This window comes from Rhodococcus sp. P4_B6, from assembly GCF_056402215.1.
Map to the genome: position 1 here is coordinate 1 of NZ_JBFUHV010000008.1, position 56,131 is coordinate 56,131.

The 56,131-nt window shown below is 66.2% G+C and carries 58 protein-coding genes, 1 pseudogene and 1 riboswitch (1 of these 60 cut by a window edge); of the genes and pseudogenes, 34 read left to right on the forward strand and 25 right to left on the reverse strand.

The genetic code is table 11. The annotated features are described in order from the left end of the window. The first annotated feature begins 310 nt into the window (after positions 1 to 310). The 10 genes from AC1DWT_RS05425 to AC1DWT_RS05470 all read left to right on the forward strand — a co-directional run bounded on the left by AC1DWT_RS05425 (position 311) and on the right by AC1DWT_RS05470 (position 10,764). Positions 311 to 1,237: a Rossmann-like and DUF2520 domain-containing protein gene (locus AC1DWT_RS05425; RefSeq protein ID WP_072947358.1), complete on the forward strand. Its 927-nt coding sequence runs from the start codon at positions 311 to 313 to the stop codon at positions 1,235 to 1,237. 5 nt (positions 1,238 to 1,242) lie between these two features. Next, positions 1,243 to 2,178, forward strand: a complete 936-nt coding sequence (panC, locus tag AC1DWT_RS05430; protein ID WP_072947400.1) for a pantoate--beta-alanine ligase — start codon at positions 1,243 to 1,245, stop codon at positions 2,176 to 2,178. An 18-nt stretch (positions 2,179 to 2,196) separates the two neighbouring features. Continuing rightward, entirely contained in the window at positions 2,197 to 2,643 is a 447-nt protein-coding gene (gene panD / locus AC1DWT_RS05435) for an aspartate 1-decarboxylase (RefSeq protein ID WP_073363686.1), read from the forward strand. 3 nt (positions 2,644 to 2,646) lie between these two features. After that, the gene (locus AC1DWT_RS05440; RefSeq protein ID WP_072947360.1) at positions 2,647 to 3,462 is read left to right on the forward strand and encodes a type III pantothenate kinase; all 816 of its coding nucleotides are present in this window, start codon (positions 2,647 to 2,649) and stop codon (positions 3,460 to 3,462) included. Positions 3,463 to 3,584: 122 nt separating this feature from the next. Further along, positions 3,585 to 4,118, forward strand: coding sequence for a cysteine dioxygenase (locus AC1DWT_RS05445; RefSeq protein WP_072947361.1), 534 nt, complete (start codon positions 3,585 to 3,587; stop codon positions 4,116 to 4,118). Continuing rightward, positions 4,115 to 4,537 carry a rhodanese-like domain-containing protein gene (locus AC1DWT_RS05450; RefSeq protein WP_012691510.1) on the forward strand — a complete coding sequence of 141 codons (423 nt, stop codon included), beginning with the start codon at positions 4,115 to 4,117 and terminating at the stop codon, positions 4,535 to 4,537. Before AC1DWT_RS05445 ends, AC1DWT_RS05450 begins: the two co-directional genes overlap by 4 nt. A gap of 167 nt (positions 4,538 to 4,704) precedes the next feature. Beyond that, positions 4,705 to 6,216 carry a lysine--tRNA ligase gene (gene lysS / locus AC1DWT_RS05455; protein WP_072947362.1) on the forward strand — a complete coding sequence of 504 codons (1,512 nt, stop codon included), beginning with the start codon at positions 4,705 to 4,707 and terminating at the stop codon, positions 6,214 to 6,216. Positions 6,217 to 6,354: 138 nt separating this feature from the next. Next, positions 6,355 to 6,705, forward strand: coding sequence for a histone-like nucleoid-structuring protein Lsr2 (locus AC1DWT_RS05460; protein ID WP_072947363.1), 351 nt, complete (start codon positions 6,355 to 6,357; stop codon positions 6,703 to 6,705). 99 nt (positions 6,706 to 6,804) lie between these two features. Continuing rightward, positions 6,805 to 7,740, forward strand: a complete 936-nt coding sequence (locus AC1DWT_RS05465; protein WP_387489978.1) for an esterase/lipase family protein — start codon at positions 6,805 to 6,807, stop codon at positions 7,738 to 7,740. A 486-nt stretch (positions 7,741 to 8,226) separates the two neighbouring features. After that, positions 8,227 to 10,764, forward strand: coding sequence for an ATP-dependent Clp protease ATP-binding subunit (locus AC1DWT_RS05470; RefSeq protein WP_477919983.1), 2,538 nt, complete (start codon positions 8,227 to 8,229; stop codon positions 10,762 to 10,764). Positions 10,765 to 10,832: 68 nt separating this feature from the next. Here AC1DWT_RS05470 and AC1DWT_RS05475 read toward each other — a convergent pair whose 3' ends face one another. After that, a complete protein-coding gene (locus tag AC1DWT_RS05475) occupies positions 10,833 to 11,414 on the reverse strand; it encodes a TIGR03086 family metal-binding protein (RefSeq protein ID WP_095862998.1) in 582 nt (193 codons plus the stop codon). Positions 11,415 to 11,475: 61 nt separating this feature from the next. Between AC1DWT_RS05475 and AC1DWT_RS05480 the strand changes: the two genes are divergently transcribed. Both AC1DWT_RS05480 and AC1DWT_RS05485 read left to right on the forward strand, forming a co-directional pair. Further along, positions 11,476 to 12,426 (forward strand): helix-turn-helix transcriptional regulator, encoded by a 951-nt coding sequence (locus tag AC1DWT_RS05480; RefSeq protein ID WP_072947367.1) that lies wholly within the window; start codon positions 11,476 to 11,478, stop codon positions 12,424 to 12,426. 39 nt (positions 12,427 to 12,465) lie between these two features. Next, positions 12,466 to 12,903, forward strand: coding sequence for an OsmC family protein (locus AC1DWT_RS05485; protein ID WP_005244949.1), 438 nt, complete (start codon positions 12,466 to 12,468; stop codon positions 12,901 to 12,903). A 7-nt stretch (positions 12,904 to 12,910) separates the two neighbouring features. Here the strand turns inward: AC1DWT_RS05485 and AC1DWT_RS05490 are convergent, their stop codons facing one another. The 5 genes from AC1DWT_RS05490 to AC1DWT_RS05510 are packed head-to-tail and all read right to left on the reverse strand — an operon-like array spanning position 12,911 to position 14,885. Beyond that, positions 12,911 to 13,246: an SH3-like domain-containing protein gene (locus AC1DWT_RS05490; protein WP_072947368.1), complete on the reverse strand. Its 336-nt coding sequence runs from the start codon at positions 13,244 to 13,246 to the stop codon at positions 12,911 to 12,913. Continuing rightward, positions 13,243 to 13,932 (reverse strand): thiocyanate hydrolase subunit gamma, encoded by a 690-nt coding sequence (scnC, locus tag AC1DWT_RS05495; protein ID WP_072947369.1) that lies wholly within the window; start codon positions 13,930 to 13,932, stop codon positions 13,243 to 13,245. Before scnC ends, AC1DWT_RS05490 begins: the two co-directional genes overlap by 4 nt. Then, on the reverse strand, positions 13,929 to 14,228 hold the full coding sequence (locus AC1DWT_RS05500) for an SH3-like domain-containing protein (RefSeq protein ID WP_072947370.1): 300 nt from the start codon (positions 14,226 to 14,228) through the stop codon (positions 13,929 to 13,931). Before AC1DWT_RS05500 ends, scnC begins: the two co-directional genes overlap by 4 nt. Beyond that, the gene (locus AC1DWT_RS05505; RefSeq protein ID WP_072947371.1) at positions 14,225 to 14,668 is read right to left on the reverse strand and encodes an SH3-like domain-containing protein; all 444 of its coding nucleotides are present in this window, start codon (positions 14,666 to 14,668) and stop codon (positions 14,225 to 14,227) included. Before AC1DWT_RS05505 ends, AC1DWT_RS05500 begins: the two co-directional genes overlap by 4 nt. A gap of 22 nt (positions 14,669 to 14,690) precedes the next feature. Beyond that, complete coding sequence (locus tag AC1DWT_RS05510) at positions 14,691 to 14,885, reverse strand: CbtB domain-containing protein (protein ID WP_072947372.1); 195 nt, start codon at positions 14,883 to 14,885, stop codon at positions 14,691 to 14,693. Positions 14,886 to 15,121: 236 nt separating this feature from the next. On the opposite strand from AC1DWT_RS05510, the gene AC1DWT_RS05515 reads away from it, so the two are divergent. After that, positions 15,122 to 15,787: a DsbA family oxidoreductase gene (locus tag AC1DWT_RS05515; RefSeq protein WP_072947373.1), complete on the forward strand. Its 666-nt coding sequence runs from the start codon at positions 15,122 to 15,124 to the stop codon at positions 15,785 to 15,787. On the opposite strand, the gene AC1DWT_RS05520 is transcribed toward AC1DWT_RS05515, so the two are convergent. Then, positions 15,784 to 16,239: a hypothetical protein gene (locus AC1DWT_RS05520; RefSeq protein WP_072947374.1), complete on the reverse strand. Its 456-nt coding sequence runs from the start codon at positions 16,237 to 16,239 to the stop codon at positions 15,784 to 15,786. The genes AC1DWT_RS05515 and AC1DWT_RS05520 overlap by 4 nt on opposite strands. A gap of 143 nt (positions 16,240 to 16,382) precedes the next feature. On the opposite strand from AC1DWT_RS05520, the gene AC1DWT_RS05525 reads away from it, so the two are divergent. Beyond that, entirely contained in the window at positions 16,383 to 17,327 is a 945-nt protein-coding gene (locus AC1DWT_RS05525; protein WP_072947375.1) for a DUF5996 family protein, read from the forward strand. A 40-nt stretch (positions 17,328 to 17,367) separates the two neighbouring features. Here the strand turns inward: AC1DWT_RS05525 and AC1DWT_RS05530 are convergent, their stop codons facing one another. The 3 genes from AC1DWT_RS05530 to AC1DWT_RS05540 all read right to left on the reverse strand — a co-directional run bounded on the left by AC1DWT_RS05530 (position 17,368) and on the right by AC1DWT_RS05540 (position 18,874). After that, positions 17,368 to 18,168 carry a CbtA family protein gene (locus tag AC1DWT_RS05530; protein ID WP_477919988.1) on the reverse strand — a complete coding sequence of 267 codons (801 nt, stop codon included), beginning with the start codon at positions 18,166 to 18,168 and terminating at the stop codon, positions 17,368 to 17,370. After that, positions 18,159 to 18,353 carry a CbtB domain-containing protein gene (locus tag AC1DWT_RS05535; protein ID WP_005244930.1) on the reverse strand — a complete coding sequence of 65 codons (195 nt, stop codon included), beginning with the start codon at positions 18,351 to 18,353 and terminating at the stop codon, positions 18,159 to 18,161. Before AC1DWT_RS05535 ends, AC1DWT_RS05530 begins: the two co-directional genes overlap by 10 nt. 23 nt (positions 18,354 to 18,376) lie before the next feature. Further along, positions 18,377 to 18,509, reverse strand: a riboswitch (cobalamin riboswitch). Between the two features lie 50 nt (positions 18,510 to 18,559). Continuing rightward, entirely contained in the window at positions 18,560 to 18,874 is a 315-nt protein-coding gene (locus tag AC1DWT_RS05540; RefSeq protein WP_378683326.1) for an antibiotic biosynthesis monooxygenase family protein, read from the reverse strand. Between the two features lie 32 nt (positions 18,875 to 18,906). Here AC1DWT_RS05540 and AC1DWT_RS05545 point away from each other — a divergent pair, with 32 nt between their 5' ends. The 5 genes from AC1DWT_RS05545 (at position 18,907) to AC1DWT_RS05565 (ending at position 23,812) form a co-directional block, all read left to right on the forward strand. After that, complete coding sequence (locus AC1DWT_RS05545) at positions 18,907 to 19,662, forward strand: alpha/beta fold hydrolase (protein WP_072947377.1); 756 nt, start codon at positions 18,907 to 18,909, stop codon at positions 19,660 to 19,662. A gap of 62 nt (positions 19,663 to 19,724) precedes the next feature. After that, on the forward strand, positions 19,725 to 20,183 hold the full coding sequence (locus AC1DWT_RS05550) for a helix-turn-helix domain-containing protein (protein WP_072947378.1): 459 nt from the start codon (positions 19,725 to 19,727) through the stop codon (positions 20,181 to 20,183). Positions 20,184 to 20,202: 19 nt separating this feature from the next. After that, positions 20,203 to 21,393 carry a PIN domain-containing protein gene (locus AC1DWT_RS05555; RefSeq protein WP_095863006.1) on the forward strand — a complete coding sequence of 397 codons (1,191 nt, stop codon included), beginning with the start codon at positions 20,203 to 20,205 and terminating at the stop codon, positions 21,391 to 21,393. Between the two features lie 147 nt (positions 21,394 to 21,540). Continuing rightward, positions 21,541 to 22,560, forward strand: a complete 1,020-nt coding sequence (locus AC1DWT_RS05560) for a methyltransferase (protein ID WP_072947380.1) — start codon at positions 21,541 to 21,543, stop codon at positions 22,558 to 22,560. A 58-nt stretch (positions 22,561 to 22,618) separates the two neighbouring features. After that, entirely contained in the window at positions 22,619 to 23,812 is a 1,194-nt protein-coding gene (locus AC1DWT_RS05565; protein WP_387489968.1) for an ATP-grasp domain-containing protein, read from the forward strand. A 25-nt stretch (positions 23,813 to 23,837) separates the two neighbouring features. Here the strand turns inward: AC1DWT_RS05565 and AC1DWT_RS05570 are convergent, their stop codons facing one another. The 5 genes from AC1DWT_RS05570 to AC1DWT_RS05590 all read right to left on the reverse strand — a co-directional run bounded on the left by AC1DWT_RS05570 (position 23,838) and on the right by AC1DWT_RS05590 (position 31,459). Next, the gene (locus AC1DWT_RS05570) at positions 23,838 to 25,097 is read right to left on the reverse strand and encodes an ATP-grasp domain-containing protein (protein WP_477919992.1); all 1,260 of its coding nucleotides are present in this window, start codon (positions 25,095 to 25,097) and stop codon (positions 23,838 to 23,840) included. A gap of 125 nt (positions 25,098 to 25,222) precedes the next feature. Continuing rightward, entirely contained in the window at positions 25,223 to 26,077 is an 855-nt protein-coding gene (locus tag AC1DWT_RS05575; protein WP_095863008.1) for an aminotransferase class IV, read from the reverse strand. After that, entirely contained in the window at positions 26,078 to 27,004 is a 927-nt protein-coding gene (locus tag AC1DWT_RS05580; protein WP_072947384.1) for a hypothetical protein, read from the reverse strand. Continuing rightward, positions 26,970 to 30,413 (reverse strand): ATP-binding cassette domain-containing protein, encoded by a 3,444-nt coding sequence (locus AC1DWT_RS05585; protein WP_072947385.1) that lies wholly within the window; start codon positions 30,411 to 30,413, stop codon positions 26,970 to 26,972. Before AC1DWT_RS05585 ends, AC1DWT_RS05580 begins: the two co-directional genes overlap by 35 nt. Next, the gene (locus AC1DWT_RS05590; RefSeq protein ID WP_095863010.1) at positions 30,407 to 31,459 is read right to left on the reverse strand and encodes a cupin domain-containing protein; all 1,053 of its coding nucleotides are present in this window, start codon (positions 31,457 to 31,459) and stop codon (positions 30,407 to 30,409) included. Before AC1DWT_RS05590 ends, AC1DWT_RS05585 begins: the two co-directional genes overlap by 7 nt. 217 nt (positions 31,460 to 31,676) lie before the next feature. Between AC1DWT_RS05590 and AC1DWT_RS05595 the strand changes: the two genes are divergently transcribed. The 3 genes and pseudogenes from AC1DWT_RS05595 (at position 31,677) to AC1DWT_RS05605 (ending at position 33,931) form a co-directional block, all read left to right on the forward strand. Continuing rightward, positions 31,677 to 32,933, forward strand: a complete 1,257-nt coding sequence (locus AC1DWT_RS05595) for a tryptophan 2,3-dioxygenase (protein ID WP_072947387.1) — start codon at positions 31,677 to 31,679, stop codon at positions 32,931 to 32,933. A 38-nt stretch (positions 32,934 to 32,971) separates the two neighbouring features. Further along, positions 32,972 to 33,130: pseudogene (locus AC1DWT_RS05600) on the forward strand (methyltransferase family protein); the annotation flags it as partial. A gap of 99 nt (positions 33,131 to 33,229) precedes the next feature. Beyond that, entirely contained in the window at positions 33,230 to 33,931 is a 702-nt protein-coding gene (locus AC1DWT_RS05605) for a methyltransferase (RefSeq protein WP_477920031.1), read from the forward strand. On the opposite strand, the gene AC1DWT_RS05610 is transcribed toward AC1DWT_RS05605, so the two are convergent. Next, positions 33,909 to 34,811: an HhH-GPD family protein gene (locus AC1DWT_RS05610; protein WP_072947389.1), complete on the reverse strand. Its 903-nt coding sequence runs from the start codon at positions 34,809 to 34,811 to the stop codon at positions 33,909 to 33,911. The genes AC1DWT_RS05605 and AC1DWT_RS05610 overlap by 23 nt on opposite strands. A gap of 100 nt (positions 34,812 to 34,911) precedes the next feature. Between AC1DWT_RS05610 and AC1DWT_RS05615 the strand changes: the two genes are divergently transcribed. Together AC1DWT_RS05615 and AC1DWT_RS05620 are read left to right on the forward strand one after the other, a co-directional pair. Then, positions 34,912 to 35,538 (forward strand): carbonic anhydrase, encoded by a 627-nt coding sequence (locus AC1DWT_RS05615; protein ID WP_074933799.1) that lies wholly within the window; start codon positions 34,912 to 34,914, stop codon positions 35,536 to 35,538. 59 nt (positions 35,539 to 35,597) lie between these two features. Then, positions 35,598 to 36,362, forward strand: coding sequence for a hypothetical protein (locus AC1DWT_RS05620; protein WP_072947402.1), 765 nt, complete (start codon positions 35,598 to 35,600; stop codon positions 36,360 to 36,362). Here AC1DWT_RS05620 and AC1DWT_RS05625 read toward each other — a convergent pair. Genes AC1DWT_RS05625 through AC1DWT_RS05635 form a run of 3 tightly spaced genes read right to left on the reverse strand, consistent with a single transcriptional unit; the run spans position 36,355 to position 40,222 of the window. Next, complete coding sequence (locus tag AC1DWT_RS05625) at positions 36,355 to 37,317, reverse strand: asparaginase (RefSeq protein ID WP_387489959.1); 963 nt, start codon at positions 37,315 to 37,317, stop codon at positions 36,355 to 36,357. The two genes, AC1DWT_RS05620 and AC1DWT_RS05625, sit on opposite strands and share 8 nt — an antisense overlap. Before the next feature lie 14 nt (positions 37,318 to 37,331). Beyond that, positions 37,332 to 38,777 (reverse strand): amino acid permease, encoded by a 1,446-nt coding sequence (locus AC1DWT_RS05630; RefSeq protein ID WP_072947404.1) that lies wholly within the window; start codon positions 38,775 to 38,777, stop codon positions 37,332 to 37,334. After that, the gene (locus AC1DWT_RS05635; RefSeq protein ID WP_072947405.1) at positions 38,774 to 40,222 is read right to left on the reverse strand and encodes an aspartate ammonia-lyase; all 1,449 of its coding nucleotides are present in this window, start codon (positions 40,220 to 40,222) and stop codon (positions 38,774 to 38,776) included. Before AC1DWT_RS05635 ends, AC1DWT_RS05630 begins: the two co-directional genes overlap by 4 nt. Positions 40,223 to 40,440: 218 nt before the next feature. On the opposite strand from AC1DWT_RS05635, the gene AC1DWT_RS05640 reads away from it, so the two are divergent. After that, positions 40,441 to 41,160: a FadR/GntR family transcriptional regulator gene (locus tag AC1DWT_RS05640; RefSeq protein ID WP_387489956.1), complete on the forward strand. Its 720-nt coding sequence runs from the start codon at positions 40,441 to 40,443 to the stop codon at positions 41,158 to 41,160. 17 nt (positions 41,161 to 41,177) lie between these two features. Here AC1DWT_RS05640 and disA read toward each other — a convergent pair whose 3' ends face one another. Further along, positions 41,178 to 42,263, reverse strand: coding sequence for a DNA integrity scanning diadenylate cyclase DisA (disA, locus tag AC1DWT_RS05645; protein ID WP_012691546.1), 1,086 nt, complete (start codon positions 42,261 to 42,263; stop codon positions 41,178 to 41,180). Between the two features lie 85 nt (positions 42,264 to 42,348). Between disA and AC1DWT_RS05650 the strand changes: the two genes are divergently transcribed. Then, positions 42,349 to 42,912 (forward strand): PaaI family thioesterase, encoded by a 564-nt coding sequence (locus tag AC1DWT_RS05650; RefSeq protein WP_387489952.1) that lies wholly within the window; start codon positions 42,349 to 42,351, stop codon positions 42,910 to 42,912. Positions 42,913 to 42,918: 6 nt separating this feature from the next. Here AC1DWT_RS05650 and radA read toward each other — a convergent pair whose 3' ends face one another. Both radA and AC1DWT_RS05660 read right to left on the reverse strand, forming a co-directional pair. After that, on the reverse strand, positions 42,919 to 44,301 hold the full coding sequence (gene radA, locus AC1DWT_RS05655) for a DNA repair protein RadA (protein ID WP_387489950.1): 1,383 nt from the start codon (positions 44,299 to 44,301) through the stop codon (positions 42,919 to 42,921). A 46-nt stretch (positions 44,302 to 44,347) separates the two neighbouring features. Then, on the reverse strand, positions 44,348 to 44,980 hold the full coding sequence (locus AC1DWT_RS05660) for a copper chaperone PCu(A)C domain-containing protein (protein WP_095863017.1): 633 nt from the start codon (positions 44,978 to 44,980) through the stop codon (positions 44,348 to 44,350). A gap of 263 nt (positions 44,981 to 45,243) precedes the next feature. Here AC1DWT_RS05660 and carD point away from each other — a divergent pair, with 263 nt between their 5' ends. The 5 genes from carD to rlmB are packed head-to-tail and all read left to right on the forward strand — an operon-like array spanning position 45,244 to position 49,284. Further along, the gene (carD, locus tag AC1DWT_RS05665; RefSeq protein WP_005262216.1) at positions 45,244 to 45,732 is read left to right on the forward strand and encodes an RNA polymerase-binding transcription factor CarD; all 489 of its coding nucleotides are present in this window, start codon (positions 45,244 to 45,246) and stop codon (positions 45,730 to 45,732) included. 18 nt (positions 45,733 to 45,750) lie between these two features. After that, complete coding sequence (gene ispD / locus AC1DWT_RS05670) at positions 45,751 to 46,431, forward strand: 2-C-methyl-D-erythritol 4-phosphate cytidylyltransferase (protein WP_072947410.1); 681 nt, start codon at positions 45,751 to 45,753, stop codon at positions 46,429 to 46,431. Beyond that, the gene (gene ispF, locus AC1DWT_RS05675) at positions 46,431 to 46,907 is read left to right on the forward strand and encodes a 2-C-methyl-D-erythritol 2,4-cyclodiphosphate synthase (RefSeq protein ID WP_005244898.1); all 477 of its coding nucleotides are present in this window, start codon (positions 46,431 to 46,433) and stop codon (positions 46,905 to 46,907) included. Before ispD ends, ispF begins: the two co-directional genes overlap by 1 nt. An 11-nt stretch (positions 46,908 to 46,918) precedes the next feature. Further along, positions 46,919 to 48,313, forward strand: coding sequence for a cysteine--tRNA ligase (gene cysS, locus AC1DWT_RS05680; protein ID WP_072947411.1), 1,395 nt, complete (start codon positions 46,919 to 46,921; stop codon positions 48,311 to 48,313). A gap of 2 nt (positions 48,314 to 48,315) precedes the next feature. Then, the gene (rlmB, locus tag AC1DWT_RS05685) at positions 48,316 to 49,284 is read left to right on the forward strand and encodes a 23S rRNA (guanosine(2251)-2'-O)-methyltransferase RlmB (protein WP_072947412.1); all 969 of its coding nucleotides are present in this window, start codon (positions 48,316 to 48,318) and stop codon (positions 49,282 to 49,284) included. A gap of 13 nt (positions 49,285 to 49,297) precedes the next feature. Here rlmB and AC1DWT_RS05690 read toward each other — a convergent pair whose 3' ends face one another. Next, the gene (locus AC1DWT_RS05690) at positions 49,298 to 50,179 is read right to left on the reverse strand and encodes a 5-oxoprolinase subunit C family protein (protein WP_477919994.1); all 882 of its coding nucleotides are present in this window, start codon (positions 50,177 to 50,179) and stop codon (positions 49,298 to 49,300) included. A 47-nt stretch (positions 50,180 to 50,226) separates the two neighbouring features. Here AC1DWT_RS05690 and AC1DWT_RS05695 point away from each other — a divergent pair, with 47 nt between their 5' ends. Beyond that, positions 50,227 to 50,916: a ZIP family metal transporter gene (locus AC1DWT_RS05695; RefSeq protein ID WP_276139084.1), complete on the forward strand. Its 690-nt coding sequence runs from the start codon at positions 50,227 to 50,229 to the stop codon at positions 50,914 to 50,916. A 4-nt stretch (positions 50,917 to 50,920) separates the two neighbouring features. Here the strand turns inward: AC1DWT_RS05695 and ald are convergent, their stop codons facing one another. Then, on the reverse strand, positions 50,921 to 52,027 hold the full coding sequence (ald, locus tag AC1DWT_RS05700; protein WP_477919995.1) for an alanine dehydrogenase: 1,107 nt from the start codon (positions 52,025 to 52,027) through the stop codon (positions 50,921 to 50,923). 212 nt (positions 52,028 to 52,239) lie between these two features. Next, positions 52,240 to 53,847, reverse strand: coding sequence for a PucR family transcriptional regulator (locus tag AC1DWT_RS05705; RefSeq protein WP_477919996.1), 1,608 nt, complete (start codon positions 53,845 to 53,847; stop codon positions 52,240 to 52,242). Between the two features lie 141 nt (positions 53,848 to 53,988). Between AC1DWT_RS05705 and AC1DWT_RS05710 the strand changes: the two genes are divergently transcribed. Together AC1DWT_RS05710 and AC1DWT_RS05715 are read left to right on the forward strand one after the other, a co-directional pair. Beyond that, entirely contained in the window at positions 53,989 to 55,506 is a 1,518-nt protein-coding gene (locus AC1DWT_RS05710) for a CoA-acylating methylmalonate-semialdehyde dehydrogenase (protein ID WP_074933797.1), read from the forward strand. Between the two features lie 20 nt (positions 55,507 to 55,526). Continuing rightward, positions 55,527 to 56,131: the beginning of an aspartate aminotransferase family protein gene (locus AC1DWT_RS05715; RefSeq protein WP_072939519.1), read on the forward strand. The gene runs 784 nt beyond the window's last position; 605 of the gene's 1,389 nt are visible here — the first part of the coding sequence; the start codon lies at positions 55,527 to 55,529; its stop codon lies off the right edge, out of view.

Here is a 56,131-nt window from a genome sequence, read left to right on the forward strand (position 1 = left end):
GCCGGAGCCCGAGGGGCGGCGGGGCCGCAGGCGGGCGGCGGAGGACGACGACTCTTCGGGCGCGCACTCGAACGGGCTGTCCGTCGCCGAGATCATGGCCAACATGCAGTCCGCGTCGGGGGCGTCCCAGAGCGCCGGAGGCAGGCGTCGCCGGGCCGAATAGGCTCCGACTCGCCCGAGGATCAACCCGCACGGTGTGAGGCATATATCACTCTGCCTGCGCATGGCGGGCCGAGTTCGAGCCGGGCTATCCTCACCGTGGAACGTCTGGTACCCGCCGAGCGGGACTGGAACGAACGAGAGGACGAAGGTGACCTCTTTCGGGATCACTAATGGCCCTGCGCCTGCGAGATTGACGGTAGGAATCGTCTCCGCCGGCCGGGTCGGAACAGCAATCGGTGCCGCGTTGGAGCGGGCGGGTCACGTCGTCGTCGCCTGCTCGGCCGTCTCCGACGCGTCACGGCATCGGGCACGTACCCGGCTTCCCGAGACCGAGATTCTGCCGGTCTCGGAGGTCGCGGCCCGCTCCGAACTGCTCATTCTCGCTGTCCCCGACGCCGAACTGCCGTCGCTGATCGCGGGGCTGGCCTCGACCGGTGCCGTGCCGGGTCGCGCGATCGTCGCCCACACGTCCGGCGCGAACGGCATCGGGATCCTCGGCCCCCTCACGGAGCAGGGTGTCGTTCCGCTCGCGATTCACCCCGCGATGACGTTCACCGGCCACGACGAGGACACGGTCCGTCTCGCATCCGCCTGTTTCGGTATCACCGCCGCCGACGACATCGGCTACGCGATCGCGCAGTCGCTGGTTCTCGAGATCGGCGGCGAGCCGGTGCGGGTCCGCGAGGACATGCGGCCGCTGTACCACGCCGCTCTCGCTCACGGCAGCAACCACCTGGTCACGCTCGTCGTCGACGCCGTCGCCGCGCTGCGAGTCGCGCTCGAAGGCCAGGAACTGCTCGGCCAGGAGTTGATCGGCGACGATCCGAACGGCCTGGCCGAACGAGTTCTGCAGCCGCTGCTGTCCGCGGCGCTCGACAACGCGCTGCGCCGCGGACCCGCGGCGCTCACCGGGCCCGTCGCCCGGGGCGACTCCGAGGCGGTGGCCACGCATCTGCGCGTCCTCGAGGAAGTCGATCCGCGGATTGCGGCCGGCTACCGGGCCCTCTCGCTGAGGTCGGCGCAGCGCGCCGGCGCCCCACCTGAACTGCTGGACATCCTGGAAGACCGGAGGTGAGCCCCGTGAGCGATCTGCAGGGCGGATACAAGCGCGGCGAACTGACCGTGCACCACGACCCGAGCGTGCTGACGCGGGTCTCGAAGGCGCTGCGCGGCGTCGGCCGCCAGGTCGCGCTCGTGCCCACGATGGGAGCCCTCCACACGGGTCACCTGGAACTGGTGCGGCAGGCCAAGCTCACCGGCGCGGTGGTGATCGTCTCGATCTTCGTCAACCCGTTGCAGTTCGGTGCCGGCGAAGACCTCGACGCCTACCCGCGCACCCTCGACGCCGATCTCGAACTGCTGCGTGAGGCCGGAGTCGAGCTGGCGTTCGTGCCGACCGCGGCCACCATGTACCCGGCCGGTCCGCGGACGACGATCCACCCCGGACCGCTGGGCGCAGAGCTGGAGGGCGCGTCCAGGCCCACGCACTTCGCGGGCATGCTCACCGTCGTCGCCAAGCTGCTGCAGATCGCCGCACCGCACGTCGCGTACTTCGGCGAGAAGGACTACCAGCAGCTGACGCTGATCCGGCAGATGGTGACCGACCTGAACTTCGACGTCCGCATCTTCGGCGTGCCCACGGTGCGTGAACACGACGGACTCGCGCTGTCCTCGCGGAACCGCTACCTCGACGAGGATCAGCGGAACGCGGCGACGACGTTGTCCGCGGCCCTGATCGCCGGTGCCCACGCCGCGGCCGGGGGCGCCGAGGCGATCCTCGCCACCGCGCGCGAGGTGCTGGCGTCCACCCCCGAGGTGGAGGTCGACTACCTCGAGGTGCGGGGCGTCGACCTCGGTCCGGCCCCCGCGCGAGGCGATGGCCGGCTGCTCGTCGCCGCCAGGCTCGGAAACACCCGCTTGATCGACAACGTCGGTGTCGCCGTCGGCACCGGTTTCCTCGAACGTGACACCGAGGCGTCGGACGCGTCGGCGACAGACGAACTTCTTTCCCGCTAGAAGAGTAAGGACCGGAACATGTTTCGCACCATGATGAAGTCGAAGATCCATCGCGCCACCGTCACACACGCCGACCTGCACTACGTGGGCTCGGTGACGGTCGACCAGGATCTGATGGATGCCGCCGACCTCCTCGAGGGTGAGCAGGTGTGCATCGTCGACATCGACAACGGCGCGCGGCTCGAAACCTATGTCATCGCCGGCGAGCGGGGAAGCGGTGTCATCGGGATCAACGGTGCGGCAGCGCATCTGGTCAAGCCCGGCGACCTCGTCATCCTCATCGCCTACGGCGTCATGAACGAGCAGGAGGTGCGCGACTACGAGCCGCGCGTCGTGTTCGTCGACGCCGCGAACAAGCCGGTCGAACTCGGTGCCGACCCGGCGCACGCGCCGGAGGGCTCCGGCCTGATCACCCCGCGCATGCTGTCGACGCTCGACGCCGAGCGCGAATCCAGTTTGGTGTAACCCGTGCTCCTCACCGTCGACGTCCGGAACACGAACATCGTTCTCGGACTGTTCACCGGTACCGGTGAACACTCGAAGTTGGTGCAGGACTGGCGGATGCGCACTGATGCGAGGATGACGGCCGACGAACTGGCGCTCATCTTCCGCGGGCTCCTCGGCGCGCACACCGATCAGATCACGGGGGTGTCCGCGCTGTCGACGGTGCCGTCGGTGCTGCGGGAGATCCGCGTGATGCTGACGCGGTACTGGGGGCACGTCCCGCACGTGCTGGTGGAACCCGGGGTGCGAACCGGTGTTCCGCTGCTCGTCGACAACCCCAAAGAGGTCGGCGCCGACCGGATCGTGAACAGTCTTGCGGCGCATCACCTCTACGACGCGCCGTGCATCGTGGTCGACTTCGGGACGTCCACGTGCGTCGACGTCGTGTCCGCGAAGGGTGAGTTCCTCGGCGGCGCCATCGCGCCCGGCCTCGAGATCTCCTCGGACGCACTCGCGTCGCAGTCGGCGGCGCTGCGCAAGGTCGAACTGGTGAGGCCGCGCTCCGTCGTCGGCAAGAACACCGTCGAATGCATGCAGTCGGGTGCGGTGTTCGGTTTCGCCGGCCTCGTCGACGGACTGGTCCGCCGGGTGCGCAGGGAACTGCCCGCCTTCTCCGGTTCCGACGTGGTGGTGATCGCGACCGGCGACCGTGCGCCGCTGATCATGCCCGAGACGGAGACCGTCGACGAGCACGAACCGGATCTCACGCTCGAAGGGCTGCGCCTGGTCTACGAGCGGAATCAGGCCCGCAAGGGAGCGCGTCGCAGTCCGCTCGACTGATGGGTTCCCTCTTCGCGGAAGTTATGTCAGAATGGTCCCCGTGAATCTCTGCACGAGTGCTCAGGAGTGTTGTCGAGGCTGAACGCTGCCTTGACCAATTCACACTTCTGGGAGTCTCTCTCGTGCTCGCAACGTATTCTTCTGCATCTGTACCCACCCGTCTTCGCCCGGCTGACCTGCTGCGCATCACCGATCAGGGTGCTTCCGAGGTCCTCGACGGCCGCCACGACGTCCTGCTCCCGCAGAGCTGGCCCACCGACGAGCGCTGGTCGACCCGGCTCTACTCGGACGACGACGTCGATGTCTGGCTGATCAGCTGGGTTCCCGACCGGAATACCGAATTGCACGACCACGCAGGATCTTTCGGTGCGCTCACCGTTCTCAGCGGCGCGCTGTCCGAGTTCCGTTGGGCGGGTGATCAACTGCGTCACCGCATCCTCGACGCCGGCGATCAGGCCTCGTTTCCGCTCGGCTGGGTCCACGACGTGGTGCGGGCGCCGGACGCACCCGGGGCACAGGCGGTGACGCCGACGCTGAGTGTGCACGCCTACTCGCCGCCATTGTCGGCCATGTCCTATTACGAGGTCACGGACCACGGCACGCTGCGCCGTACCCGGACCGAGCTCACCGATCTCCCCGAGGGCGGTTCGAAGTGAACATCGACCAGATGCTCGAAGAGGCTCGCACCAAGATCGACCGGATGTACGCGTTCGAGCTGCCCGAGGCCGTGGCGCGCGGCGCGATCGTCGTGGACATCCGCCCGCAGGCGCAGCGCGCGATCGAGGGGACGCTGCCCGGCGCGCTCGCCATCGAACGCAACGTCCTCGAGTGGCGCTGCGATCCCACCAGCTCGGCGCACCTGGCGCTGGCGGTGGATCACGACGTCGAGTGGATCATCGTCTGCTCCGAGGGCTACACGTCGAGCCTCGCCGCGGCGGCCCTGCAGGAGCTGGGTCTCCACAAGGCGACCGACCTCGTCGGCGGGTACAAGGCGATCAAGGCGGCGGGGCTGCTGGGGTCGCTCATCGCGACGCAGCACTGCGTGCGGGAGTTGGCCACCGTCTCGGCGCACTGACGGCGAGCCGTCGGTCGGTGCTGACGGCGAGCCGTCGGTCGGTGCTGACGGCGAGCCGTCGGTCGGTGCTGACGGCGAGCCGTCGGTCGGTGCTGACGGCGAGCCGTCGGGATGAACGCTGACCTCTGAATAGGGGCACGACCGGCTGTCGATTAGGCTGGTGACCCGTGAGTGAAGTAGCAGCCCAGCCAGTCGACGACACCCCCGAGCAGCTTCGGATCCGCCAGGAGAAGCGTGAGCGCATTCTCGCGGAGGGACGCCAGGCGTACCCGGTGTCGGTGGCGCGCACCCACTCGCTGGCGGAGATCCGCGCCAAGTATCCGGACCTCGAGCCCGACACGACCACGGGCGACCAGGTCGGTGTCGCCGGCCGGGTGATCTTCGTGCGCAACACGGGCAAGTTGTGCTTCGCGACGCTGCAGGAAGGCGACGGCACTCAGCTGCAGGCGATGATCAGTCTCGCCGCTGTCGGCGAGGACGCTCTCGTGTCGTGGAAGGCCGATGTCGACCTCGGTGACTTCGTGTTCGTGCACGGTGAGGTGATCAGCTCCCGTCGCGGTGAGCTGAGCGTGATGGCCGATTCGTGGCAGATCGCGTCCAAGTCGCTCCGGCCTCTGCCCGTTGCGCACAAGGAGATGAACGAGGAGTCCCGGGTCCGGCAGCGTTACGCCGATCTGATCGTGCGCCCCGAGGCGCGGGACAATGCGCGTAAGCGTGTGGCAGTGGTCCGTGAGCTCCGGAACGCGCTCGAGCGTCGCGGGTTCCTCGAGGTCGAGACGCCGATGTTGCAGACGGTGGCAGGTGGCGCGGCGGCCCGTCCCTTCATCACGCATTCCAATGCCCTCGACATCGACCTGTATCTCCGGATCGCCCCCGAACTGTTCCTGAAGCGGTGCGTCGTGGGCGGTATCGAGAAGGTTTTCGAGATCAACCGGAATTTCCGCAACGAGGGCGTCGACTCGACGCACTCGCCGGAATTCGCGATGCTCGAGACGTACGAGGCTTACGGCACATATGACGATTCGGCCGTCATGATCCGCGAACTCGTTCAGGAGGTGGCGCAGGCCGCTTTCGGTTCGCAGGTCGTCACTCTTGCCGATGGCACCGAATACGACCTGAGCGGTGAATGGAAGACCCTCGAGATGTATCCGTCGCTGTCGCAGGCGATCGGTGTCGAGGTCACTCCGGATACCACGGTCGAGGAATTGCTGGCTCTCGCCGAGAAGGTGGGCCTCGAAGTCCCGAAGGACAAGGGTTACGGGCACGGGAAGCTGGTCGAGGAACTGTGGGAGCACCAGTGCGGCGACCAGTTGTTCGAGCCGACTTTCGTCCGTGATTTCCCGGTCGAGACGTCACCGCTGACTCGTGACCACCGCAGCAAGGCCGGGGTGACCGAGAAGTGGGACCTCTACATCCGTGGGTTCGAGTTGGCCACGGGCTATTCGGAATTGGTCGATCCGGTGATCCAGCGTGAGCGGTTCGTCGATCAGGCGCGTCTCGCGTCGGCCGGCGACGACGAGGCGATGGCCCTCGACGAAGAATTCCTCGCCGCAATGGAGCAGGGAATGCCGCCGACCACCGGTACCGGAATGGGAATCGACCGTCTGCTCATGGCATTGACGGGATTGGGAATCCGCGAAACAATCCTCTTTCCCATTGTTCGGCCTTCTTCTCGCTGATTCGCTGGGGGTGAATTCGCGCGGATAAATTCGATCCATTCCTCGTATTCCGAATCGGAAGAACAGGGGTATGGTTACCTCGGGTCGTAGCTCACGTTGACGATGAGACGTCGCTTCATTCGAGAGGAATTTCATCCCATGGCTAAGAAGGTCACTGTCACCCTGATCGACGATGTCGATCAAGAGGCGTCTGCCGACGAGACGGTCGAGTTCGGACTCGATGGTGTTCAGTACGAGATCGACCTTTCCTCGGAGAATGCGGCGAAATTGCGCGAGCAGCTCGACGTGTGGGTTTCCCACGCGCGCAAGGTGAGCTCGCGCAAGCGCGGCAAAGCGGTGGCGGCCCCGGCCGTCACCAAGTCCCGAGTTTCGGTCGACCGGGAACAGAGCGCCGCTATCCGGGAATGGGCGCGCAAGAACAACAAAAAGGTTTCTGCGCGCGGCCGTATCTCCGCCGAAATTATCGAGGCCTACAACAAGGCRAACTGAAAGTTAGCTGGGAACAGAATTCGCTGATTCGCTCCGCAAGGCGACCTGGACTGTTACCGTCCCGCTCTGATCCGACATTCGGGGAGTCTGGGGGTAGCTGTGCGCCGCTGCGTGTCCGTTTCAGGGATTCTGTTCCTGGCTTTCGTTATGTGGGCCGGGGTGGCATCCGCAGCGCCTGCCTATCCGGTGCCGGATTCGTTCCTCGCCGGAGTGCCCCTCGAATTGGGAAATCCGGACGGTTCGGCCCCGGGCTCGAACGACTGGTCCTGCCGGCCGAGTGACGCGCATCCCGAACCGGTGGTCCTCGTCCACGGGACGGGAGGCGCGCGCCAGACCAACTGGGCGGTGTATGCACCCCTGCTTGCCAACGAGGGCTACTGCGTGTACTCCCTCACCTACGGCAACTTCCCCGACCTGCCCTGGCCGCTCGACGCGATCGGCGGAATGACGCCCATCGACACCGGCACCGCTCAGATCGCCGCGTTCGTCGATCAGGTGCTGGCGAGTACGGGCGCCGCGAAAGTCGACCTGGTGGGACATTCCCAGGGCACGGTGCAGGCGAACAATTACGTGAAGTTCTTCGGGGGTGCGGACAAGGTCGCGAAGATCGTGTCGCTCGCCCCGCCGTGGCAGGGCACGTACGGAAACGATCAGATCAGTGCAGGCCGGTTCCTGCGTTCGCTCGGCGTCGACGACGCGGTGGCGGCAGGTTTCCCCATCTGCCAGGCGTGTCCCGAGATGCTTCAGGGGTCGAAGTTCATCGACCGCATGCGCGCGGGCGGGGTCTACGTCCCCGGGATCGAGTACACGAACATCGTCACCCGCTACGACGAACTGGTCGTCCCGTACACGAGCGGCCTCGAGCCGGGGCCGGACACCACCAACATCGTCGTCCAGGACGGGTGCCAGCAGGACTATTCCGACCACGTCGCCGTCGCCGGCTCCGCCCGCGCCGCCGGTTTCGTCCTGAACGCGCTGGACCGCGACAATCCGCGCGTGGTGCCGTGCAGTTTCGTCGCCCCTGTCGCGGGGTAGCCCCCCGCGAGATCCATCTGCCGCCAGTTACCGGGGGGAGGCCTGGGCAACCCGCTGGGTAACGCCGCCGACCCCGGCGGAAACGAATGGGTGGCGAACTCACAGCTCGTCGACATACCCTGTCCGGATACGCAGGTCTCGCCCCCTCGGGGAGCGGGCCGCCGGCCTCTATCGACCGGGTGCCCTTCACAGGCACCACCGGACCTGTTCGCTCCAGGCGTACAGCGAAGGGGAAACGATTGCCGGAGCTGGGGCGTTAAATACGAATAAGCAGGCGTGCTCGCCCACCTAAAGGGGTGGAGGGGCAGCAGGTCGATCGGCAGCCAACTAGAGTAATAGCTGGGGTCGTGGAACCTTCGTCGGTTCGGGGCGTCTGCCCTCGGAGCAGGCGCTGGCGATCTGCTTGTAGTGCCGGAGCGAAACGCGGCGAACAGGGACGAGACACCCGGTCTCGTGACTGCACGTCGGAAAGTGTGAGGGAGAGCGATGTTCGAGAGGTTCACCGATCGCGCACGGCGCGTTGTTGTCCTGGCTCAAGAAGAAGCCAGGATGCTCAACCACAACTACATCGGTACGGAGCACATCCTGCTCGGCCTCATTCACGAGGGCGAAGGTGTCGCTGCCAAGTCGCTGGAGTCGTTGGGCATCTCCCTCGAAGGAGTGCGCAGCCAGGTCGAGGAGATCATCGGCCAGGGCCAGCAGGCCCCGTCCGGCCACATCCCCTTCACCCCGCGTGCCAAAAAAGTCCTGGAGCTCAGCCTGCGCGAGGCACTGCAGCTCGGACACAACTACATCGGTACGGAGCACATCCTGCTCGGCCTCATCCGCGAGGGTGAAGGCGTCGCAGCGCAGGTTCTGGTGAAGCTCGGCGCCGATCTCAACCGGGTCCGTCAGCAGGTCATCCAGCTGCTTTCCGGTTACCAGGGCAAGGAGCCGGCCGAATCCGGCGGCACTCGTGGCGAGGCGGGCACCCCGTCCACGTCGCTGGTGCTCGACCAGTTCGGTCGCAACCTCACCCAGGCGGCCCTCGAAGGCAAGCTCGACCCCGTCATCGGCCGCTCGAAGGAAATCGAGCGCGTCATGCAGGTGCTGTCGCGCCGTACCAAGAACAACCCCGTGCTGATCGGTGAGCCCGGTGTCGGTAAGACCGCCGTCGTCGAAGGTCTCGCTCAGGCCATCGTCAACGGCGAGGTCCCCGAGACGCTCAAGGACAAGCAGCTGTACACGCTCGACCTCGGGTCGCTCGTGGCAGGCAGCCGCTACCGCGGTGACTTCGAAGAGCGCCTGAAGAAGGTCCTCAAGGAGATCAACACCCGCGGCGACATCATTCTGTTCATCGACGAGCTGCACACCCTGGTGGGTGCCGGCGCGGCCGAGGGCGCCATCGACGCGGCCTCGATCCTCAAGCCGAAGCTGGCCCGCGGTGAGCTGCAGACCATCGGTGCGACCACCCTCGACGAGTACCGCAAGTACATCGAGAAGGACGCCGCACTCGAGCGCCGCTTCCAGCCGGTGCAGGTCGGCGAGCCGACGGTGGAGCACACCATCGAGATCCTCAAGGGTCTGCGCGACCGTTACGAGGCGCATCACCGCGTGTCCATCACGGACGGTGCACTCGTCGCCGCGGCCACCCTGGCCGATCGCTACATCAACGACCGCTTCCTGCCGGACAAGGCCATCGACCTCATCGACGAGGCCGGAGCACGGATGCGCATCCGCCGGATGACCGCACCGCCGGACCTCCGCGAGTTCGACGACAAGATCGCCGACGCCCGCCGCGAGAAGGAGTCCGCGATCGACGCGCAGGACTTCGAGAAGGCCGCGAACCTGCGCGACAAGGAGAAGACCCTCGTCGCTCAGCGTGCAGAGCGGGAGAAGCAGTGGCGTTCCGGTGACCTGGACGTCATCGCCGAGGTCGACGACGAGCAGATCGCCGAGGTCCTGGGTAACTGGACCGGCATCCCCGTGTTCAAGCTCACCGAGGAGGAGACCACCCGTCTGCTCCGCATGGAGGAGGAGCTGCACAAGCGGATCATCGGTCAGGAAGACGCGGTCAAGGCCGTCGCCAAGGCCATCCGTCGTACCCGTGCCGGCCTGAAGGACCCGAAGCGTCCGTCCGGTTCGTTCATCTTCGCCGGCCCGTCCGGTGTCGGTAAGACCGAGCTGGCCAAGTCGCTCGCCAACTTCCTGTTCGGTGAGGACGACGCTCTCATCCAGATCGACATGGGTGAGTTCCACGACCGCTTCACCGCGTCGCGGCTGTTCGGTGCCCCTCCCGGCTACGTCGGCTACGAAGAGGGCGGACAGCTCACCGAGAAGGTGCGCCGCAAGCCGTTCAGCGTGGTGCTGTTCGACGAGATCGAGAAGGCACACCAGGAGATCTACAACACCCTCCTGCAGGTGCTCGAAGACGGCCGTCTCACCGACGGTCAGGGCCGGACCGTGGACTTCAAGAACACGGTGCTCATCTTCACCTCGAACCTCGGCACGTCGGACATCTCCAAGGCAGTGGGTCTCGGCTTCACGTCCGGTAAGGGCGACGAGTCGAACTACGAGCGGATGAAGCTCAAGGTCCACGACGAGCTGAAGAASYACTTCCGGCCCGAGTTCCTCAACCGYATCGACGACATCGTCGTGTTCCACCAGCTCACCACCGAGCAGATCGTTCAGATGGTGGACCTGATGGTTGCGCGCGTCGAGGTGGCCTTGAAGAACAAGGACATGACGATGGAGGTCACCGACAAGGCGAAGTCGCTGCTGGCCAAGCGTGGCTTCGATCCGGTCCTGGGTGCGCGGCCGCTGCGTCGCACCATCCAGCGCGAGATCGAGGACCAGCTGTCGGAGAAGATCCTCTTCGGCGAGGTCGGCCCCGGTCAGATCGTGTACGTCGACGTCGAGAACTGGGACGGCGAAGGCGCGGGCGAGGACGCGAAGTTCACGTTCCGCGGCGAGACGAAGCCGGTCACGGTGCCCGACGAGGTTCCGGTCGACCTGGCCAAGTCGGGCGCAGCCGACTCGGAGTAGTCGGGCAGTAGTCGAACGAGACGGGCCGCCGGTGGTTTCCACCGGCGGCCCGTTCGTGTGTGCGGGGTTCAGATGCTCTTGCGTCCCGACCAGTTGACGAGGCGCTCGGTGGGACCGGCGGTGGGGTGCGGCTCGACCACGTCCGCGAACGGCACGTGCCCGCCGCGTGGTTCCGCCGGGATCGCGCGCTGTGCGACGGCGAGCATGGCCTCCGCGAGTTCGGGGCGGGTTTCGGAGGGCTGGCCGGTGGCGACCGCCAGATCCCAGCCGTGCACGAGCGTCTCGTTGATGTAGCCCCAGATCGCGGCGCGGCCGGGGACGGTGCCCCACGGGGCGGTCACCGTTGCGTCGAGGCGGCTGTCGTCGGTCCAGACGGGCCACATGCGGTCGGCGGCCGACCGGTAGGCGTCCGCGTAGCCCTCGTCGGGGATGTCGGTGACGACGAGCGGAACGGTGGCCGGGTCGCCGCCCTCACCGATCACGCGGGCACGCTCCACGGTGGCGACGAGGTGGCCGAGCATGGTGCGGACGTCGAAGTCGGCGCACGGGGTGGATGCCGTCAACTGGTCCTCGCGGACGTTCTCGATGAGACCGGTGGTCCAGGTGAGGGCTTCGCGGTACAGGGGCCGGGGATCTGTCGTGTTTGTCATGAGGCAACTATCGCCGCAATACATGACATCCTCTGTCGTGTATTTCTGACAGACTTTCCGCATGCGCGCCGACCGTCTGCTCTCGCTCGTCCTCCTGCTCCGCAACCGTGGGCGAATGTCGGCTGCGGCGCTGGCCCGCGAACTCGAGGTGTCGCCGCGCACCGTGCTGCGAGACATCGATGCGCTGTCGACGGCGGGGATCCCGGTGTACGCCGAACGCGGCCGGGACGGCGGTTTCGAGTTGCTCCCGGGATTCACCACCGACCTCACGGGCCTGACCGTCGACGAGGCCAAGGCCCTGCTGGCGGCGGGCTCCGCGGTGACCTCGGAGTCGCTGGGCATGGCGCCGGCGTTCGCGTCGGCGATGCGCAAGGTGGTCGCGGCGATGCCGGACGCGCACCGGGCCGCGGCGACGAAGGTGGCGGAGCGGGTGTTCGTCACCCAGGGTTCGTGGCTGACCGATCCGGAACCGGTCGACGACCACCTCGGGCTGATCCAGCAAGCGGTGTTCGTGGGCAGGCGCCTGAGCATCCTCTACCCGTCGCGGGGCAACGAACCGGTGTGGCGGGTCATCGACCCGCAGGGTCTCATCCACGCGGGGGGACGGTGGTACCTGGTGGCGACGGACGCCGGCCGCGACCGGACGTACCGGCTCGAGCGGATCGCGGACGTCCGCGAACTCGACGAACCGGCACAGCGACCGGCCGACATCGACCTCGCCGCGATCTGGGAGCATCGCCGTTCGGCGTTCCGGGCACGCGGCACACCGATCGTCGTCGACGTTCTCGTCCGCCGGGAGTGCCGCGACGTTCTGGCGGAGCGTGCCTACGCCGTCCGATCCGAGCAGCCCGCCGACGGCGACCGGGTGCGCCTGGAAGTGGTGTTCGGCGACGACTCCCACGCGAGCGGCGTGCTGTGGTCGCTCGGCGAGGACGCAGAAGTGCTGGCGCCGGACGATCTGCGGGCCGCCCTGCGTTCCCGGGCGCTGCGGATGTGCGCCAGGTACGAGTAGGTTCGACACGTAAACCGAAGAACCACGAGAGGATGTGGCATGCCGACACGTACCGCACGGACCGCTTGGAACGGATCACTCGAACAGGGAAGCGGCCAGGTGGAACTCACCAGTTCCGGTGTCGCGACCTTCGACGTCTCGTTCCCGAAGCGCGCGGCGGAGGAGGCGGGTGGAACCACCAGCCCGGAGGAGCTGATCGCGGCGGCGCATTCGTCCTGCTACGCGATGCAGCTGTCCGCACTCATCGCGGAGGCAGGCGGAACCCCGCAGAGCCTCGAGGTGAAGGCCGATGTCTCACTCGGGCCGGACAACCCGGGTTTCAAGCTCACCGGCATCAAGTTGACGGTCCGCGGTGAGGTGGACGGGCTCGACGCAGACGGCTTCGCCAAGGCCGCTCAGGCCGCGAAGGAGTCGTGCCCGGTGAGCAAGGCACTCACCGGCGTCGAGATCACGTTGGACGCGGCACTCGAATCCTGAGTGCCGGCTACCGACGGTTGACCCGTGCGCGCACTTCCTCCATCTTCGCCTGGAGTTCGTCCGGGCTGATGACGCCCTTGTCCATCAGCGCGTGCGCGGTGGCGACGACGGACCGGGAGCGGACGGGGAAGTCGCGGTAGATGGTTTCGCCCAGCTGGTCCTCGGTGTGGCGCCTGTCGAGATTGTCCCAGGCGCCACGCCAGGACAGGCATTCCGCGGTGGCCTGCATGCTCGATTCCCACGGGTCGGGCTTGCGGTCGAGGTCCGGGAGCGTCACGTCGTCGCGAGTTGTCGCCGGTGTCAACGTGTTCAGGATGACGTCGTAGCCCCTGTCTGCCATCATCGCGCGGCTCCTCCGTTGTCCGAGGGTGGTGTGGTCGCCGTCCAGTCGACCTGCGGGACGGCGACGCCGATCATGGTGTCGCGGGTGACGATCGACGCCAGCTGTTCCTCACTCCACCCCTCGGTGCCTTCGGGGCGCATCGGCATCACCATAAATCGCGATTTCTGATTCGAATCATGCACGCGCACTTCGACGTCCGACGGGAAGTGCAGGCCGAACTCCGCGATCACCTCGCGGGGCCAGCGCACCAGCCGGCGGCGGTAGTTGGGTGTGCGGTACCAGTCCGGGGACATGCCGAGGACGGGCCGCGGATAGCACGAACACAACGTGCAGACGATGACGTTGTGCACTTTCGGGGTGTTCTCCAGTACGTAGAAGTACGTGTAGTCGCTCGGTGTGCCCGACCCGGTGGGGTCGCGCCAGTCGATCCCCACTTCCTTGCAGGTCTCGGTGCCGTCGGCCAGTAGGCGCTTCTTGAATTCCGGATCCACCCACGCCTTCGCGACCAACTTCGAACCACCCGACGGCCCTACCGATTCGGCCCATTCCGAGAAGCGCCGGTGATCCTCGCGGGAGAACAGTCCGTGTTCGATGGACAGTTCCCGGATGGCGGTTTCCAGGATCTCGAATTCGCTGACCTCCTCCGAGGCCTGGATCGGGGCGTGATCGTCGTGCGAATGCGTCATGTGTCGGCCTCTCCTGCCGGCTCGAGCCAGCGCTCGGAGCACTCGGTTTCCAAGGTGTCGATCTCGTATCCGGTGTAGCGGGGCCAGAGGTCGGTCTGCTGGAAGCGGACGACGTAGAACGGCTCGGTCCGGCCGTCGTCGACGCGTCCCCACGCCTCGTCCTCGGGGATCACCCACGCCGGGCGGTGTTCGACGACGACGCCGGTGTGCCCGCGGATGAATGCCTGCGTGCGGGTGTGGAACATCGACGTCGCATCCTTGACGGTGACGCGGTCGCCGATCTCGAACTTCGTCATGACCGGCCTCCCGCCGTAGGTCCGCCGGCGGTCCGGGCCCGCACTTCGTCGATCTTGGCGGAGAGTTCGTCCGGCGTGATCAGGCCCTTGTTGATGAGTGTCTTGGCAGCCACCGTGATCCACCGCGCGTAGTACGGCAATCCGAAGTAGAGCGTGGCACCCAGGTCGTTCTCGGCGCGACGGCGTTCCTCCGAGTTCCACACGCCCCGCCAGCCGAGGCATTCGCACGTGACGTACGTGCTCATCTCCCAGTCCTCTTCGACCTTCTCCTCGTACGCGACGGGAAGGGCGGGCTGGCCGCCGACGTCGTGCAGCACGTGCCGCAGCGCGTCGAACGCGGAATTGGGGAGGTAGTACGGCGAATCCATCTCTTCGTGATGGAGGGGGCCGTACCCCGCCACTCTGTTCGCCTGTGCTTCGAATTCTGCTGGAGAGTTCATCGCGCGCTCCGTAGGGGTGGAACTAGTGACAGGGGACTCCCAGGAGATGGCGTCCGTCGTGCATCAATTCGTGCAGGTACATGCCACTTCGGGAGATCGCACCCTGGTCGAAGCCGACCAGGTAGAGGGTGAGAAGTGAGAGCAGGACGACTCCGACGGCGATCAGCACGATTCCGACTGATTCGACGGACTTGCTCGGTGAAGAGACGTAAACCATGGCTACTCCTGGAGGAGTTCGGGTTCCGCAACCATCGGCCGTCGATTGTCCGGGCATCGCGACGAGCGCCCCTCGTTCAGCGGCACGATCGATACGACGTTACTCTCGCCGTGTCGACACCCTCACCGTACCGTTCGGTCGAATTCGGCGGGCGTAAATACACCACGGCGAGCCAAGACATCCTCTGAGCGGAACGAGCCGGAACAGAATCCGGCACCGATCTGTTCCACTGAACTGTGACGACACAGCAGAAGCACGACGGCGACATCGAGATCGAGATCTGGTCCGACGTGGCCTGCCCCTGGTGCTACATCGGCAAGCGCCGTTTCCTGTCGGCCCTCGACGAGTTCGAGGGGCGCGACCGGGTCAACGTGACGTGGCGGTCGTACCAGCTGTCTCCGGACACGCCGGTCGGGGAGCGGCGCACCGAACTCGACGCCCTGGTGGAGAGCAAGGGGCTGTCGGCGGAGCAGGTCCGTCAGATGTTCGGGCACGTCGCGCAGACGGCGGCCGACGAGGGTCTGCGACTGGACTTCGACACGGTCGTCGCCGCCAACACCTTCGACGCGCACCGGCTGATCCACCTCGCGGGCGACAGGCGAGATGCCGTGGTGGAGGGACTGTTCCGCGCCCACTTCGGTGAGGGCGCCGTGATCGACGACCGCGAGGTGCTCGTCGACATCGCGGCGCGGGCCGGGCTCGACGCCGACACGGTGCGCGCCGAACTCGATTCCGATGCCGGTGCGGACGCGGTCCGGGCCGATCTCGACACCGCTCGTGCGTTGCAGGTGTCGGCGGTGCCGTTCTTCGTCGCCAACCGCCGGGTCGCGGTATCCGGTGCGCAGCCGAAGGACGTGTTCCTGCAGCTCCTGACGCAGGCGAGCGCGGCGCCGGTCACCTAGCAGCGGGCGAAGTACCGGTTGGCGTCAGCCCGGAACATGAGTGCCAGTGCGGCGATCACCGCCGCGAGGTGCGTGAGCCGGGCGAGCGCGATCACCGCGACGTCGAGCGTCAGACCGGAGACGGCGGACATCGGGTCATCGCACGCCGTCATCCAGGCGATCGGCTCCGCCACGAGCGACGTGACGCCGAAGATGCCGAGGCTGATCGCGAGGACGCCCCGCGCCCACGCCCTGCCGCTGCGGAACCGGGTCATGACGAACAGCACCGCGGCGTAGACGAGAACACGGACCGCGAGTTGTCCGGCGAGCCCGGCGACGTCGGCGTCCGGATTCTCCAGTGCGGTGGACGCGTGTGCAATCGCCTCCACCACGCCGGCGAACAGGGCGAGCCCGAGCAGCCGGAACGCGTGTTCGACCGTCTGCGGGGCCGGTGGTGCGGTGCGAGTGGTCATGTCCCCAATGCTGGTATCGGTGACATCGCGGGCACATCACCCCGGGGAGTGGCGGCCACCCCTACTCGGGTATCGGTGCGGCACCTTGCCATCACTCCGGACGGGGAGCACATTGAAAAGCACGTCGTCGGCAGGGAGGCACTGTGCGCGAGCAGACACGATCCGGAGATGCATGGCCGGCGTTGAAGGTGGACGAGTGGACGTCGACGAGGGACACCCTGCACATGTGGACGCAGATCGTCGGGAAGATCCGCCTGGCCCACGCACCGCTGATCAACCACTGGTGGCAGGTGCCGCTGTACGTGAGCCCCCGCGGTCTCACCACGTCGACCGTCCCGTACGGCACCGAGTGTTTCGACATCGAATTCGACTTCGTCGACCATCGGCTGGTGATCCGCACGAGCGCGGGCGGAACCGGAACGGTTGCGCTCGAACCGAAGTCGGTGGCCGATTTCTATGCGGAGACGATGGACACGCTGGCCGAACTGGGCGTGACGACGACCATCCTGGCCAGGCCCAACGAGGTGGAGACGGCTGTTCCGTTCGCCGAGGACACGCAGCACTGCTCGTACGACGGTGAGTCGGTGCACCGGTTCTGGCGGCAGCTCGTGCAGGCGGATCGTGTGCTGCACGAGTTCCGTGCCCACTTCATCGGGAAGGTCAGTCCCGTGCACTTCTTCTGGGGTGCGCTCGACCTGGCCTGTACCCGGTTCTCCGGTCGAAGCGCGCCCACTCATCCTGGGGGAGCGCCGAACTGCGGCGACTGGGTGATGGTCGAGGGCTACTCACACGAGCTGAGCAGCTGTGGATTCTGGCCCGGCGGTGGCGTCGAGGGCGCGTTCTACGCGTACGCCTATCCGGAACCGGACGGCTTCGCCGACTACCCGGTCGGGCCGGACGGCGCGTTCTACAGCGCGGAGTTCCGGCAGTTCCTGCTGCCGTACGAGACCGTCCGCACCGCGGACGACCCCGATGCGGCTCTGCTGAAGTTCCTGCACAGCACGTACGATGCGGCCGCCGATCGGGGTGGCTGGGACCGGGCCGCCCTGGAGACGGACCCGGCCCGTTGGGACACCCATCCCATGTGAGTGGCACGGTGTGCTCCAGCACACCGTGCCACTCACATGGTCAGGCAGAGGCGTTCGCCGACGCGGGCGCCGTGGCCCGGGTGGCACGCTCCGTGAGGAACGCGAACACGAGTCCGAGAACCAGCCACAGCGTGGCCTGCGTCGCGAGGGACGACAGCCGGAACTGCCACAGCAGCACGGCGGGGAAGTCGTCACCCACTTCGTTGATCGTGGGCAGCACGAGGTATCCGATGGTCGCCACCACGAGGAACGCGACAACCGGCGCCGCGATCCGCACCGACAGGAACTCCTGCGCGGCGACGGCCTTCGCCGCGAAGACGGACGCCACCACGGCGAGCAGGCCCAGCGCGACTGCGGCAAGCCACAGCCAGGTGCGCTGGTTGATCGTCTCGGGGTCTCCGACGGCGGGCGGGTTGGCGGGGTACTTGAAGAACGGCACCGCCTCGATTGCCAGCCAGCCGAAGGCTGCCAGGCTCAGGCCGAGCAATGGTCCCGACAGCGTCGTCACCCGACGTGCGTAATTCGCGACGACGGCGAAGATCGCTCCGAGAGCCAGTCCGGCGAGGGACGTGGCGAGGAACAGTCCGAAGCGCTGCCCGTCGCGGCTGACCAGTGCGTCTTCCTCGTCGTGCGAGTGCCCGGCAGGCTCGTCCGCCTGGGTGGCGGCGTCGTGTGAGTGGCCTTCGGGTTCGGCGGCGCTGTGCGATTCCTCGATCGCGATGGCCGCGTCGATGTGCGACTCACCGAGAACGAACGCGACGCCACCGGCCAGGATGCCTGCGATCAGGCCGGCCAGCAGACCGCGGATGAGGAGTTTCGTGAAGGAATCGGTCAGTGGCATGGCAGACCCAGGAGGTGGCGGCCGTCGTGCATCAATTCATGCATGTACATGCCACTGCGCGAGATCGCGCCCTGGTCGAATCCCACGAGGTAGAGAGCGAGCATCGCGAACAGAACGATCGCGAAAGAGATGACGGCGAGGCGGGTCGTGTCGACCGACGAGCCGGGTGCGTAGGCGAGTGCCATAGTTCCTCCTGGGATTTCGCGTCCCCTAGGTCCAGGCGATGGCCGCAGTATCTGGCTGTCGAGGTGGTTCCCGTGAAGGACTACTCCGATTTACAGTGGCGCGACCGCTCCGGGATTGCACCGGATTCCTGCCGAACCATCGCATTGTCCTGCGAACTTTTGCACCCGGCGGGCCGTCGTGTCAATCCTCGGCCCGCCCCTGCCGCTCAGCTCTTGTTCGCCGCCGCGACGTCGAGTACGACCTCGAACTCCAGCAGCGACGCCCCGGACGCCACCGGCTTCTTCTGCTCACCCGCATGTGCTTCACGGGCCGGACCGTCGCGCCACGCCGCGAATGCCTCTTCGCTCTCCCACTGCGTGACGACGAAGTAGCGGTTCTCGCCCTGCACCGGGCGCAGGAGCTGGAAGCCGAGGAAGCCGGGAGAGTTCTCCACGGCGTGCGCGCGCGCCGCGAAGCGCTTCTCGAGTTCGGGCCCCGCACCCTCGGGGATTTCGATTGCGTTGATCTTCACCACTGCCATGCGGGCGAGATTACTCCGCTAGCGTCGGAGTGGTGGCGGGTGAGAGTGCGTTGCACGACGAGGGTGGGACGGGACAGCCGATTCTGCTGCTGCACGGACTGATGGGCAGTGCCCGGACGTGGGGACGGCACGTGCCGTGGCTGCGCGAGCACGGCCACGTCTTCACGTTTGACGCCGCAGGCCACGGCAGGCCCGCGCCGTCGCGGTTGACGACGGAAGCATTCGTAGCAGATCTGTCCGCGGCTCTCGCGGCCTTCACCGAGCCGTGGGTGGTGATCGGCCATTCGATGGGCGCCCTGCACGCCTGGTGCCTGGCGGCCGAGCACCCGGACAAGGTGTCGGCGCTCGTCCTCGAAGACATGGCCCCCGACTTCCGTGGCCGCACCGCCGACGACTGGGCGGCGATGATCTCGAACTGGCCGCAGCCGTTCGCGACCCGGGAGGATCTGTTCGAGTTCTTCGGTCCGGTTGCCGGACAGTACTTCCTGGAGTCGTTCGAGAAGCGCGCCGACGGCTGGTACCTGCACGGCGACGTCGACACGTTCCGCGACATCTCGGCGGAGTGGGGCGACCGGCACTTCTGGGACCAGTGGGCGTCGATCACCGTTCCGGCCCTGCTGATCGAGGGGGAGTTCACCATCACCCCGGACGGTCAGATGCGGACCATGGCGGAGCGGCATCCCGGCGCCGAGTACGTCCGCATCGCGCAGGCCGGGCACCTCGTCCACGACGACCAGCCGGAGCAGTACCGGAAAGTGGTCGAGGAATTCCTCGACGAACTCGGCTGAGAGCCACCTCGTCCGCTGCTCAGGACATTGTGTGTTCGTTTTTTTCGTTTTATGGTTGAGGTATGGCCGCCCTGATGAACCACACGGTGTTGCCGCCGGGCGCCGACGATCGGGACCTTCTCACCGCGTTGAAGTTTGTTCTCGCTGGTCAGGGCGATGTGACGATCTCGACCCCGGAGGGTTCGGCGCCGTTGCCGGACAGTGTCCGCGGGTTGCTCGTCGACGCGGTCACGGCTCTGGATCGGGGGCAGGCGGTGACGGTGGAGCCGCACCGGACGGTGCTGACGACGCAGGAGGCCGCCGAACTGCTGGGCATTACCCGGCCGACGTTGGTGCGGTTGCTGGAGGCCGGGAAGATTCCGTACTCGTCGCCGGGCCGGCATCGGCGGGTGGAGTTGGCGGATGTGCTGGCCTTCCGACAACACGAGCGTGCGCGACGCGGTCAGGTGTTCGAGGAGATGGCGCACGAGGAAACCCCGGACCCCGGCGACGCCGCTGACGGCTTCGTCTCGACCCGCTGATCGAGGGGCAGGGCAACCGGTGGCTGCCTTTCGGGTGGTTCTCGACGCGTGCGTCCTGCTTCCGCAGGCTCTGAACAACCTGCTGCTCACCCTGGCCGATGCCGAGTTGTTCCGGCCGGTGTGGACGCCGGATCTGCTCGACGAGGTGGAGCACAACCTGGCCGGGGAGAGGTTCGGTAAGTCGCCGGAACAGGCGGCGCGGCGGATCCAGCAGATGCGCAGAACGTTCCCGTTCGCGGAGGAGGAGTCACGCGGGTACCGCGAGTTGATTCCCGCGATGACCAACGATCCGAAGGACCGGCACGTCCTGGCCGCGGCGGTACGGTCCGGTGCGGCATTGATCGTGACCGCGAATCCGAAGGACTTCCCACCTGCGGCCCTCGACCCGTTCGACGTCGAGGCGATCCACCCCGACGAATTCCTCTGCGATCAGCTCGATCTGGACTCCGAAGCGGTGTTCGAGCGGATCCACGTGCTGGTCGCCCGGAATACGCTCCCGCCGCGCACGGTGGGGGAGCTGCTCGAGTTACTCGACCGGCTGACCCCACGGTTCGTCGACGCGGTCCGGGCATTGCTGGTCGACCGGGACGACGCCTCGGACCGCGGTGCGGTGCCGGCGGTGTCCGCCCTTCCGGAGCTGACCGACGAGCAGATCGACTCGTTGCCGCCCGAGGTGCGGCAGACGTACCGGCAGATTCGTGCGGTGGATCCGGCCGAACTGGTGCGGTTTCTCGGGCACACAGATCTGGTGAATGCGGCGTGGGCATTCCTGATGCCGGTGTGTGTGGACGGGGATCTGCTGTCGGTATGGCCGAACGTGGACCCCGACTTCCGGGCGGTACTCGCGCAGAAGTGGGTGCGTGACAACCACTATCAGATGACTGTTGACGGTTGGGACAGTGAAGCGGTTGAGGCGGCCCTTGCCGGGCCTGTGCCGGATCATCCGCTGTGGGTGCATTTCGAACGCGTGCATCTGCGGTCGTTCCGGGCGATGCTGCCGGATCCGGCGACGTGGGGAATCGGTTCAGCCACCAGGATGGTCGCCCCGGGGGTCGAGGCGCTCTACGTACTCGACGCCTCGGCGCTGGAGGGCGGCCTGTGGCAGCCGAACGATCCCCGGTACGTGTGCCCGGTCCTCATGCATCTCGTCGACGGGCGTTGGCTGGTGCGAAATCTGGGGTCGGAGTCGGACCCTGCGACTACCACCTGAACCTACGTCGGTGCGGGGCGGGGGTGAATGGTTGCCAGCCCCTGGGTATCTATCGCGCGACGCGGTGAAACCTCACGCTGGTTGAACGCCCGGGAGTCCGGGAGTTCCACGTATTGCTGTACTCCACGACCTATTCAAAGGCGCACAATGTACTTCGACTTCCGTGACAAGCCCGACCGTCTCTGTGTCAAAGAAATGGTTCACGGCTACAACATATCCAGCTGCTTGTTCGTAGCCGTCGAGCTGGAGCTCGCCGATCTGCTGGCGGCGGGCCCACTGGCGCTTGCCGACCTCGCCCAACGAAGCGGCACTGATCCCGATGCGCTGAATCGGATCCTCCGCCTGCTGATGAGCGCGGGGATTTTCTCCGTGGACGAGCAGGACAGATGCGCACTCACGCCGCGAGCCGAATTCTTGCGCAGGGATAATCCGGAATCGATCGCAAGCGAGGTGGAGCTCTTTGCCGGCGCAGAAACGTACCTGGCCTGGAGCGAGCTGCTCCAATGCGCTCGTACGGGGCAGACAGGATTCGGCCAGTTCTTCGGCAAATCCCTCTTCGAGTACCTGGCCGAGCACCCCGACTCCGCCCGGCGCTTCCATCTGGGCTGGCACGAGATCTCGATCCGCGCCGGTCTCGAGACCGCGGAGGCGATCGATTTCGCGGACAATCGGCACGTCGTCGATGTCGGCGGTGGCTACGGCATCGTGACCGCCCAGCTGTTGCGCAAATACGGTCATCTGCGGGGCACGATTTACGACCTGGAGTTCTCGCTGGCCAGGGCCGGTCACACCTTGCGGGAATATGGCGTCGATGAGCGGTGTGGCATTGTGCCCGGCGACGGTTTCACAGAGGTGCCTGGCGGGGGCGACGTCCATCTGCTCAAGAGCGTTCTCCACACGATGAACGACGACGACTCGGTACGTGTCCTCACCAATTGCGCGAACGCACTCGAGCCCGGCGGCAGGATCCTGGTGCTGGAGCGGGTGATCAGCGAGGACGGCGGATACGTCTGGGGAAATGTGGTGGACGTCGCCATGCTGGTCATGACGGGCGGCCGGGAGCGAACGATTCAGGACTACGCGCGCCTCTACGAGCGCGCAGGCCTCGGACTCACCGGCAGTACGCTCCTGCCCTGCGGCTTCAGCGTAATCGAGGGCCGGAAGTGAGACCGGCCGGACGAGCGCGACCTCCGGGAATCAGCGGACCTCGGGGAGCTGGGTCGGCATGGCTCACATCTTGATCGTCGGCGGACATGACGAGACTTTCCGAATGATCGAAGATCTACCGGTCGAGCTGTCTGTGTTTCAGAATTCCGAATCGGTCACCGCGCAGCAGGCCAGGCGCGCCCACCGGCTGTGCGTATTCGATTACCGCAACCATGCAGAGGCGCTCAGCATGGCGCGGGAGCTGCACGAGGTCAAACCCGTCGATGCCGTCGTGTCCTTCACCGAGCACGGCCTCATGCCGGCCGCCGTGATCAAAGAGGCATTGGGCATCAAGGGCAATGCGCGGGAAGCCGTCCGGTTGACCCGCGACAAGATCGCCATGCGCGAGCACCTGGCCGGTCGTGATCTCGGAGCTGTGCGGACCCGAAGCTGCCATTCGGCCTCCGAGGTACGGAGCTTTCTTCAGTCAGTGGGCGGCCCGATCATCGTCAAGCCGGCTGAAGGCGCCGGCAGCTCCGGTGTTCTTCGCGTCTCCAGCCTTGACCAGGTCGAATCCGCATTCGCCTGCTCTCGAGGCGAGTACCCCGGGCCGACCCTCGTCGAAGAGTTCATCGACGGCCCCGAATACAGCGTCGAATCCTTCACCATGGATGGCCGGCACGACATCATCGCAGTGACCGCAAAAACCACCACCGGCCCGCCACGGTATATCGAAACCGGTCATCTGATGCCGGCCGTGCTCGCGGTATCGGCCCTTGCCGAGCTCCGCGGTCTCGTCACCGATTTCCTCAGTTCGATCGGTCATTCCTTTGGGCCGGCCCATACCGAAGTGCGTATCGGTTCGGCCGGGCCCCGGATCATCGAGGGCAATACCCGTCCTGGAGGCGATTTCATTTGGGAGCTGGTGCACCGTGCGATGGGTCGCGATCTGGTCCGGGAGTCGATCTGTCATCTTGCCGGGCTGCCGCCGCAATCGCGAACACTCGGGCTTGGAGCAGGCTGCGTCGCATTCTTTGGTTACGAGAATGTGGTGATCGAACGCGTGCAGGGCATCGAGGCCGCGCGTCAGGCCGAGGGGATAATCCGGTTGCAGTGTTCTCTCGAACCAGGGCAACACCTCGGTCCGCTCCGGTCCTCTGCGGATCGTCAAGGTGTCATAGTCGCGGTCGGCACCGATCTCGTGGACGCCGAGCGCCGGTTGGCTGACGCGCAGGCTCGGATTCGGGTGGAGACGAGTCCGCTCCCGCACTGACCGGGCAGATTCATGTTCTGCCCGGTCAGCCAGGTGTGGGGCATTGCGTGGGCTGCTCGATCGGTACGACTTGCACGGTCGTCAGGATTTCGCGAATGAGTGAGGTCACTTCCGAGCTCGACCGGCCGGCGACGATGCCGCTGACGGGTAATTCGAAATCGAAATAGCTCACCGTCTCCGGAAGAGAAGCGCCCGCGTCCAGCTCCTTCCATCGAACAACGTCTGGGTGGGCTTGAAACCGTTCTCCACCCGATATCGCGAAGTACCGCGACGGAAGCAGGTGACCCGGGAACATGAAATCCCCGTAGACCGTGCTGCTCGCCGTACTTTCGAACCATCGTTTCAGTGGATTGATGTCGAGAGGTGACCAATCGAGGTTGCAGGCCAAACCGGCCGCGACCAAGTCGATGCCTGTGGCAAGCCGGAACGTCTCCTTGATATGTCCGCCGCCGGGGCGGGCGCCGACCTCCAGAAAAACCATTCCATCTGCGGCCTCGATCATTTCGAGATGAAATGGGCCATTGTCGATACCCACGGCCCGAAGGTACTCGACCGCTACCTTGCAACGCCCACCGTCGTCGTCGACTTGAATCGATCCCTGCGGAACTCCCTGGGCGAACTCGAGGCAAGTGCCCAGATATCTGCTGGCGACGATCGCCACCGGCGCACCGGCAAGCATCACGCCATCGAAGTGGAAGATCGGCCCCTCCACATATTCTTCGAGCTGGAAGCGTTCCGGATCCCAGTCCTCCAGACCTGTAGGGTGATTGAGAATCGCAGCGCCGGCGTCAGCGTAGGTGGCGAAAACGAAAACATCCTTGCTGGCGGTTCCATCGAGTGGTTTGAGCACCGTCTTCCCAGCCCAAGGAGCGACATCGGYGGACGCAGCGGTGAGCGCCTCGTCGCAGCGAACAAATCTGGGCACGCGAAGTCCGCATCCTGCGACCGCGGCTTTCATCRCTACCTTGTCGTTCACGATGTGGACCTGCTCCGGTGATGTCCCTTCTACTCCGAGGCTCCGTCTTATCTGCGCCGCCTCCATCATCTCGTATTGGGAGACGCTGATGACCCGGTCGAAGGCATCGTCGGTGGAGAACAGGGTGCGAACTTCCTCGGCCAGACCTGCTCGACCCGGGCGTTCAACCCTCGTGCAGGGAAGGTCGGGCGGCAGGGTCGCAAGTTGCGCGCTCGAGCCCACGTAGACGACATCGTGAATTCCATGATCGATGACACGATGGTATTCGATGAAGGAATACGGAACGCGATGGAGGATGAGCAGTTTCATTCGGAAGACCCCGCTGGATGGAATACCGTTCGGCAAATAGGACTTTCACCTTCCAGTACTATCCCGAGCCGACGGCCGTGAAGCAAGGAACCCTGGGGGGAAAGATCGCCCACCTTGTGTGGTCATCATCGGATCGCGGACCGGCCGTTGGTCAAGCGCCGATACTCGGTTGCAATCGCATCGACCACTGCGGACTTCGCATACCGGATCTCGTCGATGCCGGAAACCCCCATGATTTCGATCGCAGTGCCACACAGAAATGCGGCGTCGAACGATCCGATCTCGTCGTAGGCGATGTCGCGTTCCGTTACCGAGAGCTTCAGTCGCGGACACAACTCATCGATGACCACCCTTCGGGTAATCCCGTCGAGGGCCAATTCGGCAGTGGGCGTGAACAATGCGTCTCCCTTGACGAAGAACACATTCGAGCCGCTCGACTCGCACACAGCGTCGGCTGTCGAGAGGAAGAGCACATCATCGTAACCGTCGGCCCGCCCGCGGTGGCTCAAGTAGCTCAACGCGTAGGTAGACGACGTTTTCGCCTGATACGGGTGGCACGAGGCGGGTGCACGCCGCCACGTTGCCGTCGAGAGCCGATAGTGCTCCGCGGCCGAATACGAAGGAAAGGGCAGCGCAAACAGGACCACCTTGCTGGACGAGCCCTGCGCCTTGAAACTCACATCGGTGTCGTCATAGAAGACCAAGCACTTGATGTACGCATCGGTAAGGTCGTTGGCCCTCACCAATTCGCGGCAAGCATCGGCCAAGTCCGCATCCGAATAGTGCACGGTGTGCCCGAACAACTCGGCGGACCGCCGCAACCTCGCTATGTGGTCGTCACATTTGAAGATGCTGCCGCCGTACGTGCGGATACCGTCGAACACCGATGTGGCATACGACAACCCATGGGTGGCAGGTGACAGGCTCACCTCGTCGAATCGCACGCATCGTCCATCTGCCCAGGCTATTTCGCTGATCATCTAGTCTCCAAGTCGCGATCTCGCGTAGTCCCGCATCGCCTGCGTACGCCGCGTGTTGACCGGAATCAGCCAGTTGTCCAGGTCGACAATGTGAATTGCGCCTACCCGGACCTTCGCGTCGATGGCGCCTCGGCCGAGGCAGACGTCCGCGAAACCCAGCCGATCCGCGAAATGATACATTTGGTAGTAGTCGGCGATGTACAGATTCAATCCGCGCGGAATTCGGTCATGGTCCAGTCCCCGAACGAGTTTCGTAAACACGCCACGGTGGTCGTCGGCGTAGCTCAGTGATCCGGCCAACGGAGTATTCGAATACTTGTCGTAGTCCAGCTTCACGAAGTATTTCTCACCTTCGGACGAGCCTGCCAGCATACGCAGCACATCGTTCGTATAGAGGTTCTTGGCGTGTCCGTATTTGGCCACATTCAAGGCCTGAAGGCAGGCGAAATCGCGCAGGACCCGATTGTCTTCTGCCACGTCCGAGAGACGGTGTATCTCGGTTGTGCACGCCGCCTCGGCCTTCCTCGTGAGCCTGACGATCGATTTGTATTGGCTGGCTCCTACCGCGGTTCGCAGGGCGAGGTCCACACTTCGCGAAGACCGGAAGAATGCCGCCTTCATGAATGGAACTGCAATGACGTCGGCGCGCCGGCGGCGATCGGATCTGCGAAGGGAGGGGACCAGCAACCAGTCGGCGGTTGACGCCAGGCTCGACAACTCCGCCAGTGCCCGATCGTCGGGCTCGTCGCACACGGGCATGTAGAAGTATCCGGGTGCGACGTACGCTCGCTCGTGGTGCAGGGCGTCATCGCTGCTCACGCTGCCCTGGAGTACCGCGTTCCAGTGCGCGATGTTCCTCAGCGGAAGTTGTGGCCGTGGAACGTTGTGACTGTTACAGAACGCATCGCGTTGGGGCAGCCATTCCATGGTCGTCCTCCTTTCCATTCCAGTTCCGATCGGCTCTCGTGTGCGACTGGCCGGAATTCTCGAGGAGGCGTCGCTCGCCGTTGAAGTGGAAGACTCGGCTGGCAAGTTCGGTCAGCCCGGGATTGTGCGTGATGATGAAGAAGAGCGTGTCCGGCAAGGCAGAAATCACGGCCTGCAATATCGAGAGCTCTGCTGCTGTACTCAACTCGGATGTTGCTTCGTCGAGAATTGCGATCGCCGGGCGATTGATCAACAGGTCGAGGAGCGCCAGCCGCTGCAGTTCCGTCTTGCTCAGATTCAACTGACCGGTGGCGGGGACGGGCTCGTCGAATCCGGACGGTAGTCGCCCGACGACGTCTGCCACGTCGAGATAGTCGACGACGCGAGCCAATTCGAGCGGTAACGGGCTGTTGAAGTGTTCGATCAATCTGCCTGGCTTGAAGATCGGACTCGACGTCAGGAGGAGGATGTCTCCGGCGTGGGAATTCGAGACGTATCCCGTCGTCCGGCCCAATGTCGAGAGGACGCCTGTTGTCGGCTGCAGACTGCCCACAACCAGCTTCGCAAATGTCGACTTGCCGACCCCGCTCGGCCCCATGATGACCACGACGTCTCGGCTGGCAAAGGACTCGGAAAGCTCTTCCAGCAGCACCGCCCCGGTGTGCGGCGCGACGTACGCTACCTCCGAAAACGACACGAGCGCTGCGTCGTCAACTGCTGAGCCGGTCCAGCACGGCGCCGGGCGGGTCGGAGGCGTGAGGAGGCGATCCGCGCTGTCGAGAACCTGTCTGAGGTCCACCAGGCAACGGCCCACTCGGGCGAAAACGGCGATGAGGCTGTACGAGAGACTGAGCGCGAGAACACCGCTGAGGCCGGATCCGCCGCCGACCTGGACAAATACGGTGGAGCCGACGACGACCGACAGGAAGAGCACACCCATCAAGTCGAGCTTGTAATTGAACCAGCGGCGCGCGCCCGCATTGTCCATCGAAGCGAAGGCGCGATTCATCAAACTCTTGTTCAGCCAATTGACGAGGGCCGAGTTGTCGCGTGCCAAATCGAATCTCGCTGAGCTCCAGGTAATGGCCTCGACCCGCTCCAACACGGTCGACGTCGTACCGATCTCTCTATCGTTGAAGTCCTGCAGTCGCCTTCCCGATCGCTTCGAACTGTGCCAGTAGGCGAAGCACATCCCGACAAGGGGCAGCAGGACGAAGATGTTCTTGCTCAATACGAACGCGGCGGTCGTGAGCAGCAATGTAACCGCACCCAGCGTATTCAGAAGTACTTCTGGCAGAAGTTCGTCGATACGTCGTTGATCCCATGTCAGTTTGCTCTGATAGTCCTGATCGACCTCGTCGAAGGCCGACCTGGAGGGCTTTGGACTCATGACGGTCGAGAAGTAATTCCGACACTTTCGGGATGCCGCCATGATGCTGCGTTTGACGATGAACAGGGAGGTGAAAATCGACAGGAGTGCCCCGGCGGACAGTGCGGCGATGAGGATTGTCGCTGCTGTCCGCGCATTCGTGGTCGAAATTCCGCTGGCAGCTGTGTAGTCACCGACAATTGTCAGAACGTCGCGGCACGCAAACAGGACGCATGCGACAACCGCGACCTTCGCGACGCCCAGGCTCATCAGACTGCGGCGTGACGAGGTCGAGAATTCCGGTCGGTCCACGCCCTGGGGACGGCGAGCGACCGACCGATCCTCGTGAGCGAGAGCCCCTGTACGGTCTCGAACAGGATTCGCCGCACGTGGTGTGAGGTTTCGCATCACCTCCACGACCTCGCCTCCGGCCACTACCCATATCTCGTCTGCGGCATCTTTTTCATCGGGCTTGTCCGTTGCATAAATGACCGTGGTGTCGTGCCACGGCCCGCGTAGAAGGGCGGCCAGCAGCCCATTCGCCAGGTCGTCGTCCAGCCCTGCTGTGGGCTGATCCAGGTACACGAACTTCGGTTCGGCCAATAGTGCCCGTGCCAGTTCCAGTCGCTTCCCCTGCCCGCGGGACACGTTCCAGCCCTCGGTCCGGTCGCGTGACTTGCTCGAGAGGTAGTCGCCGTAGAAGGTTTCGGGAAGTCGGGACAGTGTCAAGGCTCGACGGGCCTCGTCGTCGGTGAATTCGCTTCGATAGAGACACAAATTCTCGTAGAGCCCGCCAGGGAATATCCACGGTTCATCCGGTACGAAGAACGTTTTGCTGTTCACCTGGCTGCTGTGACGTGCACCGATTTTCAGAACGGATGTCTTGCCACTGCCCGCGGCGCCGACGACGGCGATGTGCTTCGCCGTTGTTGCCGGTAGGCGCGTTGCGGTCGCATCGGTGTCCAGCGGGTGCGGACTGGATAGATACTTCGCAACGTTGGTGTGCCCGACAATGCCCTGGGACAGACTCTGAACAATGAAGGGAATATTGTTGGCGACGGATTTCAAGCCTCCGACCAGCGCCATTGTGGACAACAGGCCTGCTGGATCGACGTAACCAAGGTGGGCCAGCTGGGTGAACACCGCGGCAAGCATGGCAACGATCGGAGTGAGTGTCGATATGAGGTTGATCCGCGCGATGAGACGCGCCGCTTTCAGGAGCGCGCGCTCCTCGCCATCTCGCTTGTCGGCATAGCGCCGAAACAGTTCGTCGTTCCAGTTCTTGAGCCACGCGAGCAGGCGATTGTTCAGCGAGAACAGGCCGACTTCGATGCGATCTGCCGCCGTCGCCGACAGTGCAGCGTGCGCGGCATTCAATTGTTTGGCGTTCCAGTAGATCACCGCGGAACTGACGAGAATCACCGACAGTGCCGCCAGAGCGCTCAGTCCCAACGCCACGAAGAAGTACGCGGACGTGAAGGTGATGGTTGCGAGTGCCAGAATGATGAAAATGAGTCCGGACCACGCGTTTTCGACGCGTGCTGCCTCCCGGTCCAGCAGCGTGACCAGGTCGGCCGGTTGGTCGGAWGGGGCATTGCTGCGTTTCTTGCGCAGCAGCCTTTGTTCTATGTATGTCCGGGCTCCGATGCCTACCACGTCGGCTTGCATGAAGGTGTGATTCAAGGCAAGCCACGCCAAGTAGGTCAGCACGATGCAGGTGATACCGAGCGTGAGGTTCGTCGTGAGTGCTGAATCGCCGGTGACGAGGTGCTGGATCAGCGATTTCAGCGTGATCGCAGCACCGAAGGCGCATCCTGCATTAATCGCGATGGCCACGAGCCCGAGCATGATGTCACGACGAAGTCCGCCGAAGACGGATCTGCTCAGTCGCTCGCCTCGGGGCGCGTTCACGCTGTCCCGCTGCGCCGCGTCACACCACCGCTGCCATCTGGCAAGGTGTGAGGCGTTGGGCACCGGGTCGAGTCGAGTTCGGGGTGTGGGAACCTCGAACCAGACGATTTTCCTGAGGACGCTCAGCATGTGGAGTACGTGGGGACCGCCGTGTCGGCCAAGGCGATCGACGCGATTCTGTCGCACAATTGCGTGATCATCTTCCATCCCTCGGCAAGTGCTTCACGGAGTTCTCGAATCTCGGCCGGCGTTGCTCGATCGAGCAGATCGATCCCCATACTCACGTGCTCGCCGTCGTCTTCTCCGTGTTCTTGGAAGTGCGGAATTGCCGGAAACGCTCGCGCCGCTTCCCGGTGCCAGATTTCGCCACTACCTTCCAGCACCACATGCATCAGCAGAGTGCGCACCATGTCGCTCCGGTACAGCATTTGATGCCTGAACCACTCCATTGTCGATACGAACGTCTCATCGGTGACCGGCGCGTGCGCTGAACCCCGTTGGTTGCGCAGGTTGTCGTTATGGCCCAGTTCCTCGACCAGATGGTCGAGCGCCACCTGCTTGTGCGCCGTATCGGTAGTCATCGCGACACGCAGGTGCAGCAGGTCCTGAAACACGTCCGACCAGGTCTGCTGGCAGTCGAGCAGCCGTTCCCGAACGTGTGGGTTGTCGAACGAGGGGTCGTCGATCAGCCGCAGCAGGCTGCTGGTTCCGAATTGCTGCAGGTACTTCTCGTTGTCCGCCAGGAGCACAGCCGCCCGATTCGGTACCTCGCCTGCAAACACTGCGTTGGGCTGCTCGGCGTCCTCGTAGAGTGCCTTGCCGTCGAACTGGATCGAGAGCGCCCAGAAACCGTCCTGGGTTCCTTCGAAGCCGTGCCAGGTGTCGCCGGGGACGAGGATCATGTCTCCCGCACCGACCTCCTGCTCTGCACTGCCCATCGTTCGTCCGGAGCCCTCGCAGATCAGGATCAGGCTGGGCTCCGGGTGCTTGTGCACCGCCAGCACCTCACCGCACTCCAACCTGACCCAGCTGATCGCCAAATTGCTGGAAGCAGGAATGAATTGCGCCAACTGAGGGTGCTGGCTGAATATCTTGACGACACCCAGGTTGTGGACGCTCCCGCCGACAACGGCTTCGTTGATCGTCTCGAGTGCGCTTCTGGCGATTATGTGCATAGATTTCTTCCTTCTGTGGGATCGACCTGCCTCGAGTTCTGTATCGCTCCCAATCCTGGGCACGTGCCTGCGGGCGGAACAGGCACCCCAGGGTTGAAAACGTCACCCCCCCAGCGGAAAGGGTGCCGCAAAGTCTCCCTAGGGTGTCTATCCGCATTCGCCGCGCGTCGTCGAAGATTGCTGAACACCGCAGTAAGGATGAGAGGCGGGTTTCGCATTGATTTCCGAAACGCTGCTCGAAGCCGAGCAGAAGTTTGTTCGTTCCGGCGTGATCGGCGTCGGGGGCACGTGCGTTCAGGCTGCTGAAGCGACGACCGATGAATTGTCTGGACGCAATATCGAGAATGCGCTCCGACAATGGGAGGCGGGGGACGCGGAGTTTCCCCATGCGGCCGTCGCGGCCCATTATCAGACGGTCGGGCGTAACGGGGTCCGGCCCCGCCTGGTCGCCATGCTGCAAAACTTCCATGACAACAACCGTGCGCATCATGTTCTCGGTGCCTGGCTACCGATGACGTTCGATGCCCAGAATGGCGACTATCTGTCATATGTCGGGCTCGACTATTTCGACCAGGTCGTCCGGTCCGATGACGCGCAGCGCGTGGACGCATTCGTTGCTGCCGCGGCCATGGACCTCGCGTTGCTGGAGGCGCGAGCACTCGGGAGGTCGGCACACGCACCCCAGGTGGTCCGGACGCGCGCAGTGACACGGGTCGTGACCCAACTCGACAGGCTCGCACCCGATTTCTCGCTCGAACCTTCCGTCGCTGCGGCCGGTCTCGCGGCGCTGGCTCAGCCGGGCGCCGACTACGGCCCGTTTGCTTCAGTCGCTGCGCCGGCGCTGAACAGTGTGCCCGAAGAGATCGGAAGTGCAGTTCGGCTGACGTTGCTGCCGACGACGCGCCTGCACGACGAGCAGATGTTCATCCGCTGCATCCAGATCTTCGAAGGTCTGTATCGGCAAGTCGCGACGGCGATTTCGAGGTCGATCCGTGACCTGCGCGACGGTCTTGCTGCAGCGGCGAAGGATCGCCTCGACCGGGCGTCGATCCGCCTCGAAGCGGTGCCTGCGCTCTTCCGGGTTCTCACGACGATGCCGGTTGACGCCTTCTCGATTATTCGCGGCTTCACGCATGGGCGGAGCGCGGTGCAGTCGCGCGCGTTTCGTGAGGTCGAGTTCGCTTGCGCTCCACCTGAGTCCCGTGACTTCGAGCACGTTGGGAAAATCGATGTCGGGGAGGATACATTGCAGGACGTCTATCTCGCGATGCGCAAGACGCATCCGGATGCACACGTTCTCGAGGAGGCGATGCGGCGCCTGGACCGTGCGTGGGTTGCGATGAAGCGCGGCCACTGGGGCATCACCCTGAAAGTCATCGGAACGGTGCCTGGCACCGGCGGGACGGCAGGCGCGTCGTATTTAAAACATGCTGCGATGACGTCACTCTTCCCGCGGCTGTCCGAGGTGGCGTGAACATGAGCGATATCAACCACCGAGTGAGAAAACAGATCATGGGATACATCGTGTCCCAATCTATTTCAGCCGTCTGTGAGCTGGGTGTGCCCGACCGACTGGCGGACGATGCGTGCTTGCTCGGCGATCTCGCGGCGAGCGTGGGCGCCGACGCCGACGCACTCGGTCGATTCCTGCGGGTCCTCGTCGCGGAAGGCTTGTTTGCGGAAGACGGTGGAGGGCGATTTGCGTTGACGGAGGCCGGTGAGCTTCTGCGGACAGACACTCCGGGCTCGCTTCGTCACTTGGTCGGCTTGATGTCGAACGAGGCCTACCTCGTGTGGGGGCACGCAGCGCATTCGATCCGGTCGGGGAAGGAATCGTTTTCAGCGGCGTTCGGCAAGCCGTACTTCGAATGGTTGTCCGAGAATCCGTCGGCAGCCGATGAGTTCGCACGGGGCCAAGCAGGGCTGGTCGAGCTGCGTTTGCTGCCCTTGCTCGACCACGACTGGTCTGACGTGGGAACGGTCGTCGACGTCGGTGGCGGGACCGGCGCGCTGATCACCCGGTTGCTCGATCGGCACGAGCATCTACGCGGAATTCTGTTCGATCTGCCTCATGTGGTAGCGGAAGCGCCGTCGACGTTCGGTTCGGCCGGCATCGGTGAACGAACGACAGTCGTGGGCGGAAGTTTCTTCGACGACGTCCCAGGCAATGGTGACGTGTACGTGCTGTCTCAGATTCTCCACGACTGGGATGACGCGTCCGCAGGCAAGATCCTCAGCAGTTGCCGGCAAGCGATCCCGCCAGGCGGACGATTGATGATTGTCGAGCAGGTCCTGCCGGAATCGGCGACAACCCACCCTATGGCTCTGCTGGATCTCCACATGCTGGTTCTCCTGGGAGGTCGCGAGCGCACGATCACCGAATGGCGCCGACTGTTGACCGACCACGGATTCACGCTGGATTCGATCACGCAAGGTCCGCGGTCATCCGTCATCGAAGCGGTTCCGGTGTGAGCTGGCTGCCCTCGCCCGCGAGGGCGAAGAGCCCGTCGTCGGTCTGCTCGACGAGGCCGTCGATCAGCAGGGAGTGGAGGGCGCGGTCGCGTTGCCCGGGGTCGTCGAGCCACACCTGGTCGAGCAGGACGCGTTCGACCGGGGCGGTGCTTTCGCGGAGTACGGCCATGAGCTTGCCGCGCACCTGACGGTCGGTGCCTGCGAATTTCTGCACCTTCCGGCGCTCTCCGGTGTGCGCGGGACGTCCGGCGTCGACCCAGGCGCAGTTCGGCAGCGGGCAGCGGGAGCATTCGGGGGAGCGGGCGGTGCAGACGGTGGCGCCGAGTTCCATCAGGGCCGCGGAGAACGTGGCGGCCCGGGCACGCGTCCGGGGGAGCAGGGTGGACACGTCGGCGAGGTCACGGGTCGTCGACGGGTTCCCGGGCTCCGCGCTGCCGTGCACGGCCCTGGCGACCACCCGCCGGACGTTCGTGTCGACGACGGGGACCCGCTGTCCGTAGGCGAAGCAGGCGACGGCCCGCGCGGTGTAGGCGCCGATGCCGGGCAGGCCGAGGAGGGTGTCGACGTCGCTCGGCACCACGTCGCCGTGTTCGGAGGCGAGCACACCGGCGCATTCGTGGAGTCGCAGCGCACGACGCGGGTAGCCGAGCTTCCCCCACGCGCGCAGGACGTCGGCCTGGCTCGACGCGGCCATGCGGGAGGGGACGGGCCAGCGCTGCACCCATTCCTCCCAGATCGGGGCCACCCGGACGACCGGTGTCTGCTGCAGCATGATCTCGCTCATCAGGATGTGCCAGGCGGTGACGCCGTCGCGGCGCCACGGCAGATCCCGGGCCTGGGCCTCGTACCAGTTGATCAGCGCGGAGGAGTCAACGGCCACTTCGTCCTCACAAGTCCCTTCGTTCACGGGTGAAACAGAATTTCCGGGGTCGTCATAATCCCGTCGCGACGGTGCCACACGCCCGGTGCACAATGATCCCATGCCTAATTCGAACCCGGTGTCCGCATGGAAAGCCCTTCGTCAGGGTAACGACAGATTCGTCAGCGGCACCTCGCTCCATCCCAGCCAGGGCGTCGCCGATCGGGCGAAGCTCGTCGGCGGCCAGCACCCCACGGCCGTCCTGTTCGGTTGCGGAGACTCCCGCGTCGCCGCCGAGATCATCTTCGATCAGGGTCTGGGCGACATGTTCGTCGTCCGCACCGCGGGTCACGTGATCGACGACGCCGTGCTCGGGTCCATCGAGTACGCGGTCGGCGTGCTGAACGTCCCGCTGATCGTCGTGCTCGGTCACGACAGTTGCGGTGCCGTGAAGGCGACGCTCGACGCCCTCGACGACGGCAACGTGCCGCCCGGCTTCATCCGCAGCATCGTGGAACGCGTCGCGCCGTCGATCCTCATGGGACGGCGAGAGGGCCTCAGCACCGTCGACGAACTCGAGGGTCGCCATGTGGTGGAGACCGGTGCGCTGCTCATGCAGCGTTCGCGGATCATCGCGGACAAGGTGGAGAGCGGCGCGTGCGCCATCGCGGGCGTCACGTACAAGCTGTCCGACGGCCGTACCCACCTGCAGGGCGCTGTCGGGGACATCGGTGAGCTCACGGACTGACCGCGACACGCCGCAGCCGCTGAGCCGTTGCCGCGCGACGCCGAACTACCGTTGACGTCGTGCTGGAACCGAATGGACCGTTGCCCCCCGAGATTTACTGGCGCCGCAGGGCGCTGGCGATCGGCGGCGCCATCGTCGTGTTGCTGCTCGTGGTGTGGTTGATCAACTCGCTGCGTGGTGGCGGTGACTCCGAGACGGATCCGGCGGCAGCGAGTTCGTCGTTGACCACTCCTGTGTCGATTTCCCCGACAGCCTCGGGTTCGTCCACGTCCAGCGGTGGTTCGGGCGGTTCCGGTGGCGGCGGCGGTGGCGCCGCTGCCGCCGGCGGCGAGGCGTCGTCGGGCACGTCCGGTTCGTCGGGGGCGTCGAGCAGCGGCGCCTCGAGCAGCGCAGCTCCCAGCGGTCAGCCGGTCGCTGCGGGACAGTGCCCGGACCAGTCGCTGGCCATCAAGGTGGCGGCAGACAAGCCGACGTACCTGCCCGGTGAGGAGCCGAGCTTCACGACGGTCGTCACCAACATCGGCACCACGCCGTGCGAACGCGATCTGGGCAGCAGCCTGCAGCAGGTGCTCGTCTACACGATCGACGGTGCCGTGCGCCTGTGGTCCAACATCGACTGCTTCCCGCAGTCCGCGGCCGATGCGCGCACCCTCGCCGCGGGCGAGCAAGCCCAGTTCACCGTGAAGTGGTCGGCCAAGACGTCTGCGCCCGACTGCCTGACGCAGCCGGAACCCCAGCGTGATCCGGTGGGGCCCGGCGCGTACACGGTGGTCGGGCAGCTCGGTCAGCTCCGCAGTGCGCCGGAGCCGTTCAATCTCAGCTGATCCTCGGTGCGGGGTCGATGCGTGAGCGTCGATCGAATTCCTTGTCGAGGTCGGTGTGCTCGGGGTCGGCGAGCAGCGCCGCGAGCAGGATGCGGGCCTGACCTGCTCTGAGGTCGGTGGAGAACAGTGCCCCCGCCGAGATGAGGTCGTGTCCGCCGCCCCCGCCGCCATACGTGGCGGAGGTCGGGCCGTGCGGCACCCGGGTGGTGACCACGACCGGGATTCCGGCGGACGTGCAGTCCCGGACCGCCTCGACGATCGCGGGGTTCGCGTTCCCGGATCCGAGCCCGTCGAGCACCAGCCCCCGGGCCCCGGCCGCAAGGCACGCGTCGATCTGGACGCGATCCGCGCCCGGATAGGCGGCCACGATGTCGACGCGGGTTCCGGAGATCGGATGCCACGACAGCGGATCGGGACGTTGCGGCAGCAGGTCGCCGGTGGGGTGGACGGATCGGAACGCGTCGAGGGACGTCGTGTCCGCCTTGCGCGTTCCGGACGCCCGGTGCAGGGCACCTCCGAACGCGATGAGGACACCCGCTCCGCGCAGGGCGGGGTTCGTTCCCGCGGCGATCGCGTCGGTCAGGTTGGCGCGGGCGTCGGATTCCGGATGGTCGAAGGTGCGCTGCGCACCCGTGAAGACCACCGGCCGCGGGTCGGCGTGGTGGAGGTCGACCAGGAATGCGGTCTCCTCCATGGTGTCGGTTCCGTGTAGCACGACCACCGCGTCGAGATCGGGGTCGCTCAGCTCCGAGGTGACGGTGTCGCGGACCCGGTCCATGTCGGCGAACGTCATGCTCGAACTGTCCTTCGACATCACGTCGACGACACGAATTTCCGTTCCGGTTCGGGTGCTGCCCAGCAGATCGGAGCCTGCGACCACGGGCCTGCTGACACCCTGCCCGTTCCGGGTGCTGGCGATGGTGCCTCCGGTGGTGACGACGGCGACTTTCGGCACTGTTGTCCTTCCTGCTAGGCGTTGGGGCGGTCGGATGCCAGGGTCCGGATGCGGTTCCTCGCGCCGTACCATCCGATCACCAGCAGCGGGGCGATGATCGCGATGGATCCGACGGTCCAGGTTCCGACCGGGTGATCGAATGCCATCAGTATGACGACGCATCCGAGGAAGACCAGGGTGAGGAGCCCGGTGTAGGGGGCGCCGAACATCCGGAAGCCGGGGCGGGTGAGGGTGCCGTCCTTCGCGAGTTTCCACAGTTTCAGCTGGCACAGCACGATGACGGCCCAGGCGCTGATGATCCCGAGTGCGGCGAGGTTCAGAACGATCTCGAATGCCTGCGTGGGAACGACGGCGTTGAGTCCGACGCCGAGCAGGATGACGAATCCGGTGAGGGCGATGCCGCCGTACGGAACTCCGGCCTTGTTCATCCGGGCGGCGAACGACGGGGCCGACCCGGCCATGGCCATCGAATGCAGTATTCGTCCGGTGGAGTACAGGCCGGCGTTGAGAGACGACAACGCGGCGGTGAGCACGACGAGGTTCATGATCGCGTCGGCGCCCTGCACATTGATGGAACCGAAGAACGTGACGAACGGGCTTTCGCCGGCGTGGTACTCGGTGTAGGGGAGCAGTAGCGACAGCAGCAGGACGGATCCGACGTAGAAGACGAGGATCCGGACGATGACCGTGTTGATCGCCTTCGGGATGACCTTCTGCGGGTTCTTCGTCTCGCCCGCAGTTGTTCCCACGAGTTCGATCGAGGCGTAGGCGAAGACGACGCCCTGGATCACCACGACGGCGGGCAGGATTCCGTTGGGGAAGAGTCCGCCGTTGTCGGTGATCATGCTGAAGCCCGACGAATGTCCTTCGATCGGCGTTCCGAACAGCACGAAGTAGATGCCGAAGCCGAGGAACGCGGCGAGGGCGACGACCTTGATGAGGGCGAACCAGAACTCCAGTTCGCCGAACACCTTGACGGAGACGAGATTCAGCCCGAGGACCAGTACGACTGCGGCGAGGGCGAAGACCCATTGGTCGACGTTTCCGAGCGGTGCCCAGTACTTCTTGAAGAAGTTCATGTACAGCGCGACTGCGGTGACGTCGACGACGGCCGTCATCGCCCAGTTCATCCAGTACAGCCAGCCCGCGGCGAAGGCCATCTTCTCGCCGAAGAATTCCCGCGAGTACGACACGAAGGACCCGGACGTGGGGCGATGCATCACGAGTTCGCCCAGGGCCCGCAGGATCAGGAAGGCGAAGAACCCGCAGAGGGCGTAGACGAGGACGAGTGCGGGGCCGGCCTGCTGGAGGCGTCCGCCCGCGCCCATGAACAGGCCGGTGCCGATCGCACCGCCGATCGCGATCATCTGGATCTGTCTCGGGCCGAGCGCTTTCCGGTAGCCGAGGTCTTCCTCGACGAAGATGTCGGCGCCGGAGGTGTCGTCCTTCTCGATCGTCACGAGACCACCTCCGCGGCAGCGGCGACGGGTGTCTGCCGTGGCGAACCGGACGCTCTCAGATTCGCGAGATGCTCGGGACTGAGGAGGCGGTCGAGTTCCTCACGGTCGAGCAGGCCCGCCTCGATCACGAGGTCGGCGACCCTGCGGCCGGAGACCAGCGCTTCCTGTGCGATCCGGGTCGAGGCGGTGTAGCCGATGTACGGGTTGAGCGCGGTGACGAGTCCGATGGAGTCCTCGACCCGGGCCCGCAGCAGATCGGCGTTGGCGGTGATGCCGAGTACGCAGCGGTCGGCCAGGATCCGGCAGGCGGCACCGAGGTGGCGCATCCCCTCGGACAGGGAGTGCACGATGATCGGTTCGAATGCGTTGAGCTGGAGCTGGCCGGATTCGGCGGCCATCGTGATGGTGACGTCGTTGCCGATGACCTCGTAGGCCACCTGGTTGAGGACTTCCGGGATCACCGGGTTGACCTTGCCGGGCATGATCGACGAACCGGCCTGTACCGGTGGGAGATTGATCTCGTTCAGGCCCGCGCGCGGCCCCGACGACAGCAGGCGGAGGTCGTTGCACACCTTCGACAACTTGACCGCGATCCGCTTGAGCACGCCGGAGAGGTGGACGAACTGACCGACGTCCTGGGTTGCCTCGACCAGGTCCGTGGCGAGGACGAGGGGGAGTCCGGTGAGTTCCCGAAGTGTGTCGCACGCCGCCTCGGCGTAGCCGGCGGGTGCGTTCAGGCCCGTGCCGATCGCGGTGGCGCCGAGGTTGATCTCGTGGACGAGGAGAGCGGCCTCGCCGAGACGGGCGCGGTCCTCGTCGATCATCACCGAGTACGTGGCGAACTCCTGGCCCAGCGTCATCGGCACCGCGTCCTGGAGTTGGGTGCGCCCCATCTTCACGGTGTCGGCGAACTCGACTGCCTTGGTCGCGAAGGCCTCCTGCAGGACCCGCATGGCGTCCAGCAGGTCGTCGATCGCGAAGATCGTCGCGATGTTGACCGCGGTGGGGTAGACGTCGTTGGTCGACTGGCTGAGGTTCACGTGCTCGTTGGGATGGAGTTCCGTGTACTCCCCGCGCCCGTGGCCGAGGATCTCGAGTGCCCGGTTGGCGATCACCTCGTTGGCATTCATGTTGGTCGACGTCCCGGCGCCGCCCTGGATGACGTCGACGACGAACTGCTCGTGCCAGCGGCCGTCGACGATCTCCCGGCACGCCTGTCCGATCGCGTCGGCCTGGCGGTGATCGAGGATCCCGAGTTTCTCGTTGGCGCTCGCTGCGGCCCATTTGACGTAGGCAAGTCCGCGAATCAGGTAGGGGTTCGTGGAGATCGGCCGGCCGGTGATCGGGAAGTTCTCCACGGCCCGCAGCGTGTGGATTCCCCAGTAGGAATCCGCAGGCACTTGGCGGTCGCCGAGCAGATCGTGTTCTGTTCGCGTTTCGAGCACTTGATCATTCCTCACGGGGATTCGCGCGAGCCGTTGCTCTGCACGGATGCGGTGGACGGAGTCTGCTGCTCGAAGAGGTAGATTCCCCGGTCGAGCCACCCGGCTATCCACCTGCCAGGCTGTCAGACAGGTGCAATTGTTACCTCGCTCACTCGCAGGCGTCAACCCCGGGGTGTCCCGTATTGACGTTGCGGTCGGTGCGTGAGCAGAATGTCTGCATGAACCTGTCGGACAGCTGGGCAGCCAGGCGCCCTGTCACGGCGCGGGTCAGCGCCGCGGAGGCGGTCCTCGCAGACCTCCGTGACGCGATCACGTCGGGTGAGCTGTCGGTCGGTGAACGACTTCCGTCCGAAGCGTCCCTCGCGGCGCGGCACGGGGTCAGCCGGTCGGTGATCCGGGAGGCCCTGCGGTCCTGTCATGCGCTCGGACTCACGGAGACGAAGTCGGGCCTCGGGACGTTTGTCGTCAGCGATTCGATCGCCCGCGACCTCGACTTCGGGAACTACGCGGCCAACGAACTCGTCGAGGCACGCCCGCACGTCGAGATTCCCGCCGCCGGATGGGCGGCGCAACGGCACACCGGCGAGGACCTCGCCGCCCTGCGCGGCCTGGTGGACCAGATGCGGGACGAGGACGACCCCCTCGTGTGGGTGTCGCTGGATGCACAGTTCCACGCGTACATCGCCCGGACGAGCCGGAACCGCGTATTCGAATCCGTGATCGTCGACATCCGCGAAGCCCTCACCCGCCAGTCCGAAACGCTGAATCTGGTTGCGGGACGGCAGCAGAAGTCGAACGACGAGCACGACCGGATCGTGGACGGCATCGCATCCGGAAGCTACGACAAGGCCGCCCGCGCCATGGCCGAACACCTGGACGCGGTGCGGGTCGCACTGGAATCCGTGGTCGGAGAAGGCAGCCCGGACCACCGACGGTGAACTGCGACCGCCGACGACTAGTCGTACGGGCCGGAGATCGACGTCTCGGCGAGCCGGGACAGGCCCTCGCGGATGTGGCGCGCCCACAGCCCGCCGATCCCCTCCACCGACTGCAGGTCGGCAGCCGTCGCGGCCAGCAGTGACTGCAGGGTTCCGAACGAGCCGACGAGCCGGTGAATCTGGTTGAACTGCAACCGGGGAACGCGAGTGAGGACGCGGTAGCCGCGGGGGCTCATCGGCGCCTCGAGCGCCTCGATGGTGCCCGGGTAGCCGAACGCCCGCGCCAGCGTCGTGAGGTCGAGAAGGTCTGCGTCCGTGATCCTGTCGAGCGCGGTGAGCGACTTCTCGACGTCCTCGGCGGGCGCCGGGCCGGAACCGGCCAGATAGTCGCGCACGATGAGTTCCCTCGCCACGTCGTTGTCGCCGACGAGTTCCTCGAGTTGCAGTGCGAGCTGCCGCCCGTCCGTCCCGAGTTCGAGCACGTCCTGCTCGATCTCGACGGACACGCGCCGCACCATCTCCAGGCGCTGCACCACGGTCAGGGCGTCGCGGAGCGTGACGAAATCCTCGATCTCCACCACCGACAGCTGGCGGGTCACCTCGTCGAGCCGCGCTTTGTACCGCTCGAGGGTGGCGACCGCCTGATTGGCGCGCGACAGGATCGTGGCGGACCCGTCGATGACGTGCCGGATGCCGCCGACGTACACGCTGACGATGCTCATCGACTGGCTGACCGACACCACCGGGTATCCGGTTTGCATGGCCGTCCGCTCGGCGGCGCGGTGACGGGTGCCGGACTCGACGGTCGGGATCTTGTGGTCGGGCACCAGTTGGACGTTGGCGCGCACGATGCGGGACCCGTCGGTGGACAGGACCACGGCGCCGTCCATCTTCGACAGCTCACGCAGGCGGGTCGGGGCGAACTCCACGTCGAGTTCGAAGCCGCCGTCGCAGATCTCTTCCATCTGCTCGTCGTAGCCGAGGACGATCAACGCACCGGTGCGGCCGCGCAGAATGCGTTCCAGGCCGTCGCGAAGTGCAGTTCCGGGAGCCAGCCGGGCAATCGTTTCGCGCAGTGCAGACGACGACTCGGCATCGTTCATCGCGCAATACTCCCGCTGAGGTAGACGTCACTTGTCGGGGACCGCCGCGGAAACACGTCCGGACCCGCGTTTAGATTACCTATCCATGAGTGGTACCTGGACTTTGCCCGACGACCTGACCCTGCCCGGCCGGGTCGGCAGCTTTCCCGCCGCAGGTCAGCCGGTGCCGCACCACTGGTCGAGGTGCTTCGGGTGCGGAGACCAGTCGCCCGCCGGCATGTCGATGAGCTTCACGGCCGGGAACGGGCTCGACGTGTGGGGCCGGCTCGAGGTGGCACCCCGCTACCAGGGCGGTCCGGGAGTGATCCACGGCGGCATCCTGTCGACAGCGTTCGACGAGGCGCTGGGCATGGTGTGCCGGTCGATCGTCGACGGACCGGTGGTCACCGGGCATCTCGAGATCGACTTCGCCAGGCCCATACCGCTGGGTTCCGTCCTCGAATTCCACGCGCGGGTCGACGGGTCGATCCGCCGCAAGGTGTACGCGAGCGCCGAGGCGCGCATCGTCGAGGGGCCGACGTCCGACCCGGACGTGGTGGTGGCGACGTCGAGGGGGCTGTTCCTCACCGTCACGGCCGAGCACTTCGAGAAGACGAAGGACTTCGTGGACGGCGTGCCGGAGCGCCCGTTCGGAACCTCGTCGATCTGAGCAATCTCACCGCAGCGACGCGATCGCTGCTCCCAGGTTCCCGACCTCGGTGACCTTCATGCCCTTCGGCGCCGCCCCGGAGTCGAGGGGAACGATGGCGCGGGTGAATCCGAGGCGGAATGCCTCGGCGAGCCTGCGCCCGACGCCGGGCACCCGGCGAACCTCACCGGCCAGTCCCACTTCGCCGAGGATCACGAGCCCGTCGGGAACGGGACGGTCCTTCACCGCGGACGCGACGGCGAGGGCCAGCGCCAGGTCAGCGGACGGCTCGGTCATCCGCATCCCGCCGACGGTGGCGGCGTAGACGTCGTTCTTCGCGATCGGCACCCCGCACCGGCGGTCGAGCACGGCCAGGACCATGGCCACCCGGGCGCTGTCGAGTCCGCTCACGGCGCGCCGGGGTGCGGGCATGGACGTGGCCGCGACGAGTGCCTGCACCTCACCGAGGAGTGGCCGTTTGCCGTCCATCATGACGGTGACGGCGGTTCCGGGAACGGCTTCGGCGCGGTGGTGGAGGAACAGTCCGGACGGGTCGCTGATTCCGGCGATGCCGTCTTCGCGCAGTTCGAAGCAACCGACCTCGTCGGCGGCACCGAAACGGTTCTTGACGCCGCGCACCATCCGCAGCGTCGAATGCTTGTCGCCCTCGAAGTGCAGCACCACGTCGACGAGATGCTCGAGCGACCGCGGACCGGCGACCGCACCGTCCTTGGTGACGTGGCCGATGAGGAGCACCGGCACGCCGCTGGCCTTCGCGAGGGAGGTGAGGGCGCTGGTGACGGCCTTCACCTGGGTGACGCCGCCGACCACGCCGTCGACGTCGGCGGCCAGCATGGTCTGCACGGAGTCGACGATCAGCAGGGTGGGACGCACCTGCTCGACGTGACCGAGGATGGTCGCGAGATCGGATTCGGCGGCGAGATAGACCCGCTCGTGGACGGCGCCGGTGCGGTCGGCCCGCAGTCGCACCTGCCCGGCGGATTCCTCGCCGGTGACGTAGAGCGACCGGTCGTCCGGGCCTCGCCGGGCCCACTGGTGGACCACCTCGAGGAGCAGGGTCGACTTGCCGACGCCGGGTTCGCCTGCGAGGAGAACGACGGAACCGGGCACCACACCGCCGCCGAGAACACGGTCGAGTTCGTCGATGCCGGTGGGCTTGGCGCGGGTGGACGTGCTGTCGATCCGCGTGATCGGAGTCGCCGGGGTGGACGGAAGGACCGCTCCGGCTCCCGCTTTCGCGAGCGAGGCGCCGGAGCGGCTCGCGACGGCTGCGACGATCGGGGCCTCGTCCATCGAGCCCCAGCTACCGCATTCGGGGCACCGCCCGACCCATTTGGGAACCGTGCACTGGCACGACGAGCAGCGGAAGCTGGATTTGAGTTTGGCCACCCGGCCAGCCTAGGTATCGGGTCCGACAGCGGACCCGATACGGCTGCTAGTGTCCGCCGCCCTCGGCTTCGGTGCCGGGCGACTTGTCGGAGACGTGCCGCTCGGTCTCGTGGCCCGCGTCGACGGGAACGGACACGGTGATGTCTCCGGCCTTCTCGAACGAGAACGTGACGGGGAAGGTGAGGCCCGGGCGGACGCCTTCCTTCAGGCTGTTCAGAGTCACCAGGACGACGTCGGTCGGCGCGTCGGCGCTCTTGTCCGTCTCGGCGGCGGCGTCCGCGCCGGCTTCGGCGTCCCCGACCGGCAGGCCGGCGACGAGCGCGCTCTGCGGCGGAATCTCGAGTCCGCCGGACTTCTCGCCGAGCGTGACGGACTGCGCGAAGTCGGTGCTGATGCGGGTCAGCGTGTCCGGGGTGTCCTCGTTGTTGTTGATCGCGGTGAACGCCAGGACGGCGTTGCTCCCCGGCTCGAGGCTGTACTCGGCGGAGTTGGGGTAGACGACGTGCACGTTGCGCAGGGCGATCGATCCGGCCTCCGCGCTGTTGCCGTTGACCGCGGCGACCTGACTCGACGTCTGAGTGATCTGGCCCGCACTGCACGCGGACAGCACGAGGGCTGCGCCGGCAGCGAGAGCGACGGCGGTAGCGACTCGGCGAGTCGACTTGTCGAGAGCAGTCACGAGTTGTCCTCCGGTGTCAGGTTCGCACTTCAACTAGGCAGAGTAGTAGTTCCCCCGCGTGGCCTGCTCGCTGGGTACTCACAATGGTTGTCTGCGTGCGGTTTCGGTGCCGGAGAACGGCCGGATCGGGGTGTCCGGAATGCACGTATCGGGACCCCTGTCAACCCCTAGGGTCAGGCCATGATGCCCCTGACCTGCACCGTTGATGCGACCAGGATCCGGACACGTGTTAAACTCGAATGATCGAAAGGGGCACGGGACAGATGATTTTTAAGGTCGGAGACACCGTCGTATACCCCCATCACGGTGCGGCGCTGATCGAAGCTATTGAAACCCGCACCATCAAGGGTGAGCAGAAGGAATATCTCGTTCTCAAGGTTGCTCAGGGCGATCTCACCGTACGGGTTCCCGCAGACAACGCAGAGTACGTGGGCGTACGCGACGTCGTCGGCCAGGAAGGTCTCGACAAGGTCTTCCAGGTACTGCGGGCTCCGCACACCGAAGAACCCACCAACTGGTCACGCCGCTACAAGGCGAATCTCGAAAAGCTCGCGTCCGGTGACGTCAACAAGGTCGCCGAGGTCGTTCGTGACCTGTGGCGTCGTGAGCAGGACCGCGGTCTGTCCGCGGGAGAGAAGCGCATGCTCGCGAAGGCGCGGCAGATCCTCGTCGGCGAACTCGCACTCGCCGAAGGCACCGACAGCGACAAGGCCGAGACCATCCTCGACGAGGTCCTCGCGGCCGCGTCCTAGACAGTCGCGATACACACAGTGGCCGAGGGACAAGGTCCTGTAGTCGCGCTGGTTCCCGCCGCAGGTCAGGGAGTGCGTTTGGGTGAGAACAAGCCCAAGGCATTCGTTGATCTCGGGGGGACGACCATGCTGACACGCGCGGTCGACGGGCTCCTGCAGTCGGGGGCTGTCGACCGCGTCGTCGTGATCGTCCCGGAGGAACTCGTCGAGTCGACGCGCAGCCTCCTCCCCGGTGACGTCACCGTCGTCGCTGGTGGGAGTGAGCGGACCGATTCGGTTCGCGCCGGACTCGCCGTCGCGGACGACGCCGAATATGTCCTCGTGCACGACGCCGCCCGCGCTCTGACGCCGCCGTCGCTCATCGCGCGGGTGGTCGCGGAGCTGCGGTGTGGCCGCACCGCGGTGATTCCCGTCCTCCCGGTGGCGGACACCATCAAGACCGTCGACGTTCTCGGCGCGGTCACCGGCACCCCCGAACGGTCCGAACTGCGGGCGGTGCAGACGCCGCAGGGTTTCACCGCGGAACTGCTCCGCCGCGCGTACGCCGCCGCCGACGGCATCGCCACGGACGACGCCGGCCTGGTGGAGCGGCTCGGGGAACGGGTCCGCAGCATCGTCGGAGAACCCACAGCATTCAAGATCACCACGCCGCTGGACCTCGTCCTGGCCCGCGCGCTGGTGGAAGAGGGAGCGCACTAGTGCGAGTCGGAATCGGGACGGACGTCCACCCGATCGAGCAGGGACGGCCGTGCTGGATGGCGGGCCTGCTGTTCGAGGACGAGAACGGCTGCGCGGGTCACTCCGACGGCGACGTCGCCGTCCACGCACTCTGCGACGCCCTGCTCTCCGCCGCCGGCCTCGGCGATCTCGGCTCCGTCTTCGGAACCGGCAGACCCGAGTGGTCCGGGGTGAGCGGCGCCGCGATGCTCGCGGAGGTCCGCCGGCTCCTGGAAGAGGACGATTTCGGTGTCGCCAACGCCGCGGTCCAGGTGATCGGGAACCGGCCGAAGATCGGCCCGCGCCGGAACGAGGCCCAGAAGGTGCTCAGCGACATTCTGGGAGCCCCGGTTTCGGTGTCCGCGACCACCACGGACGGGCTTGGTCTCACCGGCCGCGGCGAGGGGATCGCCGCGATGGCCACCGCATTGGTCATTCCCGATCGAAGCGCCAGGTAGGATCGCTGGTCGTGACCCTGCGCCTATTCGACACCGAGACGCGGGCCTTGCGTGACTTCGCTCCGCTGGCCCCTGGACACGCATCGGTGTACCTGTGTGGCGCCACGGTGCAGGGCGACCCCCACATCGGTCACGTACGCAGCGGCGTCGCCTTCGACGTGCTGCGACGCTGGCTGCTCGCCCACGACTACGACGTGGCGTTCGTCCGCAATGTCACGGACATCGAAGACAAGATCCTGAACAAGGCCGCCGAGGCGGGCAGGCCGTGGTGGGAGTGGGCCGCCACGTTCGAGCGGTCCTTCACGTGGGCCTACCAGCAACTGGGTGTGCTGCCGCCGTCCGTCGAGCCGCGCGCCACCGGGCACATCACGCAGATGGTCGAGATGATGCAGCGCCTCATCGACAACGGCCACGCGTACGCGGCGGGCGGCGACGTCTACTTCGACGTCCGCAGCTACCCGCAGTACGGCAGCCTGTCCGGGCACAAACTGGACGACGTGCACCAGGGCGAGAGCGCCGGCGAATGCAAACGCGACCCCCGCGACTTCACGCTGTGGAAGGCGGAGAAGCCGGGCGAGCCGTCGTGGCCGACGCCGTGGGGCCGTGGCAGGCCGGGCTGGCACCTCGAGTGCTCCGCGATGGCCGAGTTCTATCTCGGGGCGGCGTTCGACATCCACTGCGGTGGCCTGGACCTGGTGTTCCCGCACCACGAGAACGAGATCGCGCAGGCCAAGTGCTCCGGCGACGACTTCGCGCAGTACTGGCTGCACAACGGCTGGGTCACCATGGGTGGCGAGAAGATGTCGAAGTCGCTCGGCAACGTTCTCTCCGTGCCGAACGTGCTGAAAAAGGTTCGGCCGCAAGAGCTTCGGTACTATCTCGGCAGTGCCCACTACCGGTCGATGCTCGAGTACTCCGACACCGCGCTCGACGAGGGCGCGGCCGCGTACCGCCGCATCGAATCGTTCGTCACGCGCACGCAGGAGCGCGCCGGTGAGGTCGCGGTCGGCCGGTGGACGGACGCGTTCGCTCGCGCTCTCGACGACGACCTCGCCGTCCCCGCCGCACTCGCCGAGGTGCACGGCAAGGTCCGCGAGGGCAACATCGCGCTCGACGGGGGAGATCTCGAAGGCGCGCGCGCAATCGCGTCGCAGGTCCGGGCCATGCTCGGAATCCTCGGCGTCGACCCGCTGGACGCGCACTGGACTCAGGAGACCGCGGACGCGTCCGCGGCAACCGATGCCCTGGACGTTCTGGTCCGGGCCGAACTCGAGCGCAGGCAGACTGCCCGCGCCGAGAAGAACTGGGCTGTGGCCGACGAGGTGCGTGACCGTCTCATCCGGGCGGGCATCGAGGTCACCGATACCCCCAACGGGCCCGAGTGGTCTCTCAAGGCAGGACAGTAGTAATGGCTGGAAATTCGAGTAGGCGCGGAGCCATCCGCAAGGCCGGCACCAAGAAGGGCCAGGTCGCCGGTTCCGGTGGCCAGCGTCGCAAGGGGCTGGAAGGCCGTGGCGCCACGCCGCCCGCGGAGGCCCGCACCAAGCACCCCGCCGCGAAGCGGGCCGCCCGCGCCGCCCGGGACGCCGAGAAGCAGCCGGGCCGCGGTCGTCAGACCGCGGGTCGCAAGGTGCTCGACGGCCCCGAGAACGTGCTGGGCCGCAACCCCGTCGTCGAATGCCTGCGTGCCGGTGTCCCCGCGACCGCACTGTACGTCGCGGTCGGGACCGAGAGCGACGACCGTCTGAAGGAATCCGTCCAGCGGGCGGCCGACGCGGGCATCTCCATCCTCGAGGTTCCCCGCACGGATCTCGACCGGCTCAGCGCCAACGGCATGCACCAGGGCATCGCGTTGCAGGTGCCGCCGTACCGCTACGCGCACCCCGACGACCTGATCGCGGAAGCTCGAAAGCACCAGGAGGCGCCGCTGCTGGTGGCCCTCGACAACATCACCGACCCCCGCAATCTCGGTGCCGTCGTCCGGTCGGTGGCTGCGTTCGGTGGTCACGGTGTGGTCATCCCCGAGCGGCGCAGTGCGTCGGTCACCGCGGTGGCGTGGCGCACGAGCGCCGGCGCCGCCGCGCGTCTGCCCATCGCCCGCGCCACCAATCTCACTCGCACGCTGAAGGATTGGGCGTCCAAGGGCGTCCAGGTGGTCGGGCTCGACGCGGGTGGCGACACCACGCTCGACGAGTTCGACGGCAGCGGCCCGGTGGTCGTCGTGGTCGGCTCCGAGGGCAAGGGACTGTCGCGTCTGGTGCGCGAGAACTGCGACGCCATCCTCAGCATCCCGATGGCAGGCCCCGTCGAATCGCTCAACGCGTCCGTCGCCGCGGGTGTTGTGCTCGCCGACATCGCCCGGCGCCGCCGGAGTTAGATTTCCGCCCCGATCACTTCGGGATCGGCGACGTCACCACCCGGTGGAAGCGCACCCGGTGCCCGGGTCGCAACTGCGCGGCCATCGGCAGGTCAGCCTCGGCGACCACGGCGATCACCGGGTAGCCGCCCGTCACCGGATGGTCGGCGAGGAACAGGATCGGCTGACCGTTCGGGGGCACCTGCAGGGCACCCGCCACCATGGCCTCGCTCGGCATCTCGTCACGCACGGATCGGTGCAGCGCTCCCGGGCCCTCGAATCGCGCCCCCACCCGGTTGGTGTCGGAACTGACCGTCCACGTCTCGCGGAGAAGGGCGTCGACCGACGCGGGCGTGAACCAGTCGTCCCGCGGTCCGAGGCGGACGCGCATCGTCAACGGATCCTCGGGGGTGACCGGTGGCGGGATGATCTCGTCCGCGGGCCAGTCGCCGGCATCCGCACCCACGAGCAACCGGTCACCCTCGGCGACGGGATCGGGGCCGAGGCCCGACAGTGTGTCGGTGGACCGGCTCCCCATCACCGCGGGTACGTCGAACCCTCCCCGCACCGCGACGTAACTGCGCAGCCCCTCGGTCGCGAACGCGATCTCCAGTAGATCTCCCGTGTTCAGGTGGAGCATCGTGTAGTCGGGTCGGGGTTCGGAATTGACGGTGACGGGGTTGCGGGCGCCCGTGACGGCGACGGAGACGGTCCCGGTCGCCCGCACGGCCAGCCCGCCGAGCGTGACCTCCAGTGTGGCTGCGCCGGAGTGGTTGCCCACCAACCTGTTTGCGCTGTCGTGCGCCTCGCGGTCGACGGCACCCGACTCGCCGACACCGATGGACGCATAGCCGGGGCGGCCGCGATCCTGCACGGTGGTGAACGGTCCGGTGCGCACGACCTCGAGCCAAGCCATCGTCCGATTGTCCCGCATCCCGGCGTCGTCTGGATACGCTCTCGACCATGTTGACCGCGACTCTGTACGGCCTCGGCACGGCCGTACCCCTGCTGATCGGTGCCGTCGTCGGGCTGCGCTACGACCTGCCGCGGCCGGTCCTCGCGGCACTCATGGCGTTCGGTGCGGGAACGATGGTGGCCGCCGTGTCCACCGAATTGTTCCAGCCCGCGTTCGAGACCGAAGGGATCTGGACGGCAGGCGCGGCCCTGTTCACGGGGGCACTCGTCTACGTGGTCGCAGACCGGCTCATCGAGCAGAAACTCGGTGCCGCCGCTCTCGGCTGGGCGTTGATGCTCGGTGCGCTGCTCGACGGCATCCCCGAGAACACCGCCCTCGGGGTGACGATCAGCAGCGCAGGCGGGGTGGTGCTGCTCGTCGCCGTCGCGGTCGGAAACGTGCCCGAGGCGGTCGCGGGCGCGGCGTCCATGCGGTCCCAGCCGCACTTCAGCCGCGGCCGCGCCCTGTCGGTGTGGGTGGCGACCGCCGTCCTGCTGGTGCTGGTGGTGATCGGTGCCGATGCCGTGTCCGACACCATCTCCGACGGCACCATCGCGACCATCCAGGCGTTCGCCGGTGGCGCGACCATCGCCGTGCTCGCGGACTCGCTGATGCCCGAGGCCTACCGGGAAGGTGGGTGGTGGGTCGGGTTGTCCACCGCGCTCGGGTTCCTCGTCGCGTTCGGGCTCGGCGCCTAGCGTCTCAGGCGGGCAGTGTCGCGGCCGGGTAGCCGTGCGCGGCAGCGACTTCGGTGGACAGCAGCTTGCCGTCGTGGGTGGACAGTCCCTCTGCGAGGCCGGGAACGGTCGCGGTCGCTTCCTGCCAGCCCTTGTCGGCGAGGGCGACGACGTACGGCAGGGTCGCGTTGGTGAGCGCGTAGGTCGACGTGCGGGGGACGGCGCCGGGCATGTTGGCGACGCAGTAGAACACCGAGTCGTGGACCTGGTAGGTGGGTTCGGCGTGGGTGGTGGGACGCGAGTCCTCGAAGCAGCCGCCCTGGTCGATGGCGATGTCGACGAGCACGGAGCCGGGCTTCATCCGGGAGACCAGGTTGTTGGAGACGAGGGTGGGGGCCTTGGCGCCGGGGACGAGGACGGCTCCGATGACGAGGTCGGCGTCGAGGACGGCCTGCTCGAGTTCGAGACTGTTGGAGACGATGGTCTTGACCTGGCCGTGGTACTGGGCGTCGATCTCCCGGAGGCGGGCGATGGACAGGTCGAGGACGGTGACGTCGGCGTGCATGCCGTGTGCGATGGCGATGGCGTTCTTGCCGGAGACGCCGGCGCCGATGACGACGACCTTGGCCGGTCGCACCCCGGGGACACCGCCCATCAGAACGCCGCGGCCGCCGCCCTGGCGCATCAGGTGGTAGGCGCCGGCCTGCGGGGCGAGGCGTCCGGCGACCTCGCTCATCGGGGCGAGCAGCGGCAGGGAGCCGTCGGCGCCGGTGACGGTTTCGTAGGCGATGGAGGTGGTCTTCGACGCCAGCAGTGCGTCGGTGCACTCCTTGGATGCGGCGAGGTGCAGGTAGGTGAACAGCACCTGGTCTTGGCGGAGGCGGGGGTATTCCTCGGCGATGGGTTCTTTGACCTTCAGTAGCAGGTCGGCGCTCTCCCAGACCTGGTCGGCGGTCGAGAGGATCTGGGCGCCTGCGGCTTTGAAGTCCGCGTCGGCGAAGGACGAGCCGACGCCGGCCCCGGTTTCGATGATCACCTCGTGGCCGCGGCCGACAAGTTCGTGGACACCGGCGGGGGTGATGGCCACGCGGTATTCGTGGTTCTTGATTTCGCGGGGGATGCCGATCTTCATGAGAACTCCGTGCTGTTGGAAATTCGATTGGTAGGTGCCAATAGTGAAGAAAGCGATCATTCATGCCAACAGTTCTGAAGATAATTCTCAATATCGGGGTTCCGGATCGCGACTATTCGGATGTTGGCACCCTGAGCCGGTTCTCGTCGAACGATGTTCGAGAGTGGCTACGCCCCGTGAGTACTTATTAACCGCCCGACGTTAATAAGTACTCACGGGCGGCGGAGCTGCAGGATCAGCATGGCCGTGTGCAGCGACGTCCGGGACTCGGCATCGTCGAGGTCGACACCGAGCAGTCGCTCGATCGTGGCAAGCTTCGCGTAGAGCGTGGGGCGCGAGAGGTGGAGCCTCTTCGCGAGTTCCGTCTTGTTGCCGCCGAGTTCGAGGAAGCTCCGCAGGACTTCGACGCTGTCGCCGCCGTGGCGCGCGCGATGCTCCAGCAGGCCGCGGAGTTCGGTTTCGGCGAACGCCTGCACCCGCGGATCGGTCCGGATCAGGGCGAGGAGCCCGCGCAACCGGATGTCGGCTGCCCGGTGAAAAGCCTTGTCGTCCGGTGGCAACGACAGCGCGACGTCGGCGATGTGCGCGGATTCCGTGAGGCCGCCCGCGGCGTCCAGCAGCCGGGTCGATTCGGGGCCGACGCCGATCGTGCAGTGCAGGACGCCGTCGAGCCGGGCGAGTGCGGCGCGGATCGCCCCGCAGAGTTCGGTCAGCGCGCCGGGTGCGGACACCGGCGGATGGGACAGGAGCAGGTCGATCTGCCCGGCCCGGGTGTTCGCGGTCAGTGCCGTCTGCCGCGACGTCCGGACCGCGTGACGCACGGCGTCGAGCATGGTGATCCGGCGTCGCTGTGCCAGAACCTGGTCGGCGCTGGCGGTTTCGCCGACCCGGACCGTCATCGGCAGGTAGGTCAGTGCCGGCCGGAGACCGAGTGCGTGGGCGCGTGCGGTCGCCTCGGCCTCGTCCTGGATGCGTCCGCGGCGGAGTTCGTCGATGAGCCCACTCTGGGCCTGCTGCTCGAGTGCGGTTCGGTCCTGTTCGACCATGCGGTGCAGTGCGAGCGCTTGGGCCGCGCGTTCGAGGGTCATCCGCGCACGACCTTCCGCGGCGACGGGGCGGGGGGCGACGAGTCGTCCCCATTCCTGCCGATGTGCGCCGACGGGGGTGGTCGTCCACGACTCGGGCCCGTCGACCGCGGTCTGATGCGACACGGGCGTGAGCCGCGACCGGCGTTCCCACTCGGCGAGGAGGTCCGCCGTCGCGGTGCCCTGCGCCGCGAACGCCAGCACCTGCCGGTTGAGGTCTTCGAGCACGATCGGGGCGCCGAGCATGCCTGCCGCGGCGTCGACGATCTCGCCGAGCGACGCCCGCTTCATGCTGAGGTCGGTGAAGACCTCGTGGGCGTGCCGTGCGAACGCGACCTCGTCGTACTGCTCTGCGACGATCGATCGGTGCACAGCCTCCGTGACCTCGACGAACTTGATCTGACGGTGCAGCGCGATCAGGGGGAACGACAGTCTGTCGGCGGCGCGTGCCACCCCGTCCGGGACGGTGTCGACGTGGACGCCGAGTTCGACGACGAGTCCGGCTGCGCCCGCCGCGGCCAGCCCTTCCAGGTATTCCACGCTCGACGAGTCGTCGGCGAGGGGTTGCCCGGTGGTGAGGACGAGTTCGCCGCCCTGGAGGAGGTTCGACAGGTCGGGTAGATCGCTGACGTGCACCCATCGCACCGGCCTGTCGAGTGTTCCGCCGCCGATCACCTCGGGCGTCCCGGCCTGGACGACCGGGAGCGCCAGGATGTCGACGATGGTGGGCAGCATTTACGCAGTGTAAATCAGAAGGCGGATTGTTATACAGATCGTCGGGGTCTGGGGGCTGGTTCACGGACCAGAGTGGAGGCATCACGCGATCCGTGCGGATCGCCCCGGTATCCGCTCTCTCCCGGTTAGGACACCCATTTCATGACACACAGCGACGGCGCCGCGCAGACCCGAACGATCTCGCACTGGTTCGACAACAAGAGCTTCGCGGGCACCAGCGGGAACACCGCCCCCGTCACCAACCCGGCGACCGGCGCCGTGACCGGTCAGGTCGCCCTCGCCAGCGTCGAGGACGCCCGCGCGGTCATCGACTCGGCCGCCGCCGCCTTCCCGGCGTGGCGTGACACCTCGCTTGCCAAGCGGACGCAGATCATCTTCAAGTTCCGGGAACTGCTCAACGAGCGCAAGGGTGAACTCGCCGAGATCATCACCTCCGAGCACGGCAAGGTCGTCTCCGACGCCCTCGGTGAGGTGAGCCGCGGCCAGGAGGTCGTCGAATTCGCGTGTGGCATTGCGCATCTGCTCAAGGGCGGCATGACGGAGAACGCGTCGACGAATGTGGATGTGCATTCGATCCGTCAGCCCGTCGGACCGGTCGCGATCATCTCCCCCTTCAACTTCCCCGCCATGGTCCCGATGTGGTTCTTCCCCGTCGCGATCGCCGCCGGCAATACGGTGGTGTTGAAGCCGTCGGAGAAGGACCCGACCGCCGCGATCTGGATGGCCGAACTGTGGGCCGAAGCCGGCCTGCCCGCCGGGGTGTTCAACGTGCTGCAGGGCGACAAGACGTCCGTCGACGAGCTCCTCACCAACCCGGCCGTCAAGGCGATCAGCTTCGTGGGGTCTACCCCGATCGCGCAGTACGTGTATGCCACCGGCACCGCCCACGGCAAGCGAGTTCAGGCATTGGGTGGGGCGAAGAACCACGCCATCGTCCTGCCGGACGCCGACCTGGATCTGGCCGCCGACGCCATGGTCAACGCCGGGTTCGGGTCCGCCGGTGAACGGTGCATGGCGATCTCGGCGCTGGTCGCGGTCGGGGACATCGCCGACGAGTTGGTCGCGAAGATCACCGAACGCACCAACACGTTGAAGATCGGCGACGGCACCAAAGATTCCGACATGGGACCGCTGGTGACGAAGGTGCACCGCGACAAGGTCGCCTCCTACATCGACGCCGGCGAGAAGGACGGGGCCACCATCGTCGTCGACGGCCGGCAGGTGCAGGCCGACGGTGGCGAGGACGGGTTCTGGCTCGGCCCGACGCTGATCGACCACGTCACCACCGACATGAGTGTGTACACCGACGAGATCTTCGGACCCGTCCTGTCCGTGATTCGCGTCAAGAGCTACGACGAGGCGCTGGAACTCATCAACTCCGGCCCGTTCGGCAACGGCACCGCGATCTTCACCAACGACGGCGGCGCCGCCCGGCGGTTCCAGAACGAGGTCGAGGTCGGGATGGTCGGCATCAACGTGCCGATTCCGGTCCCGACCGCGTACTACTCCTTCGGTGGCTGGAAGAACTCGCTGTTCGGCGACACCCACGCCCACGGCGCCGAAGGCGTCCACTTCTTCACCCGCGGCAAGGTCGTCACCAGCCGCTGGCTCGACCCGAGTCACGGCGGCATCAACCTCGGCTTCCCCCAGAACAACTGAGCAGGAAAGGACCCACGGTCATGACGACGACAGTCTCCCAGGAACTCCTGCCCACCGGTCAGCCCCTCGACGCGGCCCGTGCCGAGGGCGAGCGCGCCTACGCGCTCGACCGCGCGCACGTGTTCCACTCGTGGTCCGCGCAGGAGCAGATCACACCGATGACGATCCTCGCGTCCGAGGGTTCGTACGTGTGGGACGGTGCCGGGAACCGCATGCTGGACTTCTCGTCCCAGCTGGTCAACACGAACATCGGGCACCAGCACCCCAAAGTCGTTGCTGCCATTCAGGACCAGGCCGCGAAGCTGTGCACCATCGCACCGCAGTATGCGAACGACGCCCGCTCCGAAGCCGCGCGGCTGATCGCCGAACGAACCCCGGGCGATCTGAACAAGGTGTTCTTCACCAACGGTGGCGCCGACGCCAACGAGCACGCCGTGCGCATGGCCCGCCTGCACACCGGCCGGTACAAGGTGCTCTCCCGCTACCGCTCGTACCACGGTGGCACGGACACCGCGATCAACCTCACCGGTGACCCGCGTCGGTGGCCCAACGACTACGGCAACAGCGGAGTCGTCCACTTCCACGGACCGTTCCTGTACCGGTCGCAGTTCCACTCGGAGAACGA

Coding starts and splice junctions, on each gene's coding strand:
- AC1DWT_RS05480 (WP_072947367.1), top strand. CDS start 11,476: ATGCGCGCCGACCGTCTGCTCTCGCTCGTCCTCCTGCTCCGCAACCGT.
- AC1DWT_RS05490 (WP_072947368.1), bottom strand. CDS start 13,246: ATGATGGCAGACAGGGGCTACGACGTCATCCTGAACACGTTGACACCG.
- disA (WP_012691546.1), bottom strand. CDS start 42,263: ATGAACGATGCCGAGTCGTCGTCTGCACTGCGCGAAACGATTGCCCGG.
- AC1DWT_RS05510 (WP_072947372.1), bottom strand. CDS start 14,885: ATGGTTTACGTCTCTTCACCGAGCAAGTCCGTCGAATCAGTCGGAATC.
- AC1DWT_RS05530 (WP_477919988.1), bottom strand. CDS start 18,168: ATGCCACTGACCGATTCCTTCACGAAACTCCTCATCCGCGGTCTGCTG.
- AC1DWT_RS05690 (WP_477919994.1), bottom strand. CDS start 50,179: ATGGCTTGGCTCGAGGTCGTGCGCACCGGACCGTTCACCACCGTGCAG.
- AC1DWT_RS05605 (WP_477920031.1), top strand. CDS start 33,230: ATGTCGAACGAGGCCTACCTCGTGTGGGGGCACGCAGCGCATTCGATC.
- AC1DWT_RS05505 (WP_072947371.1), bottom strand. CDS start 14,668: ATGAACTCTCCAGCAGAATTCGAAGCACAGGCGAACAGAGTGGCGGGG.
- AC1DWT_RS05695 (WP_276139084.1), top strand. CDS start 50,227: ATGTTGACCGCGACTCTGTACGGCCTCGGCACGGCCGTACCCCTGCTG.
- AC1DWT_RS05565 (WP_387489968.1), top strand. CDS start 22,619: ATGGCTCACATCTTGATCGTCGGCGGACATGACGAGACTTTCCGAATG.
- AC1DWT_RS05540 (WP_378683326.1), bottom strand. CDS start 18,874: ATGGCAGTGGTGAAGATCAACGCAATCGAAATCCCCGAGGGTGCGGGG.
- panD (WP_073363686.1), top strand. CDS start 2,197: ATGTTTCGCACCATGATGAAGTCGAAGATCCATCGCGCCACCGTCACA.
- scnC (WP_072947369.1), bottom strand. CDS start 13,932: ATGACGCATTCGCACGACGATCACGCCCCGATCCAGGCCTCGGAGGAG.
- AC1DWT_RS05475 (WP_095862998.1), bottom strand. CDS start 11,414: ATGACAAACACGACAGATCCCCGGCCCCTGTACCGCGAAGCCCTCACC.
- ald (WP_477919995.1), bottom strand. CDS start 52,027: ATGAAGATCGGCATCCCCCGCGAAATCAAGAACCACGAATACCGCGTG.
- AC1DWT_RS05615 (WP_074933799.1), top strand. CDS start 34,912: ATGCCTAATTCGAACCCGGTGTCCGCATGGAAAGCCCTTCGTCAGGGT.
- AC1DWT_RS05500 (WP_072947370.1), bottom strand. CDS start 14,228: ATGACGAAGTTCGAGATCGGCGACCGCGTCACCGTCAAGGATGCGACG.
- AC1DWT_RS05580 (WP_072947384.1), bottom strand. CDS start 27,004: ATGGAATGGCTGCCCCAACGCGATGCGTTCTGTAACAGTCACAACGTT.
- AC1DWT_RS05575 (WP_095863008.1), bottom strand. CDS start 26,077: ATGATCAGCGAAATAGCCTGGGCAGATGGACGATGCGTGCGATTCGAC.
- AC1DWT_RS05560 (WP_072947380.1), top strand. CDS start 21,541: ATGTACTTCGACTTCCGTGACAAGCCCGACCGTCTCTGTGTCAAAGAA.
- AC1DWT_RS05550 (WP_072947378.1), top strand. CDS start 19,725: ATGGCCGCCCTGATGAACCACACGGTGTTGCCGCCGGGCGCCGACGAT.
- AC1DWT_RS05650 (WP_387489952.1), top strand. CDS start 42,349: ATGAGTGGTACCTGGACTTTGCCCGACGACCTGACCCTGCCCGGCCGG.
- AC1DWT_RS05640 (WP_387489956.1), top strand. CDS start 40,441: ATGAACCTGTCGGACAGCTGGGCAGCCAGGCGCCCTGTCACGGCGCGG.
- AC1DWT_RS05590 (WP_095863010.1), bottom strand. CDS start 31,459: ATGCACATAATCGCCAGAAGCGCACTCGAGACGATCAACGAAGCCGTT.
- AC1DWT_RS05535 (WP_005244930.1), bottom strand. CDS start 18,353: ATGGCACTCGCCTACGCACCCGGCTCGTCGGTCGACACGACCCGCCTC.
- rlmB (WP_072947412.1), top strand. CDS start 48,316: ATGGCTGGAAATTCGAGTAGGCGCGGAGCCATCCGCAAGGCCGGCACC.
- carD (WP_005262216.1), top strand. CDS start 45,244: ATGATTTTTAAGGTCGGAGACACCGTCGTATACCCCCATCACGGTGCG.
- AC1DWT_RS05710 (WP_074933797.1), top strand. CDS start 53,989: ATGACACACAGCGACGGCGCCGCGCAGACCCGAACGATCTCGCACTGG.
- AC1DWT_RS05485 (WP_005244949.1), top strand. CDS start 12,466: ATGCCGACACGTACCGCACGGACCGCTTGGAACGGATCACTCGAACAG.
- AC1DWT_RS05520 (WP_072947374.1), bottom strand. CDS start 16,239: ATGACCACTCGCACCGCACCACCGGCCCCGCAGACGGTCGAACACGCG.
- AC1DWT_RS05705 (WP_477919996.1), bottom strand. CDS start 53,847: ATGCTGCCCACCATCGTCGACATCCTGGCGCTCCCGGTCGTCCAGGCC.